Source organism: Selenomonas sp. oral taxon 136 (assembly GCF_001554015.1).
Taxonomy (GTDB): domain Bacteria; phylum Bacillota; class Negativicutes; order Selenomonadales; family Selenomonadaceae; genus Centipeda; species Centipeda felix.
Genome location: NZ_CP014239.1, coordinates 346,030 through 403,700 on the forward strand (window position 1 = coordinate 346,030; position 57,671 = coordinate 403,700).

57 protein-coding genes and 2 pseudogenes (2 of these 59 only partly in view) are annotated in these 57,671 nt (G+C 56.9%); 5 read left to right on the plus strand and 54 right to left on the minus strand.

Annotated elements, in window-relative coordinates; genetic code table 11:
• The 26 genes and pseudogenes from AXE86_RS01580 to AXE86_RS01695 form a co-directional block, all read right to left on the minus strand.
• Positions 1-130 carry the 5' portion of an ABC transporter ATP-binding protein gene (locus tag AXE86_RS01580; RefSeq protein ID WP_006691431.1) on the minus strand. The gene continues 530 nt to the left of window position 1, outside the view, so only the first 130 of its 660 coding nucleotides appear in the window; the start codon lies at positions 128-130; the stop codon falls past the left edge of the window.
• Between the two features lie 15 nt (positions 131-145).
• Positions 146-1,279 (minus strand): ABC transporter permease, encoded by a 1,134-nt coding sequence (locus tag AXE86_RS01585; RefSeq protein WP_061943954.1) that lies wholly within the window; start codon positions 1,277-1,279, stop codon positions 146-148.
• Positions 1,280-1,282: 3 nt separating this feature from the next.
• Positions 1,283-2,566, minus strand: coding sequence for an ABC transporter permease (locus tag AXE86_RS01590; RefSeq protein WP_061943957.1), 1,284 nt, complete (start codon positions 2,564-2,566; stop codon positions 1,283-1,285).
• A 30-nt stretch (positions 2,567-2,596) separates the two neighbouring features.
• Entirely contained in the window at positions 2,597-3,862 is a 1,266-nt protein-coding gene (locus tag AXE86_RS01595) for a DUF2318 domain-containing protein (protein ID WP_061943960.1), read from the minus strand.
• A 115-nt stretch (positions 3,863-3,977) separates the two neighbouring features.
• Positions 3,978-4,547: an iron transporter gene (locus AXE86_RS01600; RefSeq protein ID WP_009442745.1), complete on the minus strand. Its 570-nt coding sequence runs from the start codon at positions 4,545-4,547 to the stop codon at positions 3,978-3,980.
• Between the two features lie 32 nt (positions 4,548-4,579).
• On the minus strand, positions 4,580-5,776 hold the full coding sequence (locus tag AXE86_RS01605; protein ID WP_061943963.1) for an FTR1 family iron permease: 1,197 nt from the start codon (positions 5,774-5,776) through the stop codon (positions 4,580-4,582).
• A 32-nt stretch (positions 5,777-5,808) separates the two neighbouring features.
• A complete protein-coding gene (locus AXE86_RS01610) occupies positions 5,809-6,198 on the minus strand; it encodes an energy transducer TonB (RefSeq protein WP_232294898.1) in 390 nt (129 codons plus the stop codon).
• A gap of 20 nt (positions 6,199-6,218) precedes the next feature.
• Complete coding sequence (locus AXE86_RS01615; RefSeq protein ID WP_061943968.1) at positions 6,219-6,869, minus strand: energy transducer TonB; 651 nt, start codon at positions 6,867-6,869, stop codon at positions 6,219-6,221.
• Complete coding sequence (locus AXE86_RS01620) at positions 6,869-7,279, minus strand: ExbD/TolR family protein (RefSeq protein ID WP_061943970.1); 411 nt, start codon at positions 7,277-7,279, stop codon at positions 6,869-6,871. The genes AXE86_RS01615 and AXE86_RS01620 overlap by 1 nt, the downstream gene beginning before the upstream one ends.
• Entirely contained in the window at positions 7,269-7,856 is a 588-nt protein-coding gene (locus AXE86_RS01625) for a MotA/TolQ/ExbB proton channel family protein (RefSeq protein ID WP_061946911.1), read from the minus strand. The genes AXE86_RS01620 and AXE86_RS01625 overlap by 11 nt, the downstream gene beginning before the upstream one ends.
• A gap of 195 nt (positions 7,857-8,051) precedes the next feature.
• Positions 8,052-9,248 carry a pyridoxal phosphate-dependent aminotransferase gene (locus AXE86_RS01630; protein ID WP_061943973.1) on the minus strand — a complete coding sequence of 399 codons (1,197 nt, stop codon included), beginning with the start codon at positions 9,246-9,248 and terminating at the stop codon, positions 8,052-8,054.
• Positions 9,249-9,404: 156 nt separating this feature from the next.
• The gene (locus tag AXE86_RS01635; RefSeq protein ID WP_061943976.1) at positions 9,405-10,793 is read right to left on the minus strand and encodes an aminopeptidase; all 1,389 of its coding nucleotides are present in this window, start codon (positions 10,791-10,793) and stop codon (positions 9,405-9,407) included.
• A 16-nt stretch (positions 10,794-10,809) separates the two neighbouring features.
• A complete protein-coding gene (gene dusB / locus AXE86_RS01640) occupies positions 10,810-11,772 on the minus strand; it encodes a tRNA dihydrouridine synthase DusB (RefSeq protein ID WP_198145300.1) in 963 nt (320 codons plus the stop codon).
• A 5-nt stretch (positions 11,773-11,777) separates the two neighbouring features.
• Positions 11,778-12,545 carry a type III pantothenate kinase gene (locus AXE86_RS01645; RefSeq protein ID WP_006689771.1) on the minus strand — a complete coding sequence of 256 codons (768 nt, stop codon included), beginning with the start codon at positions 12,543-12,545 and terminating at the stop codon, positions 11,778-11,780.
• Positions 12,546-12,611: 66 nt separating this feature from the next.
• Positions 12,612-13,583 (minus strand): biotin--[acetyl-CoA-carboxylase] ligase, encoded by a 972-nt coding sequence (locus AXE86_RS01650; RefSeq protein ID WP_061943982.1) that lies wholly within the window; start codon positions 13,581-13,583, stop codon positions 12,612-12,614.
• 90 nt (positions 13,584-13,673) lie between these two features.
• A complete protein-coding gene (locus tag AXE86_RS01655) occupies positions 13,674-14,540 on the minus strand; it encodes a class I SAM-dependent methyltransferase (RefSeq protein ID WP_335338499.1) in 867 nt (288 codons plus the stop codon).
• Positions 14,497-14,991 (minus strand): glycosyltransferase family A protein, encoded by a 495-nt coding sequence (locus AXE86_RS13520; protein ID WP_335338500.1) that lies wholly within the window; start codon positions 14,989-14,991, stop codon positions 14,497-14,499. Before AXE86_RS13520 ends, AXE86_RS01655 begins: the two co-directional genes overlap by 44 nt.
• A 57-nt stretch (positions 14,992-15,048) precedes the next feature.
• A pseudogene (rfbF, locus tag AXE86_RS01660) lies at positions 15,049-15,833 on the minus strand (glucose-1-phosphate cytidylyltransferase).
• A gap of 490 nt (positions 15,834-16,323) precedes the next feature.
• Entirely contained in the window at positions 16,324-16,902 is a 579-nt protein-coding gene (locus AXE86_RS12995) for a class I SAM-dependent methyltransferase (RefSeq protein ID WP_232294899.1), read from the minus strand.
• Entirely contained in the window at positions 16,886-17,374 is a 489-nt protein-coding gene (locus AXE86_RS13000) for a hypothetical protein (protein ID WP_232294900.1), read from the minus strand. The genes AXE86_RS12995 and AXE86_RS13000 overlap by 17 nt, the downstream gene beginning before the upstream one ends.
• 122 nt (positions 17,375-17,496) lie before the next feature.
• The gene (gene ftsH, locus AXE86_RS01670; RefSeq protein ID WP_061943985.1) at positions 17,497-19,491 is read right to left on the minus strand and encodes an ATP-dependent zinc metalloprotease FtsH; all 1,995 of its coding nucleotides are present in this window, start codon (positions 19,489-19,491) and stop codon (positions 17,497-17,499) included.
• An 11-nt stretch (positions 19,492-19,502) separates the two neighbouring features.
• Entirely contained in the window at positions 19,503-20,048 is a 546-nt protein-coding gene (gene hpt, locus AXE86_RS01675; RefSeq protein ID WP_050343282.1) for a hypoxanthine phosphoribosyltransferase, read from the minus strand.
• Entirely contained in the window at positions 20,045-21,439 is a 1,395-nt protein-coding gene (gene tilS / locus AXE86_RS01680; protein WP_232294901.1) for a tRNA lysidine(34) synthetase TilS, read from the minus strand. Before tilS ends, hpt begins: the two co-directional genes overlap by 4 nt.
• A 195-nt stretch (positions 21,440-21,634) precedes the next feature.
• Positions 21,635-22,078: a S1 domain-containing RNA-binding protein gene (locus AXE86_RS01685; protein ID WP_061943992.1), complete on the minus strand. Its 444-nt coding sequence runs from the start codon at positions 22,076-22,078 to the stop codon at positions 21,635-21,637.
• 105 nt (positions 22,079-22,183) lie between these two features.
• Positions 22,184-22,483, minus strand: a complete 300-nt coding sequence (locus AXE86_RS01690; RefSeq protein ID WP_061943995.1) for an FtsB family cell division protein — start codon at positions 22,481-22,483, stop codon at positions 22,184-22,186.
• Positions 22,484-22,492: 9 nt separating this feature from the next.
• A complete protein-coding gene (locus tag AXE86_RS01695) occupies positions 22,493-23,617 on the minus strand; it encodes an MGDG synthase family glycosyltransferase (RefSeq protein ID WP_061943998.1) in 1,125 nt (374 codons plus the stop codon).
• A 97-nt stretch (positions 23,618-23,714) separates the two neighbouring features.
• On the opposite strand from AXE86_RS01695, the gene AXE86_RS13005 reads away from it, so the two are divergent.
• Entirely contained in the window at positions 23,715-23,864 is a 150-nt protein-coding gene (locus tag AXE86_RS13005; RefSeq protein WP_071884670.1) for a secretion protein HlyD, read from the plus strand.
• On the opposite strand, the gene AXE86_RS01700 is transcribed toward AXE86_RS13005, so the two are convergent.
• The 12 genes from AXE86_RS01700 to putP form a co-directional block, all read right to left on the minus strand.
• Entirely contained in the window at positions 23,861-24,637 is a 777-nt protein-coding gene (locus tag AXE86_RS01700) for an SDR family NAD(P)-dependent oxidoreductase (protein ID WP_061944001.1), read from the minus strand. The genes AXE86_RS13005 and AXE86_RS01700 overlap by 4 nt on opposite strands.
• 59 nt (positions 24,638-24,696) lie before the next feature.
• On the minus strand, positions 24,697-24,969 hold the full coding sequence (locus tag AXE86_RS01705; protein WP_039980979.1) for an HU family DNA-binding protein: 273 nt from the start codon (positions 24,967-24,969) through the stop codon (positions 24,697-24,699).
• Between the two features lie 145 nt (positions 24,970-25,114).
• Positions 25,115-25,810, minus strand: coding sequence for an SAM-dependent methyltransferase (locus AXE86_RS01710; protein ID WP_061944004.1), 696 nt, complete (start codon positions 25,808-25,810; stop codon positions 25,115-25,117).
• Positions 25,803-29,096: a transcription-repair coupling factor gene (gene mfd / locus AXE86_RS01715; protein ID WP_061944007.1), complete on the minus strand. Its 3,294-nt coding sequence runs from the start codon at positions 29,094-29,096 to the stop codon at positions 25,803-25,805. The genes AXE86_RS01710 and mfd overlap by 8 nt, the downstream gene beginning before the upstream one ends.
• Complete coding sequence (locus AXE86_RS01720; RefSeq protein ID WP_061944010.1) at positions 29,093-30,700, minus strand: CTP synthase; 1,608 nt, start codon at positions 30,698-30,700, stop codon at positions 29,093-29,095. Before AXE86_RS01720 ends, mfd begins: the two co-directional genes overlap by 4 nt.
• 22 nt (positions 30,701-30,722) lie before the next feature.
• A complete protein-coding gene (rpoE, locus tag AXE86_RS01725; RefSeq protein ID WP_006689799.1) occupies positions 30,723-31,052 on the minus strand; it encodes a DNA-directed RNA polymerase subunit delta in 330 nt (109 codons plus the stop codon).
• A 29-nt stretch (positions 31,053-31,081) separates the two neighbouring features.
• Positions 31,082-32,740 (minus strand): arginine--tRNA ligase, encoded by a 1,659-nt coding sequence (argS, locus tag AXE86_RS01730; protein WP_061944013.1) that lies wholly within the window; start codon positions 32,738-32,740, stop codon positions 31,082-31,084.
• Entirely contained in the window at positions 32,718-33,188 is a 471-nt protein-coding gene (locus tag AXE86_RS01735) for a DUF1934 domain-containing protein (protein WP_009442772.1), read from the minus strand. The genes argS and AXE86_RS01735 overlap by 23 nt, the downstream gene beginning before the upstream one ends.
• Before the next feature lie 180 nt (positions 33,189-33,368).
• Positions 33,369-33,833 carry a chemotaxis protein CheX gene (locus AXE86_RS01740; RefSeq protein WP_009442773.1) on the minus strand — a complete coding sequence of 155 codons (465 nt, stop codon included), beginning with the start codon at positions 33,831-33,833 and terminating at the stop codon, positions 33,369-33,371.
• A gap of 3 nt (positions 33,834-33,836) precedes the next feature.
• Positions 33,837-34,700: a response regulator gene (locus AXE86_RS01745; RefSeq protein ID WP_061944016.1), complete on the minus strand. Its 864-nt coding sequence runs from the start codon at positions 34,698-34,700 to the stop codon at positions 33,837-33,839.
• Positions 34,701-34,765: 65 nt separating this feature from the next.
• On the minus strand, positions 34,766-35,131 hold the full coding sequence (locus AXE86_RS01750) for a VOC family protein (RefSeq protein WP_050343257.1): 366 nt from the start codon (positions 35,129-35,131) through the stop codon (positions 34,766-34,768).
• A gap of 94 nt (positions 35,132-35,225) precedes the next feature.
• Positions 35,226-36,698: a sodium/proline symporter PutP gene (gene putP / locus AXE86_RS01755; RefSeq protein WP_061944019.1), complete on the minus strand. Its 1,473-nt coding sequence runs from the start codon at positions 36,696-36,698 to the stop codon at positions 35,226-35,228.
• A 45-nt stretch (positions 36,699-36,743) separates the two neighbouring features.
• Between putP and AXE86_RS13010 the strand changes: the two genes are divergently transcribed.
• Positions 36,744-36,893 (plus strand): secretion protein HlyD, encoded by a 150-nt coding sequence (locus AXE86_RS13010; protein ID WP_071586073.1) that lies wholly within the window; start codon positions 36,744-36,746, stop codon positions 36,891-36,893.
• Between the two features lie 146 nt (positions 36,894-37,039).
• Here AXE86_RS13010 and AXE86_RS01760 read toward each other — a convergent pair whose 3' ends face one another.
• The 8 genes and pseudogenes from AXE86_RS01760 to AXE86_RS01795 all read right to left on the minus strand — a co-directional run bounded on the left by AXE86_RS01760 (position 37,040) and on the right by AXE86_RS01795 (position 46,681).
• Positions 37,040-37,201: a rubredoxin gene (locus AXE86_RS01760; RefSeq protein ID WP_009442777.1), complete on the minus strand. Its 162-nt coding sequence runs from the start codon at positions 37,199-37,201 to the stop codon at positions 37,040-37,042.
• Positions 37,202-37,325: 124 nt separating this feature from the next.
• Positions 37,326-38,090, minus strand: a complete 765-nt coding sequence (locus tag AXE86_RS01765; protein WP_061944022.1) for a response regulator transcription factor — start codon at positions 38,088-38,090, stop codon at positions 37,326-37,328.
• Positions 38,083-39,801: a histidine kinase gene (locus tag AXE86_RS01770; protein ID WP_442983639.1), complete on the minus strand. Its 1,719-nt coding sequence runs from the start codon at positions 39,799-39,801 to the stop codon at positions 38,083-38,085. The genes AXE86_RS01765 and AXE86_RS01770 overlap by 8 nt, the downstream gene beginning before the upstream one ends.
• 244 nt (positions 39,802-40,045) lie before the next feature.
• On the minus strand, positions 40,046-41,059 hold the full coding sequence (locus AXE86_RS01775; protein WP_061944028.1) for an extracellular solute-binding protein: 1,014 nt from the start codon (positions 41,057-41,059) through the stop codon (positions 40,046-40,048).
• A gap of 118 nt (positions 41,060-41,177) precedes the next feature.
• Complete coding sequence (gene uvrC / locus AXE86_RS01780) at positions 41,178-43,007, minus strand: excinuclease ABC subunit UvrC (protein WP_061944031.1); 1,830 nt, start codon at positions 43,005-43,007, stop codon at positions 41,178-41,180.
• A gap of 1 nt (position 43,008) precedes the next feature.
• Positions 43,009-44,676 (minus strand): 2-isopropylmalate synthase, encoded by a 1,668-nt coding sequence (locus tag AXE86_RS01785; protein ID WP_061946912.1) that lies wholly within the window; start codon positions 44,674-44,676, stop codon positions 43,009-43,011.
• A gap of 31 nt (positions 44,677-44,707) precedes the next feature.
• Positions 44,708-45,624 (minus strand): annotated as a pseudogene (locus AXE86_RS01790) (DUF2156 domain-containing protein).
• A gap of 91 nt (positions 45,625-45,715) precedes the next feature.
• On the minus strand, positions 45,716-46,681 hold the full coding sequence (locus tag AXE86_RS01795) for a type I phosphomannose isomerase catalytic subunit (protein WP_061944034.1): 966 nt from the start codon (positions 46,679-46,681) through the stop codon (positions 45,716-45,718).
• Positions 46,682-46,861: 180 nt separating this feature from the next.
• Between AXE86_RS01795 and uraA the strand changes: the two genes are divergently transcribed.
• Positions 46,862-48,121 (plus strand): uracil permease, encoded by a 1,260-nt coding sequence (gene uraA / locus AXE86_RS01800; protein ID WP_061944037.1) that lies wholly within the window; start codon positions 46,862-46,864, stop codon positions 48,119-48,121.
• Positions 48,118-49,002, plus strand: a complete 885-nt coding sequence (locus tag AXE86_RS01805) for an RluA family pseudouridine synthase (protein WP_061944040.1) — start codon at positions 48,118-48,120, stop codon at positions 49,000-49,002. Before uraA ends, AXE86_RS01805 begins: the two co-directional genes overlap by 4 nt.
• 68 nt (positions 49,003-49,070) lie before the next feature.
• On the opposite strand, the gene AXE86_RS01810 is transcribed toward AXE86_RS01805, so the two are convergent.
• From AXE86_RS01810 to AXE86_RS01825, 4 genes are all read right to left on the minus strand, one after another.
• Positions 49,071-49,841, minus strand: a complete 771-nt coding sequence (locus AXE86_RS01810; protein ID WP_006689816.1) for a basic amino acid ABC transporter substrate-binding protein — start codon at positions 49,839-49,841, stop codon at positions 49,071-49,073.
• Positions 49,842-49,989: 148 nt separating this feature from the next.
• Positions 49,990-50,286 (minus strand): zinc-ribbon domain containing protein, encoded by a 297-nt coding sequence (locus tag AXE86_RS01815; RefSeq protein WP_006689817.1) that lies wholly within the window; start codon positions 50,284-50,286, stop codon positions 49,990-49,992.
• A gap of 244 nt (positions 50,287-50,530) precedes the next feature.
• Positions 50,531-51,223 (minus strand): response regulator transcription factor, encoded by a 693-nt coding sequence (locus AXE86_RS01820; protein WP_061944043.1) that lies wholly within the window; start codon positions 51,221-51,223, stop codon positions 50,531-50,533.
• On the minus strand, positions 51,195-52,709 hold the full coding sequence (locus AXE86_RS01825; RefSeq protein WP_061944046.1) for a HAMP domain-containing sensor histidine kinase: 1,515 nt from the start codon (positions 52,707-52,709) through the stop codon (positions 51,195-51,197). The genes AXE86_RS01820 and AXE86_RS01825 overlap by 29 nt, the downstream gene beginning before the upstream one ends.
• Positions 52,710-52,875: 166 nt before the next feature.
• Between AXE86_RS01825 and AXE86_RS01830 the strand changes: the two genes are divergently transcribed.
• Positions 52,876-53,457, plus strand: a complete 582-nt coding sequence (locus AXE86_RS01830; RefSeq protein ID WP_061944050.1) for a peptidase — start codon at positions 52,876-52,878, stop codon at positions 53,455-53,457.
• A 77-nt stretch (positions 53,458-53,534) separates the two neighbouring features.
• Here AXE86_RS01830 and AXE86_RS01835 read toward each other — a convergent pair whose 3' ends face one another.
• The 4 genes from AXE86_RS01835 to AXE86_RS01850 all read right to left on the minus strand — a co-directional run.
• On the minus strand, positions 53,535-54,461 hold the full coding sequence (locus AXE86_RS01835) for a DUF1848 domain-containing protein (RefSeq protein WP_061944053.1): 927 nt from the start codon (positions 54,459-54,461) through the stop codon (positions 53,535-53,537).
• A gap of 97 nt (positions 54,462-54,558) precedes the next feature.
• On the minus strand, positions 54,559-55,845 hold the full coding sequence (locus AXE86_RS01840; protein ID WP_006689822.1) for an ArsB/NhaD family transporter: 1,287 nt from the start codon (positions 55,843-55,845) through the stop codon (positions 54,559-54,561).
• Positions 55,846-55,878: 33 nt separating this feature from the next.
• The gene (locus tag AXE86_RS01845) at positions 55,879-56,175 is read right to left on the minus strand and encodes a hypothetical protein (protein ID WP_061944056.1); all 297 of its coding nucleotides are present in this window, start codon (positions 56,173-56,175) and stop codon (positions 55,879-55,881) included.
• Between the two features lie 54 nt (positions 56,176-56,229).
• Positions 56,230-57,671, minus strand: partial view of a glutamine--tRNA ligase/YqeY domain fusion protein gene (locus tag AXE86_RS01850; protein WP_061944059.1) — the 3' portion only. Its footprint extends 226 nt past the window's final position; 1,442 of the gene's 1,668 nt are visible here — the last part of the coding sequence; the start codon falls outside the window, past its right edge; its stop codon occupies positions 56,230-56,232.

A 57,671-nucleotide genomic window follows, 5' to 3' on the forward strand; every position in this document is an offset into this window, starting at 1 on the left:
ACTTGCCCGAGCCGGAGGGACCCATAACCGCAAGCCATTCGCCTTTTTCAACGTTCAGATTGACGTCATCCAGGGCGAGCACCTTCTCGTTGTACGCCTTGGAGACGTGCTTCAGTTCAAGCAAACTCATTGCTTCGTTCTCCTCTCATTCGCCGCGCAGGATGATCGCGGGGTCAACATTGGTCGCAATACGTACAGGCAGCAGCGACGCAAGACCTGTAACAAAGATGGACATGACGAGTGCGACAACGACAATCATCGGCGAGAACTCAATGCCGCGTCCAAAAACGTTCATACTGACGCTCTGGGCAAAGAGATACCCAAAGCCCGACCCAAGAATGCCGCCAAGCGCACCGAGGAGGCAGCCCTCGCCGAAGAACTCTGCAACAATGTGGCGGTTATCCGCACCGAGAGCCTTCTTGAGCCCGATCTCACGGCGGCGCTCCGTCACAATCGCCATCATCGTGGTTGAGACGCAGATCAGCGTCAATACAAGGACGACAATGGTCACGATGAGGACGAGTGCCTGCAGTTTTCCAAGCACGGTACCCTCCGACTTCGCGATCTGCTTGACGAGCTGCGGCTCAACATTCGGTACCTGCTCATGAATTTTCGTCTCCGCGCGTGCCAGCTCATCCTGGCCCGCCACAACAGAGACCTGCGCGAGGCTCAGTTCCCCGGCACGCCCCTTGATACGCTGCAGATCGGGCAGGCTGACGAAGACGAAATTCTCCTCGTTGCCGCCCGTGCGGACAATGCCGGAGACACGATAATCGCTGACAATCGACCCTTCACCGCCTGAGACACTGATTGTATCCCCCGGATTCACGCGCAGTTTCGATGCGAACTCCGCACCAAGCAGGATCTCCTTCTCCCCCGGCGTCGGCCACGCACCGCGCACCTGCCAGTAGGGGCTGACCTCCTGCAGGACATCAAAGTCCGTGCCGCCCGCCATGACGGTCTGATGATTGATGAGCAGGGTGTCGTAGAGGAACGGTGTAATGCCGACTACCTCGTAGTCCGAGAGTGCCTTACTGACCGCACTGACATCTTCCTCGTGAATCACGCCTGCATCCTTCCCCGGCAGAATGAGAAGGTTTGCCCCATAAGCACGGAATGCACGTCCCATCTGCTCCGGGACTTCCTTGTAGACGGTAATCATCCCCGAGATAATCGTCGCACCGACGGCGACGGCGAGGAGAGCGATCGCCATGCGTGCGCGGCGGCGCAGCAGAGAGTTGGCGACCATGATAAAAAACATTTTATAGCGACTCATCATTTATCACCTGCCATACAGAACCTCTGCCGGCTGCAGCGACAGCAGCATGCGAATCGCAGGCACGCTCCCGATGATCAGCACGAGCGACATCAAAACGGCAATAATCGGAATGACATACGGATTGACCGCAATGCCGGAACCGAAAACGTTCTCCCCAATGAGCTGGGCGAACCCAATTCCAACGACATAGCCAAGGATGCCGCCGAGAATGCCCGCGATAAAGATCTCCGCGAGGACGGAGAGAACGACGGCGAGATTGGTCGCGCCGAGCGCCTTCAAAAGGCCGATCTCACGGCTGCGCTCCATGATGTTTGCGCTGATGAGGTTGCTGACACCAAGGCTCGAGGAGAGCAGGGACAGCACCGTGATCAGCAGCATGAGGAGCTGCGTCTTGTCAAGGATCTTCCCCTCGGACTCCGCGATCTGACGCACGGGGTGCGCCGCCGCGTTGTGCATGACCTCCTCGATCTGATAGGCAATCGATCCGACGTAGCTCGTGCAGTACCAGATATCATACTCCGCCTGCGAGAGCGACTTGGGATTCTCCGCCGCCCTGCGGGCAAGATCATTCTCCGGTGTCGTCATGGCACTGACCTCCACCTGGTCGATCTTGCCCTGTGCACCTGCGAGTTCCTGTGCGAGTGCGAGAGAACCGACCAGCTGGTTCTCCTCGTCACCGCCGCCCGAGACCGTGCCCGTGACGTGCAGTGTCCCCTGCGTGCCGTCCGGCTTCTGATAGGTGAGTGTGCTGCCGGCTGAGACGCCAAGTTTCTGTGCGAGCTTCGTGCCGACGAGCACCTCATCCGTGTGCGTATCGTCTGCCCAGTCGCCGTCCACCTGCCACCACGACTTCATGAACTTCACGCCTGTCGTGTAGACCTCATCCGTCGGCAGTTTGAGCGTATGCTCGAACCACGTACCAAAGAACGGCACACTCTCACCATCTCCGAGCGTCACCTGCGTCGTCAGTGACGGCGCAAAGGCGACGATGTTGTTCGTCCAGAAAATCGTCTTGATATTGCCGAGATCCGCCTCATCCAGATACTCGCGGTGTCCGCTCTTCGTCGTCTCTACGCCGTAGAGATCCTTCAGAACCATCGAGTTGCGCGGCGTCACCGTGATGTTCGCACCGAATGCCTTGAGTTCCTGATTCACCTTTTCGCCGATGTCAAACATGACGTTCAGCATGGCAGTCGCAAGCGAGACACCGAGGGCGACCGTCAACGCAATGAGGATGAACCTCCCGCGCTGGCGGATGAGCGCCCCTTTTACCATTTGCCAAAACATGGCTTACCTCCTCTCATGCCATCCTGTCCGTCAGCGGAAATGAATCCGCGCTGCCTCAAGCGTGTCAGCAGAAATCTGCACCGCACCATTCTGCACGTGGTACTCCACGGGGATCGGATTGCAGCCGCCCGGCAGACCAATTGTTGCCTTGTTCATGACGACATCACAGAGTCGGCAGACGATCTGCCCATCACGCTCAAAATAGCCCGTTGCACCGCAGATATCGCAGGCATCGAGACCGACACCAAATGCGGAGCCGCCCTTCTGCACAATGATAACGCGCACCGTTGTTCCGTCTGAGGCGTGGAATGCATAACGATGGAGGTGGCCGTCGGAGACCTGCTCGAGCGGGATCTGCACGAGCCCGTTCTCCGCCTTGACGTCAACCGCCGGCACAAGCTGTTCTTTTTTATTCGCATACCATCCGCCGACACTCGATACGAAAATCGTCAGAATGAGGATTGCAAGGAGTCCACTGCCCCACCGCTTGCGACGGATCGCGCTCGAGACGATCTGACGGTACTGCGCAGGATTTGCCCACACAGGACGCTCGGGGCGCGGCTGAAGAAACAGTGTAAAAGGGACGAGCACAGAAACAAAGTAGATCGCATAGATGACCTTGTTCTGATTGTCAATAAACCATGCCATATACGGAATAAGGCTCTCTGCACCGAACAGCTGCCGTGCCATCAGCACCGTCAGGACAAAGATCACCTGCTGAATGGCAGTCGCTGCGATCTGCACAGAAAAAACAAAGACAAGGCGCCCATGATTGAGTGCCGCCGCCGCTTTATACGCCAGATAGCCCGAGAGGAATCCGAGGAAAATCCCTCCGAAAAATCCGAGCATCTTGACGAGAAATGTCAAAGTCAGATACTTTCCCATCGCTACCTGCACGGTTGCGACAGGTATCAGCCACAGCTCAAGACCGTGATAGAGGAAAAGCCCAAGCGTCAGTGCGCCCGTTCCGAAACGGAACAGGCGCTCCTCACGCGGCGTCCACTCGCGGTGAAGACTGCGCAGCAGAATCGTACAAAGAATCACTGCGCCAACAAGATCAACGGCAATTGCCATACTCTCAAAGATTTCACGATTGACCGCCGACTTCGTACCGACACGCACCGCTGTCATAAAGAGCGAGAGGAAGAAACCCCATTTCAAAACGCGCGTAAAAGTGCGGCGAATGCTCTGGTCGGGCAATGGCAAGATGATTGCAAGCAAAATGCCGAGCGGCACGGCGAGCTTGATGCTCTCCTCCAATGCCGGTACCAGCTGTTGAAGAAATGCCTGTAACATGAGATATACCCTTTCCTATGAGAAAAGCCGCCGTCCCCCCCGGGGCGGCAGCCATTCTGTGATTAGGAGGGCAGAAGGACATGCTGAGATCCCCACTGCCCATACGCAGCTGTAATTACCACTTACGCGGAACGTAGTTGAATACCCAGTGCAGCTTGACCGGTTCCGTCCAGAAATGACCCCGGACACCCGTCTCCTTGTCCGTGTGGAGGAGGTAGTTCTGACGTGCAGGGCTGTCGATCGAGAAGTCGCAGTCGTACGTGCCTGCGCCAAGCATCTTGACATTTGCGCCATAGTGCGGGCCATCATCTGCGCTCATCGGCATGAACACACCCTCGATGCTCTCGCCCGTCTCACGCTTCGTGAACTTGTAGTGCACCGTCAGATTCGGGATCCACTCGCCGACGCCGAAGCCGCACTCATTGCCCTCGGTTGCATGGATATCCGTCTCGATGTGGATATCTGCCTGGTCTGCCGGAAGGCTCATACCGGCAGGCTCCATCGTCACCGGCTGGAAGTAGACGAGCGCCGCCTTGAAGTGGTTCGTCGTATCCTCGATCTCATCGCCGATCGGGAACTCCTCGAACGCAGCTTCGCTGACGTGCGCGTTGATCGCGAACGTAGAGAACGCGACTGCACCGACGGCGAGAGCCTTTTTGAGCATACTGAGACTAGATTTCTTCATGGGAAAATCCTCCTTTGAAAGATGAACCTGACTCACGCTTCTGCCGCAGCAGAGCGTTTTTTATATGATACCATTGCGATTGCCGCGAGAACCAAGAGGATCTGCGGGACAATGGTTTCATAGGTGGGATAAAGGCCGAGCAGATCGATGCTCGGAATGGGGATGGCCTCAATGATCGTGGTGGAGATGGTATCTGACTCCTGCAGCTCCTTCAGACCGCCGCCAAGGAAGGTAACCGCGAGCACAAACATGAATGCACTCGTAACCTTGAAGAACGGTCCGATGGGGATGCGCAGCGCACCACGCTGGATGAGGAAGAAGATAACCGCGAGTGCCGCACACGCGGCAACGAAGCCCGCCCAGATCATGTCGGTATCGCCGACGGCGTTGTTAAAGAGCGCCTGATAGAAGAGGATGACCTCCGCGCCCTCGCGATAGACCGCAAGGAATGCGGCAAAGCCGAGCGCACGCGACTTGCCCGTCGAGAGTGTGATCTTGACTTGGCTGTCGATGTAGTTCTTCCATGCCTTTGCATTGGATTTGCCGCCCATCCACGCCGACGTTCCGAGAAGGACCAGGACGGCGAAAAGCGCCGTGAAGCCCTCGATCATCTCGCGGCTCGCGCCCGTCGTCGTCGTACTGTCGAGCACCTCGGCAAAGAGATAGGCACTGATAAAGCTGCAGACAATGCCTGCGATCGCCCAGTTGTAGACGGTCGAGAGCTCCTTCTCATGACCGGCGCGACCGAGATAGGCGATGATGCCGACGAGGACGAGAATCGCCTCAACACCCTCGCGCAGAAGGATGAGGAACGCCTGGAGGAACATCCCCCAGCCGCCCGACTGAGCACCTGCCGTCTCGAGCTGCGTCACCTCGGTCTGAACCATATCGAGGAGCTTTGCACCCTCGGCCTCGACCTCTGACTGCGGAGCGCCCGAACGGATGACTTTTTTCAGCGTGTAGAACTGATACTCCGTGAGGTTCGCGCTCTTGGAGGAGATGCTGCTGCGCACAGCGCTCTCCAGACCGTCTTTCTCGTAGATGCCGTAGTAGATATTGTTGACGGCATCCTTTGCACCTTCTGCATCCCCCGACTGATAGATGGCATAGACACCGTCCATCTCCGTCGCGATATGGTCGTGAATCTGCTGCCATGTCTGCGCGGCGTTCGTCGACGCCGCCGGCAGGAGCAGAAAGAGTGCCGTAATGAATGCAAACAGCTTTCTCATTGGATTGTCTGCGTTCCCCTTTCCTTAAAATGTTACTTGCGATGTTTGGGTTCCATGTTGAAGTGTACCTGACACATCACATTGCAAGGCATCGGTCGACCGTCAACATCCAGTGCGGGTGTGAATTTCCACTGTTCCATCACAACGCGACACGCCATGCGGTCAACGTTCCCATCCCCCGAACTGTGTGTAACTCTCGTGCTGACGACATGGCCTTGCTCATCAACGTGAGCCATCAGCACCACGTATCCTTCATAAGAGATACTTTTATCTTGGACATGCTCAAAATGGAGTACTCTAGGCGGCTGTCCTATAGTGATGCGTTCCAGCTGCTTCGGTTCCTGTTCCTCCGCACAGGAGACGGATGCTGCCGACACAGCCAGAAAGAACACTGCAAGAATTGCCCCCACCCATATCTTCATTGTCAACCTCTCTGCTTGCGTCATTTAATATTACGTGTCGGTTTCATGTTGAAATACACAGGGCACTGCATATTCGATTCCATCGGCTGCCCATTCATGTCCTTGGCCGGTTCGAACTTCCACTGCTTCTCAACAATACGCCGCGCCAGACGGTCATAGACGAGATTCCCCGAGCTGATCTGAATCTTTGTCCACACGACACGTCCGTCCGTGCCGATATGGGCTGACACGGCAATACGCCCCGTGAACGGAATCACACCGTAGGCAGGCTGCTCGGCATGGATGATCTTGCCGGGCTGCCCGATCTGCTTTCCGTCGCCGGATTTCAGGACATGTTCTTCCTCGGGCTTATTCGCCGAATCCTCGGCTTCCTTCAGCAGTGCCGTCGTCGCCTCCTCGGGAATCTCCGCCTCAACGACGGCGGGCTCTTCCTCTGCCTCCACAGGCTCAGGCGGTGGTGGCGGCGGCGGAGGCGGTTCCTCCGGCTGCTGTTCCTCCTCGGGCGGCCCATCGTCGTCAGCGAGCTCCACCCACTCCATCGGTTCGTCCGGCGGCGGCTGCTCGATGTGCTTAAAGACATGGGGAATCAGCACCATCAGAAAGAGCCATGCGACGATGTGGAAGAAGAATGCGACGAGAAAGGCAAGCCGCCAATGTGTCTGATAGCGCATCAGACGCCCCCCGTCTCCGTCGCGATGGACACGTGACGTGTCCCCGCTTCCTTCAGTGCATCAAAGACACTGACGACAAACTGATAGTCCGCCTTCTTGTCGCCGCGCACGACGAACACCGTATCCGGATCGCTGTCCAGCTGTTCCTTGACCCGTGACGTCAGCTCACGGGTCGGCTCATCATCACGGTCAAAGAGCACCTTGCCGTCCTCCGTCACCGTAATGGAGACAATGTGCGGGCGTGTGTCCTGCTGTGCGCTTGCCGCCTGCGGCAGGCTGACCTGTACCGTGCTTGCATTCACCATGTACATGGTGCTCAGCATGAAGAACACCAACAGAAACAGCATAATGTCGATCATCGGGACGATCATGACGAGCGGCTCGCGCATATCATGAAAATTACGACGCATGAACCTTCCCTCCGTCCGCCGCCGCGAACCCTGCCAAGACGGTATTCATTGTCTTTTCGAGGAGTGTCAGCATCACATCAAGACGCTGTGCAAAGTAGGTATGCACGACGAGCGAGAAGATCGCGACGAAAAGCCCTGTCGCCGTTGCGACCAGCGCCTCACCGATGCCGCCCGTGATCGCCATGGGCTGACCGGCCTGCAGGTTGAATATGCTGAACGACTGGATCATGCCTGAGATCGTCCCCAGAAGCCCGAGGAGCGGTGCGAGAGTAACGATCATCGAGAGATAGTTGAGACGTGCACGCAGGAGCATCGCAGCCTCGCCATAGACTCCCTCAAGCGTCATAGGGACATCCTCCCCTGCCTGGCGGGCATCCAGTGCGCTCTTCACAAAATAGGCAACCATGTTGTCCTTGCCCTCAACGGCGGGAGCGACCTCGTCGATCTTGTGCTTGCGGAGCGACTCCGCAACCGTCGTCTCGAGTTCCTTTGCCCCCTGCGCCGCACGCCGATAGAGCAGAAAACGGTCAACCGCAATCGCCGCCACCGTCAGCGAGCACAGGAGCAGCAGGTACATAACCGGACCGCCCTTTTCAAATAGTTCTGCGCTGGTCACAAAAACACCATCCTTGTCTTCTCAAGCCGTGGGAAAATCCCATCTTTATTATCACATGGAGAATGAAACCCATCCCATATTTGAATCGATTCTCAGTATATCTCCATGGAAAGTGATTGTCAATATTCTTTCCAATAAATGTGATCTAAATGAATTTTATTCACTTATTGATTTGTATGATTTTGCAAGTTCTTCAAATCGTGGCAGTGATTTCTCGATCACTTCCGAACGGACACAGTACGCCGCTCGAAAATAGCCGGGACAGCCGAAGTCTCGTCCCGGCACAAGCAGGAGATCATACTCCTGTGCGCGGCGGCAGAACGCCGCATCGTCCGGCTCAAGTGCCTGTGGAAAGAGATAGAATGCTCCCTGCGGACGCACGCAGGAAAAACCGAGTGCCGTCAGCCCGTCATAGAGGAGTGCGGCGTTGCGCTCATAAATACTGAGATCGGCAGCCTGCCCGACACAGCGTGCGACGACGAGCTGCCAGAGCGAGGGAGCATTGACGTGTGTGAGGACACGCGCCGCCCCCGCAATTGCGCCGTAGATACGCGCGAAGTCCGCCGCGCTGTCCGGTACGACGATATAGCCGATGCGCTCACCTGGCAGGGAGAAGGACTTGCTATAGGAATAGCAGACGATCGTATTGTCGTATAAGAGGGGAATGCAGGGGACGGAAGCACCGTCATAGACGATCTCACGATACGGCTCATCTGCGATGATGAAGATCGGATGCCCGCACTCCTGCTCCTTCGCGCGGAGGAGATCGGCGAGGCGGCGGATCGTCGTCTCACTGTACACCGCACCGCTCGGATTATTCGGCGAGTTGATGATGACAGCCTTCGTGCGGATGCCCAGTACCCGCTCAAGTGCCGCGAAGTCGATCTGAAAATCATCCGTCTTGGCTGGCACAACGACGAGCTTGCCCCCGCATGCCTCGACAAAGACGCAATACTCCGGGAAAAAGGGTGCGATGGTAATGAACTCGTCCCCCGGCTCGGTGAGTGCCTTGAACGTGATCGTCACCGATGCTGCTGCGCCCGCCGTCATAAAGAGATTCTTCCCTGTGACGTCCATGCCGAAGCGGCGTTTCAGATCGGCGGCAAGCGCCTCACGCACCGCAGGTTTGCCCGGTGCAATCGTATAGCCATGCACTGCGGTCGGGTCGCCATGCATGAGGATGTCGACCGCCGCATCCCGAATAAAGTCCGGCGCAGGTACATTCGGATTGCCGAGGCTGAAATCAAAGACATTTTCCGCACCGACCTCTGCCGCGCGCTTCTGTCCAAACTCAAAAATCGTGCGAATCGTGGACTTTTTCGTCCCGAGCACATACATTTCCTCTGAGACCATCGTACTCCTCCCCCATGTGAGTGAAAACAGATGCTATTCTATCATATTGTAAGAAAAAATACTACATTGAGTTGCACTCTCACAAAGCTTTCATGGAAACAAAAAAGCTGCCGTACCATGGTCTCCCCACGCTGCGGCAGCCTCGGTATGTGAATGTTACGCATTTCTCAGGAATACGTCATATCCCTTTTTCATCTCATAGATGTCCGCCTTGCTCGTAACTTCCCACGGTGCATGCATGCTCATCACTGCAACCCCGTTGTCGATCACGTTCATCCCATAGCGCGCCATAATGTAGGCAATCGTCCCGCCGCCGCCGAGATCGACGCGTCCAAGCTCTGCGAGCTGATAGCGGACGCCGTTTTCATCCATCATGCGGCGCAGTTCGCCCAGATACTCTGCACTCGCATCACTGGAGCCGGACTTGCCGCGTGATCCCGTGAACTTGTTGAATACCATTCCTCGTCCAAGATAGGCAACGTTCTTCTTCTCAAACGCATCCGCATAGAGCGCGTCATAGGCGCTCGAAACATCCGAGGAGAGCATCCGCGAGTGTGCGAGCGTGCGGCGCAGCGCGAGCTCCGTATACTGCCCGCAGGCGGAGAGCACCTCGGCGACCATGTTTTCAAAGAAGCGCGACTGCATTCCCGTTGCGCCGACGCTGCCGATCTCCTCCTTGTCAACGAGGAGGCAGCACGCCGTACGCCGCACATCTGCCGTCTCAACCATGGAGCGGAGTGCCGTATAGGAGCAGACGCGGTCATCCTGTCCGTAGCCGAGCACCATGCTGCGGTCAAAGCCAAGCTCACGCGCACGGCCTGCCGGAACGAGGGTCAGCTCTGCCGACTGGAAATCCTCCTCATCAATGCCGTACGTCTTCCGGATGAGCGCCAGCACGCCATCCTTGACGGACTCCTTTTCCTCCTTTGCGAGAGGGATTCCGCCGATCAACACATCGAGTTTCTCGCCCTCGATCACCTTTGCCGCTTTTTTCTCCAGCTGCTCCTGCGAGAGATGGACGAGCAGATCCGTCACGCAGAACACGGGGTCGTCCGCCTTCTCCCCGAGCGTGATCGTGACCGTTGTGCCGTCCTTCTTGACGACAACACCGTGCAGGGCAAGCGGTATTGTCACCCACTGATACTTCTTGATGCCGCCGTAGTAATGCGTATCAAAATACGCCAGCCCGCCGTCCTCATAGAGCGGATTCTGCTTCACATCGAGGCGGCACGTGTCGATGTGTGCACCGAGGATATTCATGCCGTGTTCCATCGGCTCTGTGCCGATATGAAAGAGTACAATTGCCTTTTTCATGTTGACGGCGTAGACCTTGTCCCCCGCGCGGAGCTGCGTCCCCTCAGCGATAATGTCCGCCAGATCGCGGTAGCCCGCCGCCTCAGCAGCACGTACCGCCTCCTGCACACTCTCACGCTCCGTCTTGCAGTCCGAGAGAAAATCAATATAGCCGCGTGCGAGCGCATCCACCTCTGCGCGTTCCTCTGCCGAATACATCGTCCAAACGGACTTTTTCTTATCGTCACTCATAATGGTTCCTTTCTACCTATACTCCCCATGCCCCATGGAGAATCTCTGCAAACTCTGTCCGCGACGCCGCGCGGTTGAATCGCTCACGCAGCTCCGCGCTGCCCTTCAGACCGCGCGTATACCATGCCGCATGTTTGCGCATCTCGCGGATTCCGATGTACTCGCCCTTGTACCCGACTAAGAGATCGAGATGGCGCAGAATCACCGCCGCACGCTCCGCCAGCGTCGGCGGCGGCATCTCCTCCCCCGTATGCAGCCAGTGAATCAGCTGCGGAAAAATCCATGGATTTCCCTGCGCACCGCGCCCGATCATCACTGCATCTGCCCCCGTGATCTCAAGTGCACGTTTGAGATCGGCAGGACGGCGGACATCCCCGCTCACGATGACGGGAATCCCGACCGCACGCTTCACCGCGGCAATCGCTGCATAGTCCGCGCTGCCGCTGTAAAACTGCTCGCGCGTCCGCCCATGCACGGCGACCGCGTCCACGCCGACCGCCTCCGCCATGCGTGCGATTTCCACTGCGTTGCGCGAGGCATCGTCCCAGCCGAGCCGTATCTTCACCGTGAACGGCAGACGCGTCGCACGGCGGATCGCCGTCAAAATCTCCTCCGCCCGCTTTGGGTCACGCATCAGTGCTGATCCTTCGCCGTTCCTGACGACCTTCGGTGCGGGACATCCCATATTGAAATCGAGGATATCCGCCGTTCCAAGCTCCTCGATATACGCCGCCGCCTCGGCTGCCATCCTCGCCGACTTGGCAAAGATCTGCATCGCAATCGGACGCTCATCCGGCTCCGTACGCAGCATATTCATCGTGTGCTCATTGCGGTAGTGAATGCCCTGACTGCTGACCATCTCCGCGAAGGCGAGCGGGCAGCCCATTCCATGCGCAATCACGCGGTAGGAAGTATCCGTGACCCCCGCCATCGGCGCGAGAAAAATCGGATCGTCAAAGGCAAATGCGCCGAGTTTCATCGGGTTCACGGCAGATTCCTCTCATAGAGGACGCGCAGACCCGTCAGCGTCAGAAAGTGATCGACCTTGTCGATGGTCTGGGACTCCTTTGCTACCATACGAGCAAACCCGCCCGTGGCAACGACCTTCATCTCCATCGCGAGCTCCGCCTTGATGCGGCGCACGATTGCATCAATCTGTCCCACGTAGCCGTAGATGATGCCCGCCTGCATGCCCTGAATCGTACTGCGGCAGACCACTGTCTTGGGCGGTACGAGCTCGATGCGCGGGAGCTGCGCTGCCCGCTGAAAAAGCGCCTCGGCACTTGAGCCAAGTCCCGGTGCAATCACGCCGCCGAGAAAATCTCCGTTCTCTGCCACAATGTCAAATGTCGTCGCCGTTCCAATGTCGATCACGATCAGCGGGCCGCCGTACTGCTCATGTGCACCGATGACATTCACAATACGGTCTGCACCGATGGACCGCGGATTCTCGTAGTTCAGCCGAATCCCCGTCCGTATCCCGGGACCGACGATGAGCGGGCGGATGTGGAAATATCGCTCACACATCTTGCGCAGTGGGACGACCAGCGGCGGTACAACCGACGAGATAATGACGGCCTGAATATCCGACAGAGAGAGCCCCTGATAGTGAAAGAGCTCATTGATCAGGATGCCATACTCATCTCCTGTCTTCTGACGATCTGTCGAAATGCGCCAATGCCGCAGGAGCTTCGCCCCGTCATAGGCCCCCATCACGATATTGCTGTTTCCGATGTCCAGTACAAGCAGCAAATTCCTTCCTCCATACAAACGTCTCTGCCATTCTGTCACGTAAACGCTTTGCGCACGTATACGTACTCATTTCTTCGGACGAATCGAAACGTCTCCTGCGAGCACGCGCCGCCGCCCCATCTTTGTATCGACAAAGAGCGCTCCGTCTGCGTCAATATCCGCCGCAACGCCCTCGAACTCCTCGCCTGCCGGGCCTATAACGCGTACCGTCTGCCCGAGCGTCACGGCATACTTGCGCCACGCTGCAAGCACAGGAGCAAAGCCTTCCCGCTGTACCTCCTGATAGAGCACATCCACCGCACGCAGGAGCTCCTGCAAAAATGCTACGCGCGGCAGCGGCGTCCCCTTCATCTGCATCAGCGATGTCGCCGTGTCCCGCAGTTCCTCGGGAAAATCCTCACGTGCAATATTCACGTTGATGCCGATTCCGATCACGACATAGTCCACGCGATCCATCTCTGCACTCATCTCCGTGAGAATACCGACCAGTTTACGCCCCTCATGAATGATATCATTCGGCCACTTGATTGCTGCACGCAGACCGAAATGCTCCATCGCGCGCGCAACGGCAACCGCCACCATCAGTGTACACTTTGGTGCATCCTGCGGCAGAAACGTCGGGCGCAGGAGAATACTCACCCAAATTCCTTTGCCCGGCGGTGAGAAAAAATGCCGCTCCATACGCCCGCGTCCCGTCCCCTGGCTGTCGGCAACAACGACCGTGCCGTCCTCTGCGCCCTCATGTGCCAGCTGTTTCAGGACAAGATTCGTCGAATCCACAGCATCATAGCAGATGATCTTTTTCCCAACGAGTGCCGTTCCCAGATCCTTTGTGATCTCCGCCTCAATCAGCCGATCCGGAGCAGCCCGCAGGATGTATCCGCTGCGCGGTGCACTTGCAATGTCATAGCCCGCCTCACGCAGTGCCGCAATCTTCTTCCACACTGCTGCGCGCGTCACACCGAGCCGTGCCGCAATCTTCTCCCCCGAAACACAGCCCCCTGCCTCACGCAGCAGTTCCAATACATCGCTCCGCATCGCCGCACCTCCAAACAAAAAGTGATCTGCCCCATTATACAGCAGATCACTTTTCCACGCTACAAAAACATTGAACGATACATCCGATCTCTAAACACGCTTCGCCCGAACAAGCCACTGATAGGCATCGAGGTCCTCCGCATCCACAGAGATCGTTTGGAGTGACAGAAGTTCCTCGCGCAGCCGTTTCCCTATGTCAGGAGATGGAACGGTTACGTATCTCATGTCCTGGATATCAAATTGGGCTTCCTGAAAGAGCTTGATTATCTCTTTTTTCGTAAAAAACCGGAAGTGCGTCCGATCCAAAATTCCCATATCTTCGTAGGTCCAGCGGCCGGAAAGAAGACCATAAAACGTGCTGATATGGGCCACATTGGGAATACTCGCGATAACTTCTCCGCCGGGAGCGAGCAGTTCCCGCATATTCTCGATTGCTTTCCATGGATTCTGTAAGTGCTCAATGACATCGCCCATGACGATATAGTCGAAACGTTCGGCAACTTGTGATGGATCAAGACGCTCTACATCCATCGACAGAATCGTTGCGTACGGCGCCGCAATTTCTGCCGCCTTTTCGTTCAGTTCCACACCATAAAGTCGTGCTGATGGATTTTGTGCACCAATTTCCCGCAGGGTTGCCCCACAGGCACAGCCGATCTCTAGGACACGCAAACCAGCTTTTGAGAAGTCCATCAAAGACATAAGATCTCTGCGCGGGGAAAATGAATAGTCCAGTGAAACGCCCCATTTTTCATGGAAGAAATCGCATTCCCGTCGATAGCTGTCCGACGTCGTATCAGGATTTTCTCCATCACGATGCACATAGGTGCTCGGCAAGGTCGCTCCCCCATAGCCTGCCCGTGTCATACGGACCGTAAAGTCATAGGACGCGAGTGCGGGAAGAGAGTACCGATCATTGAGATGTCCTGCCGCCGATACGGCATCTCTCCGTGCCATCAGCGCACATCTCCGCAAAGATTTCTGGACGAGGCGGACTCCCCTGCGCACGAATCTCCTCCACCACATGCACATAGTCATCCCACGAGAGATAGTCGTTCGGCGGGATCAGCTGCGCCCTCCGATATGCCACAGGGGCAACGCCGGTCACTGCCCCAACGTTTGGGTCCGCAATGAGCACATCCAACATATCCTCCACCGTATGCGGCGCGAGCATCACATCTGCATGAAGGAAGAGAAGAACCTCCCCCTCTGAGGCTCGAATCCCCTCATTCACCGCATGTGCATAGCCATGATGCTCCTCACTGCGAAGTATACGAACATGGTCCATCGCATCAGACGTAAAAATCTGCTCATCTGCCGACGAACCATCATCGACAATGATCACTTCATACGGAATACGCACCGTATTTCGTACAGAAAAGAGGCAGCGTTCCAGCTTTTCCCGCATGTTGTAAACCGGAATGATAATGCTTAATTTTACCACCCGATTACCTCACAATCTCCGCTATGCCCACAGCTTCCACGGTGCATCGCCCTGACTCCAAAGATCGTTCAATCGGACTTTATCTCGCTGCGTATCCATGCACTGCCAAAAACCGTCATGCTTATAGGCAAATAAGCCGCCATCCCGTGCAATACTCTCAAGTGGCGTCGTCTCAAAGATGCACTGATCGTCATCACGTAGATAGTCAAACACCGATGGCTCAACAACCATAAAACCGCCGTTAATCCAGCCTCCATCCTCCTTCGCCTTTTCAACAAAACGATTGATCTCGTTTGATCCATAATCGATATCGAGGACACCGAACCTCCCCCCGGCTGAATCGCTGTCATGGTCACAATGGCATTTTTGTGATTCTGATGGGCATCAAGCAATGATTGAAGATTTACATTGCTCACCCCGTCGCCATAGGTCAGCATAAAGGCCTCATTGTCAATATACTTCTGAATCCGCTTGATACGCGCACCTGTCTGTGCATCCAGCCCCGTATTGACAAGCGTTACCTTCCACGGCTCTGATACATTGTTGTGCACGGTCATGCGATTTCCCTGTGTAAAATCAAAGGTGACGTCCGACGTATGCAAATAGTAGTCAGCAAAGTATTCCTTAATCATATAGCCCTTATAGCCGAGACAAATAACGAACTCATGAAAGCCATAGTAGGAGTAAATCTTCATAATATGCCAGAGGATCGGCTGCCCGCCGATCTCGATCATGGGCTTTGGGCGAAATACAGACTCCTCAGTAATACGGGTGCCATAGCCGCCTGCTAAGATTACAACCTTCATATAAAATCTTCCTCCTATTCACAAAAGCTCTTAGAGCTCCATTTATACCGACCAAAGAATATTTTCCAAACTAGATTTTACACCGAAGTGCGCGTGAAAAAGATGCGTTAAGATGGCAGTGCTGAATTTATCAATGCTTCCCTAAGATTACCGAATACATAAGGCGACCATATCACCTGACAGAAGATAATGCAGATCATCGGATGCACTAAGAATCTCGTTCGTGGTCTGCTCGAAGAGAGAAATATCTCCGAAATAATGTGACTGGACACCGTACCCGACCCACACGCTCTTATTAGAAAATTCTTTTTTCAGCGCATGAACAAGACGAGGAACAGGAAAAACACGCTCTCCATTCAACGGCAAAATGCTATCATATATTAAATGAGGAACATCATTCGGAAGATTCTCCATCACATGCTCGAAACTATTGTAATTCAGTAAGGATACATAGAGAACCCCCTTGGCGTTCAATAAGCCATACGTTTCCTTAAAAAAAAGAGATAATATCCGAAATCGGCACGACATTAAGAAACGCACCTAAAATGACCATATCATACGTCCCGTTTACTCGATCCGGCAAGTGATCGAGTGACGTCAACCGTATGACAGAATCCGCCATGTACGCTGCTTCCATCATATATTGCTCACGCGTAACAATGGCGTCAATAATAACAGGTGTTTGGAGACGTCGAAAATGATTGCGAACCGTCAGAAGCCCCTCCCCAAACATCGGTTCAATAAACAAAACGCGTGACGGAGTTTCTCCGGTGGAAAAATCTTTAATTATCTGCTCTAAAAACACGAGATGTCCACGTGATGTCCATGGATCAATGCCCCACTTATGCTGGAATACAGGGCGCATTTCTATAATGGTCTTATAATTCCCATGAGTCGTGCGGACTTCATTCAGTGTTACGCCCCCGAAATGATGGACAAAGGTATCCTTGGCGAGAATTTGGCGGAAACCTGACCGGCGTAGTGTTGCAGAAAAATCATCGTCCTCAAAATCACAGAGGACATAGCGATAGTCTGCACGAATCTCGGGCACATCAAAAAGATTCGGCACAACGCGAATACTCCACTTTATTGTAGGCAGGGACGATGATCGACACGCGGTATTTGAAGTCCGTCCGGCGCGGCCTCTTCCGCGCCGCCTCAAATGCCGCAATCGTCTGCGCCAGATAGGCATCCTGTACTTCCGGATGCTGCAGGACAAGGTATTCCAGATCCAACTGATAGCTCAGATCCAAAAAGAGTGGCCGCAGTTCGTAGAAAAAATACTTCCACGCATCTCGTGCGTCTTCCGCAGTCAACGCTTTCTGTCCACTCCACGCAGCATTCAGCGCATAGCGACGGTACTTTTCCATGAGCGTTCCCTTCTCCTGGGATAGACGCTCCGCAACACCGTTCATCGCCACAGCAAAATCCGTCAACACCTGACGCGTCGGTTCTTCCATGCTGCCGTCTGTGGAAAGCATACTGCCGATGTAGTCCACAGCTTCCCGCGCTGTGTCCATGATCTCCTCATACCACTGCATACAAACCTCTCTCTGACTCCCTGCTGAACCCTTTTTCCTATATTATAACTATCGGAAAAATCATACATAAGCTAAAGAAAAAGGCACTGCCGCTCATCTTTCCTCGCGGCAATGCCTTTCCATCATTTATCCCACTGGGTTACGTTGAACTTCGGTTCCGGCGCAGCGACAGGTGCGGGACGCTTTTCAGCGGCGCGCTCTGCCTCCTCACTGGTCTGTGTAGAGTCGTCGATCACAACATCGACGGGAATCGGTGCGGGTTTCCCCGTATCATCCGTATCGTCGTTCTGCTTGTCCTTTTCGCTGATCGCGCCCTTCGTCATCAGTTCCTCAAGCTCTGCCGCACTCAGCGTCTCGCGCTCGAGAAGTTCCTTTGCGATCAGATCGAGTTTGTCGCGATTCTCCACGATGATCGTACGGCAAGCCTCATACGCTTCCTCGATGTAGCGGCGCACCTCACGGTCGATCTCACCCGCAATCTCTTCGGAGTAGTTGCGCTCGCGATTGAGATCGCGCCCGAGGAAGACCTGATGGTTCTCCTCGCCATAGGCAATCGGACCGATCGCATCACTCATGCCGTATTCCATGATCATGCTGCGGATGATACGCGTCGCCTGCTGGATGTCGCTGGATGCGCCCGTGCTGATCTCGCCGAGCACGACCTCCTCGGCCACGCGTCCGCCGAGTGCGACCTTGATGCGGTCGATGAGCTCGGAGCGCGTCCGATAGGAACGATCCTCTTTTGGCAGGGAGAGCATATAGCCGCCCGCACGTCCGCGCGGGATAATCGTTACCTTGTGCACGGGATCGGCGTGCTCGAGCAGAAGTCCTACGAGCGTATGTCCGCCCTCATGATATGCCGTGAGGCGCTTTTCCTCATCCGTCATGACATGAGACTTGCGCTCCGGACCTGCGAGGACACGCTCGATCGCCTCCTCCATCTCCGCCATCGTGATCTTCTTCTTGTCACGGCGCGCGGCAAGGAGTGCTGCCTCGTTGACGAGGTTGCTCAGATCCGCTCCCGTAAAGCCGGGCGTGCGCCGCGCGAGGACGTCCAGATCAACGTCGTCGGCGACCGGCTTGCCCTTTGTATGTACTTTCAGGATGGCCTCACGCCCGCGCACGTCGGGCTTATCCACCACGATCTGACGATCGAAGCGGCCGGGACGCAAGAGCGCAGGGTCAAGCACATCGGGGCGGTTGGTCGCCGCGATGATGATGATCCCCTCATTTGAGGCAAAGCCATCCATCTCGACAAGGAGCTGATTGAGCGTCTGTTCACGCTCATCGTGTCCACCGCCCAGCCCCGCGCCGCGCTGACGCCCAACGGCATCAATCTCGTCGATAAAGACGATGCACGGAGCCGCCTTTTTTGCCTGCTCAAAGAGGTCACGCACACGGGATGCGCCGACGCCGACGAACATCTCGACGAAGTCGGAGCCGCTGATCGTGAAGAACTGAACGCCCGCCTCACCGGCGACCGCCTTGGCGAGAAGCGTCTTGCCCGTGCCCGGAGGTCCGAAGAGCAGTACGCCCTTGGGGATGCGTGCGCCGAGTTCGTTGAACTTGTCGGGTGTCTTGAGGAACTCGACGACTTCCTCAAGCTCTTGTTTCGCTTCGTCCGCCCCTGCCACATCGGCAAAGGTCACCTTTTTCTTATCGCTCACCATGAGGCGCACGCGCGACTTGCCGAAGTTCATCATGCGCCCGCCGCCCATCTGGGACTGCTGCATGATGAAGAACCAGAAGCCAATCAGAAGTGCAATTGGGATCAGCGAGGTGAGGAGCGTCTGCCACCACGGTGGCTCGGGCGGGTTTTCCGCCGAGATCGTCACGCCCTTTTCCGAGAGGCGCGTATAGAGGTCGCGGTCGTTGCTCGGGGCATCCGGCGCAATCGTCGTGAACTCCGTCCCATCCTTCAGCGTACCGCGGATGTTGTTCTGGACAATGACGACCTTGTCCACGTCCCCAGCCGTTACTTTTTCGGTAAAATCACTGTATCCCAGCGCCGTTGCCTGTGCCGACTGATGGCTGCCCGACATGTAGTCGGCGACCGTCCAGACGACGAAGAACATGAGCGCATAGAACGCGAGATTTCGCAGAATTGAATGATTCAAAAGGCGCCTCCTCACTCATAAACGGAACGCCGCAGCACCCCGATGTAGGGCAGATTCCGATATTTCTCCGCATAGTCCAGCCCATAGCCCACGAGGAACTCATCGGGAACCTCATGTCCGAGATAGTCGATCTCGACCGGCGTCACACGGCGCGAAGGCTTGGAGAGGAACGCACAGAGGCGGATGCTCTTCGGATGACGCCCCTGCAGCAGCGTTTTCAGATAGTGCATGGTCGTCCCCGAGTCGATGATGTCCTCCACGATGATGACATGTTGGTTCTCGATGGAAAAATCAAGATCTTTCAAAATCTTAACCTGTCCGCTGGAGACGGCCGCGTCGCCATAGCTGGAGACAATCATAAAATCGAAGTTGACCGGGCGATCAATGGCGCGCACTAGGTCCGTAAAGAAGACGGCAGCTCCCTTCAAAATACCAACGCAGTATACCTTCTCCTGTGCATCGCGGTAGTCCTGTGTAATCTGTGCGCCGAGCTCCTGCACGCGCGCGCGTATCTCCTCTGCCGAGAACGATATGTGCTCAATATCATCGCTCATCATGATGCTGTACTCTCCTTTTCCCATGCAATGGCAAAAACAACACAATGTTCCGTCACCGGTGCCAAGATGCTGCGCCTTCCCCCGACCATCCAAAAAATCTCACTGCTGCCGGCAACGGCAAGCAGCGGAATGCTGTCCCGCGCTTCACGCGGGATCTTATCGTCGATCATAATATCCTTGATTTTTTTGCGTCCGATGGAGAGCCGCATATAGTCTCCGGGACGCCGTGTACGCAGGACAAGCGGCGGCAGCCCTGCCGCATCAGCATAGACAGCCTTCCCGTCCACTGCCTTCTGCCAATCCTCATCCGTCACGTCATCCATCCGACGCATGGAAAATAATCTTCCTTGGAAATTTATTATATCATATTCGTGGGTCAAAGGAAGGAAAATTTCTTCTTCCTTTCCCTGCTGTGTTGTCCGTGTTTCTTCGCGCTGAAGTCTGAGTACACCATAGCGCAGACGCGCACGCCATCCGTGCGGCAGCTCGCACTGCGCCGTTCCCACGCGTGTGAGGAGGCGGCGCATCCGTTCCTCATGCTCGTAGGAAAGATCCTGCTGGCCGTCCGTCACGCGTTCCCAGAAGAGACGCAGGACGCGTCGTACCATGGCCGTATGCAGCGTATTCAGCACGCCGACGGAGAGGCCACCGCCGGAGGATGCGCGCTCCAGTTCTGCCGCAGCATACTGCGTGAGGAAATCATCCTCCTCACCCGCGAGATCACTGAGGCGCACGAGTGCATCACGGATATTTCGATTACCGTAGGTGCAGAGGGTCGGCAAAAGCGTGTGGCGAATCCGATTGCGCTGCGCATCCTGCTGATCATTCGTCAGGTCATGGCACGGGTGAAGCTCATGCGCCCGAATATATCCCTCAATCTCCGCGCGTACCGTATGGAGCAGCGGACGCAGGTGGACGCCGTCCCACTCACGCATGGCGGCAAGCCCCGCGGGTCCCGTACCGCGCAGAATACGCATGAGCACTGTCTCCGCCAAATCATCCGCATGATGGGCAAGCGCTATCGCATCGCAGTGCTCCTGCTCCTGCAGCCGATGGAGAAAATCATAGCGACAGATACGCGCCGCCGTCTCAAGCGAAAGTTTATGCATCTGCGCATAACGCGGTACGTCACCTACCTCTATGACGCAGGGAATATCGCGCGCCGCACAGTATGCCGCCACGGCATCTGCGTCCGCGCGTGACGCTGCTCCGCGAATGCCGTGCTCGTAGTGTGCGCAGATGATCTGCGGGCCGCCCTCCGCATGTAAATCTCTGAGAATGTCCAGCAGAACCAGAGAATCCGTCCCGCCCGAGCAGGCGGCGAGCACGCGGCGATCGGGCGCAAAAAATCCATGCGTCCGAAGAATGTCTGCCACCTGTCGTTTCAACATGATCTCCCGATAAAGGAAGCACTGACCCATGCGTCCATCGCGTGGTGCACGCGTCGTACTGCCCGCTCAGAATTATCTCCGCGCAGACCATCATACACCGGTTCGATGAAAATCACGTGATCAGTGCTTTCCACAAAAAAGGCACTCCACATGGAGTGTCCTCTTTCTCCTCATATCCTATCGCAGCATACGTGCTCAGCCACGGCGTGAGCCGCGTCCGCCACGCTTGGAATCCGTCTTGCGGCGCAGATCGGTCAATCGTTCATCGCTGTCCTTGAGGAAGCGCGACAACTTGTCCTCAAAGGACGGCGAGCCGATCTGACGTGATGCCGCCGTACGGCGCACATCGCGCGGTGGACGCGGCGGACGTGCCGGCGCAGCAGCGGACTGCGCAGCGGACGATTTATCCTGCAGAGCCTTGATCGACAGACCGATCTTCCCACGATCATCCACGGTCAGTACCTTGACCTTGACCTTGTCATGCTCTTTTAGAAAATCATGCACATCGCTCACGTAGACGTCGGCAACCTCCGAGATGTGGATCAGCCCCGTCTTCCCTTCCGGGAGTTCGACAAAAGCACCAAAATTCGTGATACCCGTGACAACACCCTCTACTACGCTGCCGACTTCAATGGCCAAAACAAATCTTCCCTTCAACGATAAACCATCGGGGTCTCCCCCACTGTCAGACATAATTATTATACAGGGCGGACGCCCGTTCTGTCAAGAAAATACGCAGCCCAGTCAGTTGCCGTTTCCACGCTTTCCCGGTGCATAGGGAAGTTCCCCTTCCCCCGTCATGCCGAGCTCCTCACGCGCCAATTTCTCAATGTACGGCAATTCCCCAAGATGCGTTTTCTCCGCCTGCAAACGGTCATTCTCCTCCTGTGCAGCCGTCAGCCGCTCGGATGCCGCACGCTGCTCCGCACGCACGTGAAAGAGATAGATTCCCTGTGATACGATCATCGTACCAAAGTAACCAAGGATCAGAAGAACCGTCACAACAAACCAGCGCGGCCGCCGTGCATTCTTTCTCCGTGCCATCCGTCTCCCTCACTTTCGCTGAAGCATCTCTGTCAGAATCTCCGCCACGCGCTGTGCCGCCTCCTCGCGGGCACAGTCGCGTGCCGCCCTGCGCATGGCAGGCAGACGATGCGTAAGTATGTCCTCCACCGCCGGTGCCATGCGCTCGCCCGAGTGCAGCCATACGGCCGCTCCACATCGCGTCGCATAGACGGCGTTCTCCGTCTCCGGCCCCGGAATCGGGTCATGCAGGAGGAGCGGCAGCCCTGCAGCGAATGCCTCGCTGATTGTGAGCGCACCGGGCTTCGTGATGAGCAGATCTGCCGTGCGCATCAATACCGGCACATCGTGGGTATAGCCGCGCACGGAGATCACATGATGTGAATGTGCCGCGCGCGCACGCGCACGCTCCTCCAGTGCAGCATTATGTCCCGCCACGACGAGAACGGAGAGGCGCAGCTGTACTTGCTCCAAAGCCGCAAGGGTCGCCTCCATATCGCCAAGCCCCAGACCGCCGCCCATGAGAAGAACAGTCGGCCGATCTCCAGAGAGTCCTGCCTGTACCTGTGCCTCGCGGCGTGCCAAGCGGCTCGCCATGAGCGTAATCGGTATGCCCGTCGCATGGATGCACTTCCGATCAAAGCCACACGCCGCCATCTCATCCGCCATCGTCTCTGTCGCAACGAAATAGGCATCCACGTTACGCACAAACCAGATCGCGTGGAGAGCGTAGTCCGTGAGAAGTGCCGCCAGCGCAAAGGAGCCGCCATGCTGCTCGCGCCAGAGTGCTGCCGCCCCCTCGGGAAAGGGGTGGGTGGCGACCACAAGGTCGGGCTGATACGTCCGAATGATCCGTCCCATCGTACGCACCATCACCCAAGCAAAGGCAGCACGCACCGCACCCCCGCCCGCCTTCTTTCCCGCAATGTGGAAGAAGACATCGTAGAGATTCGGCACAAAGCGCAGCATCGTCAGATAAATACGTTTCATGAGATAGTGGATGATGGACACCTCTCGCGACATGAAGTCCACAACATCGATCCGCTGCTCCGCTGCTCCCGGCTGCGCCTTCAGTGCCACACGAATGGCCTCTGCCGCCCGCGTATGCCCTGCACCGATGGAGGCGGTCAAAATGAGAATGCGGGCATGTCCCATCAGCTACCTCCTCATACAATCTTATTTTAACATAATTTTTGACAATGGCAAAATTTTTTTGACGGACGATATGGATTCCTAGGGAATCGCTGATAAAATGAAGTCCGTCGGATTGGTGCAGATTTTTTGTCCTGTCAAGGAGACAAACCGGACGCATAGCAGAGGCTATGTGGAGGATTTGTCGACACAGACAGGGCGAAAAAGATGTACTAAGACGACGGTGCTGAATTTATCAGTGCTTCCCTAGGCCGTCAGCCCGCCATCCACCATATAGATGCTGCCCGTTACCCATGCTGCCGCAGGAGAGGCGAGAAAGACGACAGCGGCAGCGGCCTCATCGGCCGTGCCAATGCGCCCGAGCGGATAGAGCGACGCCATCTCCCGCAGCTGATCCTCTCGTGGCAGATGCTCTGCGAGCTGGCGCTCCGTCATCGGCGTGAGAATATCGGCAGGTGCAACGGCATTCACGCGCACGCCGTCGCAGGCTGTCTCGCGGGCAAGCGAGCGCGTCAGCGCGACAACCGCGCCCTTCGTCGCCGCATACGCTGCACAAAAATAATTCCCATGCAGCCCTGCATCAGAGGCGATATTCACGATATTTCCATGCGTCTGCCGCAAATAGGGCAGAGCCGCCTGTGACAGATGGATCGTCCCCTTGATGTTCGTATCAAGCAGAGCGTCGAGCTCCTCCGCCGAAAGCGCATCCAGCGCGCCCTCGTGGTAGATGCCTGCGGCATTGATGAGAACGTCTAGCGCACCACAGCAGCGGATTGCCTCCGCAACAACGCGGCCACAGTCGGACAGAGACCGTACATCGCCGGCACAAAACAGCGCACGCCCTGTGGCAGAGAGCTGCTCCTCTGCGCCCTTGCCCCGCATCTGGTCACGCCCCATGAGCACAACGCGCGCACCGGCCGCCAGAAACATTGCCGCCGCCGCGTATCCGATGCCCGAGGTACCGCCTGAGATCAGCACGGATTTTCCCGCGAATGCATCCGGTGCAAAGATCGTTTTGCTCATATCCGCCCCACAACGCAGAAAAACCGGACTCCCGTCGGAAGTCCGGTCACACTGCAAAATCAGTTCACAGCATCCTTCAGAGCCTTGCCGGCCTTGAACACAGGATTACGCGAAGCCGCGATCTCGATTTCCTTGCCCGTCTGGGGGTTACGCCCCTTGCGTGCCGCACGATCCTTCACCTCGAACGTGCCGAATCCGATCAGCTGAATCTTGTCACCCTCGGAAAGTGCGCCCTTGATCGTCTCAAAAAGAGCATTGACTGCCTTCTCTGCGTCCTTCTTCGTGAGACTTGCCTGCTCTGCTACGTTTGCGACCAATTCCTGCTTGTTCAAAGTAGCATCCTCCTTTAAGATATTTTCCATTTTCCTCGCGACCGCTTAGTGTCGCACTGACATGAGAGAATTTAACAGAATTACCCCGAAAAATCAAGGGGAAATATTAAAAAAAGATGATTTTTCCCAAAAACTCCCGTTTTTTTTACGGATTTTCCCAAAAAGTCGGCATATAAGGGACAAAAATGGAGGTCAGATGATCCACATCCTCCTGCCGATCGAGTGCATAAAGCGGAATGCGCCGCACGTCCTGTTCGGGCAGACTGAGGTGGTGCAGATAGAGCACCTCCTGTGCATCGTCGCAGTGCTCCATCAGGAGCAGTTTGACATCGGAAGCAATCGCACGCGAATAAATTTGTGTAATGATGCGGTCCTGCGTCGGCACGGCACGGATCTGCGCCTCATTCAGCGCGTCGAGAATGGAGAGCCCGTTCACGGGATCGATGCCCACCGCCGCAAAAAGCGGATCCAAAAAACTCATCCCGGACAGGATGTCGAGCGGTATCCCCTCGCGCTCTGCCGCAGGGCGCAGGAGCTGTACCGTGCGCTCTGCGACGTGCGGGCTTCCGGGAACGAGATAGAGTACAGAGCCCGTGCGGACACGCGTACAGAGATCCGTGACAATCGCGGCATAGAGCGCATCAAAGTCCCCCATCTCCTCGTAGAGGGGATCGTATGTCTCATAGGAAATCTGCACATCATCCAGTGCCGATACACTCGGGTGGATGCGCGTGCGCAGCACGATCTGCTCCGCCCTCTCGATCTGCGTCCATGTCTCGCGCGTAATCAGCCCCGCGTCACCGGGGCCGAGCCCTGCAACGGTCAATCGATAGTCATTCATGCCGCTCTCCTGTGATCAACTGCACAATCTCCAGCACCGTATCCAATACATTCCTGCATTCATGTGCCGCGAGGCGGATGCGATAGCCGCTCCCCTCGGGCAGGGGCCCGACGCGCCGCCCAAAGGCGCGGTCGAGGCGCATGAGTGCCGGGAGCGGCAGCTTTTCATCCGCCGGCAGGGCGATATCGAGCGCATTTTCCTTCAGCGCAATGCTCCGTGCATGAAAGGTCCGCGCCGCATTTTTGATGCGCGCGATATCGAGCAGAGCAAGGACGGGCGCTGTCGGCTCGCCGAACCGGTCGATCAGCTCGTCGAGCAGTGCATCGAGATCCTCATCCGTCTGCACCGCCGCGATCTTCTGATAGACCTCGATCTTGTGCATGGCGTCCTCGATGTAGCCGCCATCCAGATACGCCTCCACGGGGAGGTCGATGACGGTCTGTACGGGCGGCGGCGCAGGTTTCTCGCCCTTTTTGCGTGCCACGGCCTCCTCGAGCAGCTTCACATACATCTCAAAGCCGACGCCTGCGATATGCCCATGCTGCTGCGCACCGAGAAGGCTCCCCGCGCCGCGGATCTCGAGATCACGCATCGCGATCTTAAAGCCCGAGCCAAGGCGTGCAAACTCCTTCATCGCCTGTAGGCGCTTCTCCGCCGTCTCGCTGAGCACCTTGTCGCGCCGATACGTGAAGTAGGCAAACGCCATCTTCGCCGAGCGGCCGACGCGTCCGCGCATCTGATAGAGCTGCGAGAGGCCGAAGCGGTCAGCATCGTAGATGATGATCGTATTCGCGTTGGCGACATCGATGCCGTTCTCGATGATGCTCGTTGCAAGCAGGATGTCATAATGTCCCTCGTAAAAGTCCATCATGACCTGCTCCAGAATATCCTCGCTCATCTGTCCGTGCGCGGAGGCAATACGTGCCTGCGGTACAATCTGCAGCAGGTGCTCGCGCATCCGGTCGATGCTCTCCACGCGGTTGTAGATAAAGTAGATCTGCCCGCCGCGCGACAGCTCACGCTCGATCGCGCCGCGCATCATGGCATCACTGCTCTCCACGACGTAGGACTGCACAGGGAGGCGCTCGGCGGGCGGCGTCTCGATGACACTCATATCACGCGCACCCGCGAGCGACATGTGCAGCGTGCGCGGAATCGGCGTCGCGGAGAGCGTCAGTACATCGACGCCCGTCGCGAACTCCTTGATCTTTTCCTTCTGCGTCACGCCGAAACGCTGCTCCTCATCCACGATGAGCAGGCCCAGCTTCTGAAATCGCACGCGCTTCCGATTAAGAATCGCATGCGTTCCGATGAGGATGTCCACTTGACCACGCGCCACATCGCGCAGCGTCGCCGCCTGTTCCCGCAGCGTGCGGAAGCGGCAGACAACGTCCACCTTCGGAGCGAAGTCGGCAAAACGCGCCGCAAAGGTCTGATAGTGCTGCTGTGCGAGAACTGTTGTCGGCACGAGCACGGCGACCTGATAGCCGTCCATCGCCGCCTTGTACGCCGCGCGAATCGCAACCTCCGTCTTGCCGAAGCCCACATCGCCGCAGAGCAGGCGGTCCATCGGCTTTTCGCTCTCCATATCGTGCTTGATCTCTGCAATGGCGCGCAGTTGATCGTCCGTCTCCTGATACGGAAACGCCTCCTCGAACTCACGCTGTCCCGCATCATCCGGCGAAAAGGCATGACCCTTCGCCATGCGCCGCGCAGCGTAGAGCTCAATCAGATGGTCGGCGATATCCTCGACCGATTTCTGCGCCTTGGCTTGTGCGCGTGCCCAGTCTGCCGTCCCCATGCGGTGCAGGCGCGGTGCAGCGCCTTCTGCACCGATATACTTTTGCAGGAGACTGACCTGATCGGTCGGGACGAAGAGCTTGTCGTCCCCGCCGTACTGGATGTGCAGATAGTCGCGGTGAACACCGGCGACCTCGATGGTCTCCACACCCAGATACTTCCCGATTCCGTGGGAGATGTGCACCACATAGTCGCCGGGCGCAATCTCGCGAAAGTGGCGGATGCGCTCTCCCGCCGACGCTGTACGGCGCAGCCGTGCCTTATGACGACCGAAGATATCCTGCTCCGTCAGGACAGCAGTGCGAGACGCGCTCAGCTCAAAGCCCGCACGCAGGGTGCCGGGCGAAATGGTGACGGCATGTTCGGCCGGTGCATCTGCGCCGCGTGAAATGACCGTCGGGAGCTTCCAGAGCGTGAGCATCTCGCGCATTCGCGCGGCCTGCTCCGCCCCGCCCGCTAGGATGAGGACGCGCATCCCCTCTCCCAGATAGCGATGCAGCTCGCTCTCGAGGAGCGAAAACTGCCGCTGAAACGCCGTCATGGGCACCATCTGTACGCCGATGAGCGTCTGCGGCGTACACGTCGGGACAGCGCGATTCATGAGTGAGATGAACACCTCATGCCCCTCCGTACCGGCGGCGGTCATCTCTGCCCACGAGAAACACCGCGCTGCACGCACGGCATCCTCCCGTACGCCATCCTCCAGCGCCGCCATCAGGCGTGACGGCTCGTCAAAGACACTTGTTCCGGCTGCGCCGAGATAGCTCAAAAAACAGGCCTCCCCATTGTCGTCTGCGGCACGCAGAGGCATGATGGAGGCCGTTCCGATATTTTTGATGGAGCGCTTGGTCAGAGGATCGTACTCTCGCATGGAGTCGATCTCCGTATCGAAGAACTCCACACGGATGGGCGAGAGCGCATTGATGGGAAACACATCCACAATGCCGCCGCGCACGCTGAACTGTCCGACGTTCTCCACCTCCGGCACATGTTCATAGCCGAGCGCCGACAGCCGCTCCATCAGGGTCTCACGCGGGAGGTCTTGTCCTAGGCGCAGCGACAGTGCGGCACGGGAGAATTCCGTCGTGCTGAGCCCCTTCTGCGCCGCCGCACCGATGTCCGCCAACACGATGATCGGCTCATGACGCAGGAGACGCGCCATGATGTTCATGCGCTGTGCCGAGCGCTCCAGCCCCTTCGCTGCACCGGGTGCAGCAAAGTCAATGCGGTCCAGCTCGGGCAGCTCATAGACATCCGCCTCGGGCAGGAGTGCCGTGAGATCCTCCTGCCACGCGCGCAGCGCATCCCGTCCCGCCGTCACAATGGCGAGCGGGCGCGGTGCTGCATCATAGGCGGCGGCGACGGCGGCGTGCTTCAATGCCCCTGCGGCACCGTGCAGCATGGTCTGTGCTGCCGGCTGCGCAAATACCTCCGTCAGCTGACGGAGGGCGGGATCATCCCGCAGAAGCGAAAAAAATGTATTCATTTGGATGCGGCAAGAGCCGCGCGGATAAAGCCTGCAAAGAGTGGGTGCGGATGATTCGGCCGCGACTTCAGCTCCGGATGAAACTGCGAAGCGACGAACCACGGATGATCCTCGATCTCCACGATCTCCACGAGCTGATTATCGGGACTTGTTCCCGCGATGCGCAGCCCTTTCTCCGTCAGCTGTGTACGATAGGCATTATTAAACTCAAAGCGGTGACGATGACGCTCACTGATCTCGCTCTCGCCATATTCTTCACGGGAATGCGAATCCTCCGCCAACACGCAGGGATAGGCACCGAGGCGCATCGTACCGCCCTTCTCCTCCACGCCCTGCTGCTCCTCCATAAGAGCGATGACCGGGTGCGGCGTCTCTGGAACAAACTCTGTACTGTGTGCCCCCGGCAGTCCTGCCACATGGCGTGCAAACTCGATTACAGCGCATTGCATACCGAGACACAATCCAAGAAATGGGATGTCGTTCTCACGCGCATACTGAATCGCACGGATCTTGCCCTCAACGCCGCGATCACCGAACCCACCGGGAACCAGGATGCCCTTACAGCCGACAAAGAGCTCATCGAGATCCGCATTCGGGTCCTCCAGCTCCTCTGCATTGATCCATGCGATCTTGACCTGTGCGTCATTCTCAATGCCGCCGTGATTAAGTGCCTCCGTCACGGACATATAGGCGTCGGGCAGAGCTACGTACTTGCCGACAACGGCGACCTTCACCTTTTTGGCTGGGTGATTGATCTTAAAGACCATCTTCCCCCATGCTTCCATGTTGGAGGGGTCAAAATCCATCGCCATCTTTTCGAGGACAATGCGGTCAAGCCCTTCCTGCTGCATCATCAGAGGAACCTCGTAGATCGTCGCTGCCGTACGATTCTCGATCACCGCATCAGCATCCACATCACAGAAAAGCGCAATCTTCTCCTTCATCTCGCGCGGGATCGGCTGCTCTGTCCGGCAGACGAGGATGTCGGGCTGAATTCCGATGGCGCGCAGCTCCTTGACACTGTGCTGCGTTGGCTTCGTCTTGAGCTCTCCTGCCGCCGTGATATATGGGAGCAGTGTCACATGAATGTAGAGGGCATCATTTTTTCCAACTTCCTTCTTGACCTGGCGGATTGCCTCAAGAAACGGAAGGCTCTCGATATCACCGACCGTCCCGCCGATCTCTGTGATAACGACATCCGCGTTATCTGCCTTTGCCACATCATAGACGCGCTGTTTGATCTCATTTGTAATATGCGGAATCACCTGCACCGTCGAGCCAAGATAGTCTCCGTGCCGTTCCTTGTTGAGCACAGAGGCATACACCTTCCCTGTTGTAATGTTCGATCGTTTCGTCAGGTTGATATCGATAAAGCGCTCATAGTGGCCAAGATCCAGATCTGTCTCCGCACCGTCGTCCGTGACAAACACCTCGCCGTGCTGATAGGGACTCATCGTTCCTGGGTCGATGTTGATGTAGGGGTCGAACTTCTGGATGGTCACCTTAATGCCGCGGTTCTTGAGCAGGCGTCCGAGAGACGCCGCCGTAATGCCCTTGCCGAGAGATGAAACAACGCCGCCCGTAACAAATATATACTTTGCCATATCGTTCCTCCGCCGAGTCCAGTCAGTTTTGAATACTCTCAAGCTTTTTTTTGCGTGTCGTCTCCTTTGCGGCAGCTGTCTTGGATGAGCCGGAGGATGACCGTGACGAGGAGCGCTTCACCTCGGGCGGCACCCACTCCGTCAGTCCCCACTTGCTCTCCCCTTCATAGTGGAAACGGCTGTCCATATTGATCAGCGTATAAATCTCTGAAATTGCCATCGCCAACGACTGCACCGGACGGTGCGTCGCCTCAATCACCGCCGTGATGAGATCCTTGTAGTGCATCGGCTCTTTCTTCTCTGTCAGGATATGGTAGGCCGTATCGACCTCCGACATATGTTCAAAATCCATGGATAAACTCCTTTCACACCAGAGTCATATTACATCTTCTCCGGAGCTGAGACGCCCAGGATACCGAGACTGTGACGAATCACGTGCCCTGTCGCAAGCACAAGAGAAAGTCGCGCGGCTGCAAGAACGGGCTCCTGCCCGACAATACGGCATTTATTGTAAAACGAATGGAATGCTGCAGCAAGCTCATGGCTGTACCGTGCAATACGCTGCGGGGCAAGTTCCGATGCTGCGCGCTCAATCTCCTCTGGATATGCCCCCAGCTTCTTGATGAGGGCTATCTCCGTCTCATCTGTCAGGGCATCCAGTTCCTCTCCTTCGGCAGGGTCAATTCTCATCTCGGCCGCTTGACGGAAAATGCTCGAGATGCGCGCATGTGCGTACTGGATGTAGTACACAGGGTTCTCATTGGACTTCTTTTTCGCGAGGTCAAGATCAAAATCGAGCTGACTGTCGAGAGAGCGCATCAGGAAGAAATATCGCGCCGCATCAACGCCGACCTCCTCCATCAGCTCCCGCAGGGTAACCGTCTCGCCCGTACGCTTGCTCAGCTTGACGACCTCGCCGTCCCGATAGAGGCTCACCATCTGGAGAAGCAGCACCGTCAGCTGCTTTGAATCGTGCCCAAGCGCTTCCATCGCTGCCTTCACACGGGCAACATAGCCATGATGATCTGCCCCCCAGATATTGACGAGCCGGCCGAAGCCGCGTGCATACTTATTATCATGATAGGCAATGTCTGCTGCGAGATACGTCGGAACACCGTTATCGCGGAAAATCACGCGATCCTTGTCGTCCCCGTAATCCGTTGAGCGCAGCCACACTGCACCATCCTTCTCGTAGGCGGTGCCGCGTTCCAGCAGCACATCAACAACGCGTTGCACCGCCTCTGGATGAAGCGTGCGCTCACTGAACCAGCGATCGAATGTCACCCTAAAATCCGCCAGATCTTCTCTCAGAACCGCGAGCTTCTCTTTATAGGCAATGTCCTTGAACTTCTCCAACCGCTCCTCTTCGGACAGAGCGAGATAGCGCTCCCCGTCACGGTCGATGATGCGCTGTGCTGTATCGATGATGTCCGCACCGTGGTAGCCGTTCTCTGGAAATACAATCTTCTGTCCGAGTCGTTCAAGATAGCGCGCATTCACCGATATGGCAAGCAGATCCATTTGCTTCCCCGCATCGTTGACATAATATTCACTCTGGACCTCATAGCCTGCCGTACGCAGCAGCTTCACCAGTGCCGAGCCAACCGCCGCACCGCGCCCGTGTCCGACGTGCAGCGGTCCCGTCGGATTCGCGCTGACGTACTCCACCTGAATCGGCGCCGCATCCTTCGGCGCCAGTGTACCGTAGGTCTCCCCCGCACGCAGAATCCCACGCAGGGTATCTGCCATCACATCTTTTTTGAGATAGAAATTGAGGAAGCCCGGTCCTGCCATCTCCGCATGATCGAGCCATGCGCCCGTAAGATGGGCACAAAGCGTCTCCGCGATCTTCTTCGGCGGCTGACGAAAGACGCGCGCCGACTGCATCGCAAAGTTCGTGGCAAAATCGCCCAGCGCCTTATCCGGCGGCTCCTCCAGAAGAATGGGGGGAAGTGCGCCGCCCTCCGGCAGCTCTCCCGCCGCCGTGGCGGCCTCCACGGCACGAAGCAGTGCCTGCTCAATCTGCTGTTTGATCTCCACCTTGATTTGATCTCCTTTGCATTGGCTCAATTCGTATTTCCATCGTGTTGTCGCTCTGACGCATCCCGTCCACATAGAGCGTATAGAAAATATACGCTTCCTCCACCCCGTCCGGAAAGCTGCGCACGCGCAGGCGCCGCGTCAACGTGGACAGCGAGAACCGCCCGTACGGGGTGCGGTAGTCGCCGCGCCGTTCCTGCCCCGGGACGAAGTTCTGCGTACAGCGCACGACGCCACGCCGCTGCAGACGCACATCGTCCGCACCGATGCGCAGAATCGTCGGGACAATCGCGCCCTCAATCAGCTCTGCATCGTCATAGCTCACATAGCGGCTCTCTCCACGCAAAAAACGCCGTCCTATCACGGACAGCGTAATGCGGCTCTCCTCGCCTGCAGCATCCACCTGTCTTCCCTTGAGAAAGACACGCACCTGCTCCGCACCCTTCATCGAAACCTCCTCCGATAAAAAGTGTTCTGTGCAGCGAGAGCACGACATCGATCATGCTCTCGACGCGTTATTCTTGAAATCACCGATAAAGCAGCCCCTCGGATGAGCGCAGATTGCCCGTCATCGCATCGACAAAAAAGATGCGCTGAGATGGCCGCACTGTATTGATCGGAGATTCCTTTATACCTGGTCAACGGCAATATCCAATTCCACAAGTTTGCCGCTCAGATCCATTGCGACGACGAGGTACTGGCCATCGCAGACCTTCACCTCGAAGTCCGCCCCCACCGTCAGCGACGGCGTGGAGATATCGACATCCAGTTCCAAGGCCGTGATGTTCGTCGCCGTGTGAGCCGTCAGCATATTGCTCAGCTCTGAGATCGCGCTCTGCGCCATCTCGTCGAACGTCTCGACCGGCATCCCCATCATCATCTGCGACGCGATAAACTTGGCCGTCTCCTCACTCATATTGTAGACGACATTCCCGCGAATCTGCTTGGTAAAGCCCACCAGCATCGAAACACCGAGACTCTTGACACGCGACTTCGCTGCATAGAGCTTCGTCCGTGTCGGCTCGGGGAATCCCAGCATCGGCATCACCGTCGTAAAGGCGTCCACAAAAGGATTGATCAGTTTTGCATCCATCGATTACTCTCCTTCTGCAAAGCCCACATTGATCCGGACGGTTCCAATCGGCAGCTTCATGCTGATACAGAACGTCGTCATGCGGGGACTTACAATATGCACCTGTGCGCCCGAGATCGTCCCCGGGGGCGTCAGGCGCAGTTCCTTCCCATCTAGGACATTGTTGATCTTTGAAACAGCTCGCCCTGCGATAATGTTCGCGGCTTCCTCTACGGCATCTGCTGCCTCGTTCTCCGTGAGCTCCTCTACGGTTGAATATCCAAGCATGTGCATGGCGAAGAGCTGTACCACAGACTCCTCTGCGTAGAGGATCACGCGTCCTGTCGTATAGCCCGTGATACCGATGATCACTGCCGCACCGCTCACATCGAGTGTGCGCGACTCATAGGGTGCAATCTCCGGCTCTCCCTCCATATTGAGGAGCCCCGACACACCCTGCTGGAGGGCACGTGCAAACGGCTTTGCATAGAGTTCCCGAAACTCTGTCTCCTGCGTGGCGGATACCTGCCCGATCAGGTACAGCGTATCCAGCAGATCTGCCTGCGAAACCGGCTTTTGAAGGAACGCACGCACGCCGACAGCCTTCCCTTGTGTGATGAGCTTCAGATCCTTCATCGCACTGATCATCAGAATCCGTGCATCCGCATCCAGCGCGAGGATACGTCTGCTGCACTCAAGGCCGTTTGTGTCCGGCAGGTTCATATCCATCGTCACGAAGTCCGGCCGCAGCTCTTCGTAGAGTTTCAGCGCCTCCACGGCATCTGCCGCCATCCCGCAGACCTCGAAATCCGTTTCCCTTAGATGTTCAGCAATCATCACGCGGCTGATCTTGGAGTCGTCCACGATCAGTACCCGCAGCTTTCCCATTCCTACTCCCCCTCTGCCACGAACACATTATTCTAATTCTATTATACACAAAAAAGGGCTGTTCGTCACATATTTTTTGGGAGAACTTCGATCCAATAGCCGTCGGGATCCTCTACGAAGTAAATGCCCATTTCGGCATTCTCATAGCAGATGACCCCCATCTCCGTATGCAGCGCATGCGCTGCCGCATAGTCGTCCGTATGGAGCGCGAGATGGAACTCCTTTTCCCCGAGATTGTACGGTTCAGTTCGCGCGTCCAGATAGGTCAGCTCCAGCTCAAAGTCCGTCGTGCCGTCCGTCAGATAGACGAGGGTAAAGCCCTCCGCCTCTAGGCGCCGCTTCTCACGGAAGCCAAATGCCTTCTCATAGAACGCCATGCTGCGTGCCAGATCGAGCACATTGAAATTCACATGCGTAAAATTAAATGCCATAATGTCCTCCCCATTAAGGAATCGCTGATAAATTTCGTACTTTGTGTATATCGGAAAATGCCGTCCTCCTCATAAGCGCATCACCGACAGTTCCCTACTGTCGTGATGCGCGGTCAAAGAGCTCCGTCACGGCCGCAGGCGGCTCTGTATCGAGCCGGCTCACCACATAGATGGCAGCGAGTGCCAGCAGAAATCCCGGCACGATCTCATAGAGTCCAAAGAACGCAAACTGCTTCCAGACGAGCACCGTTACGCCGCCCGTCACAATCCCTGCGAGCACGCCGCGCTCCGTCGTCCGCCGCCAAAAGAGGCACATGAGGAGTGCGGGGCCGAAGGCGGCACCAAAGCCTGCCCACGCATACGCCACCATATCGAGGATAAAGTTGTCGGGGCTGAGCCCGAGATAGATCGCCGCCGCTGCAATCACGAGAACGGACAGACGGCTCACCCAGACCAGCTCGCCCTGCTGCGCTTTGGGGCGGAAGCTGCGCCGATAGATATCCTGCGCAAACGCCGAGGCGGCTACGAGGAGCTGCGCCGACGCCGTGCTCATGATCGCTGCCAGCACCGCCGCGAGGATCAGCCCCGCGACGACCGGCGGGAAAAGCTCACCCGCCATCGTGAGGAACACCGTCTCCGTTGCTGTTCCCGCCAGCGGTGTCTTAAGATACACCGCCCCCACCATGCCGACGAGAATCGCCGCCGAGAGGGAGATCACCACCCACGACATGGCGATGCGCGTCGCCTGGGGCAGCTCCTCTGCATGGCGGATCGCCATAAAGCGCACGAGAATATGCGGCTGTCCGAAATAACCGAGCCCCCAGCCCATGAGGGAAATGAACTCGATGAACCCGAGTGTACTGCCGTCGGGCTTGGTCAGCGGCGCGAAAAATTCTGCATGCTGTGCATGGATCAGATCCGCCGTCGCCGAAAAGCCGCCCAGCATCAATGCCGCCCCCACAGGAACCACGAGAATGGCAAAGAACATCATCACGCCTTGGATAAAATCCGTTCGAGACACGGCGAGAAAACCACCGACGAGCGTGTAGAACACCACGACCACGGCACCAAAGAGCAACGCCGTCAGATACGGCAGCTGGAAAATTGTCTCAAAGAGGCGCCCCGCCGCCACGAATCCCGATGACGTATAGAGGATAAAAAAGATGAGAATGAAGATTGCAGGTACGATCCGCAGTGCGCCCGACGTGGCAAAAAAACGATTTTCAAAGAAATCCGGCAGCGTCAGTGAGTTGTGTGCCAGCTCTGTATAGACGCGCAGGCGCGCCGCGATGAACTGCCAGTTCGCCCATGTGCCGAGCGCCAGACCGAGTGCAATCCAGCCGGCATTGAGCCCCGCCGTATAGGCAAAGCCGGGCAGCCCCATCAGCATCCACCCCGACATATCCGACGCCTCGGCACTCATCGAGGTCACCCATGCGCCGAGCTTTCGATTCCCGAGGAAGTAATCGCTCATATTGCGCGTCCGTCGATAGTAGTAGACGCCAATGCCCATCATTAGGAGCATATAAACAAGAAAAATAACACTGATCTCAATCCGCTCTGCCAACAAAAAATCTCCTAACGCTATAATATCTAGGGAAGTACTGATAAAATGAAGTCCGTCGGATTGGTGCAGATTTTTTGTCCTGTCAAGGAGACAAACCGGACGCATAGCCAAAGCTATGTGGAGGATTTGTCGACACAGACAGGGCGAAAAAGATGTACTAAGACGGCGGTGCTGAGTTTATCAGTACTTCCCTAGTACATTATACGGGATTCTCGGCGGAAAAGCAAAAATATTTGCAAGGAATCGCCGATAAAATGTGGCCTGCCGAATTGGCGCAGATTTTTTCCACAAAGATAAAAACCCCGCTTACGCGGGGCTATGTCGTCAGTGCTTCCTTTACGTTACTCCTGCAGCTCAAACATACTCTTATCCACGCCGCAGAGCGGGCAGACAAAATCGTCGGGCAGATCGTCAAATGCCACGCCCGGAGCGAGATCGTAGTCCGGATCTCCCTTTGCCTCGTCATACACCCAGCCGCAAACCGAGCAAACCCATGTCTTCATAACAAATTCCTCCTATAATCATACACAGTTTCAGTAGATGATACTGGTTCTTTATTTTATTAACCAATAACTATTATTATAATATAGCATTTTTCTCTTTTTGTCCATACCCCTGAGCAAAATTTTATCCATTTTTTCCGTAGCGATATTCCGTGGGCTTCATGCCCATGTGCTTCTGAAAGACCTTGCTGAAATAGCGCGTATCCTGATAGCCGCAGGCGGCGGCGACCGCATAGATCTTGGCATCGCTCTCGCGCAGCATGTGTCCTGCATGACGCAGGCGGCATTCCGTCAGGTAGGAGCTGAAGGAGGTTCCGCACCGCGCAAAAAGTTTGTGGAGATAGCTGACGCTCAGCTCCAGCTCTCCTGCAACCTCGCGGACGGTGATCGGTTCTGCCATGTGTGCCTCTATGTGCCGTACAGCATGCAGGAGATAGCCGCGCACGGGCTCTTCCGCGGGAAGCGCTAAATTCCCGTACACTGGATCATCATCATCACAGTGTACGCCATGACGACGGCTCATGATATGCCCAGCGGCGAGTTTGATCGCGGCCGCAAGCTCCTCATCATCCAGCGGCTTGAGGAGGTAGGCACATACACCAAGGGCAATCGCCTGCTGTGCATACTCAAACTCCCCGAATCCCGACAGGATAATGTACTCGGCATCGATCTCCTCGCGCAGACTGGCGATGACATCGAGCCCCGTCATCCCCGGCATCTTGATGTCCACGATCAGCACATCGGGATGGTGTTCCCGCGCCATGAGGATGCCCTCCATCCCGCCAGAGGCCGCACCGATTACCTCTGCACCAAAATCCTGCCACGGGGTCAGCTGTACGATGCCCTGCCGCTGCAGCGGCTCATCATCAATCACAAGCACTTTAATCATCGCGCGGAGCCTCCTCCATGTACTTCAACATCAACCGCACCTCTGTGCCCTTCCCCTCCGCACTGGAGAGGTCAATCCCGCAGTTCGCATCACCGTTCAGCATAGCGCGCATGTGGACGTTATAGAGGCCAAAGTGATTATCATCCTGCCGCGCGAGCACTTCCTGCTGGCGCGCTTCGGACATCCCCTGCCCGTCGTCCTTCACGCGGAGAAGAATATGATCGCCGTCGCGCCTGCCGATGATGAGGATGCGCCCGCCGTTCTCCACACTCTCAAGTCCATGTTGAATCGCGTTCTCGACCAGCGGCTGGAGGATGAGCTTCGGCACATAGCATCCCATGATGCGGCTGTCTACATCCAGCGTCACCTTCAGACGTCCCTCGAAGCGCCGTTGTTGGATTTTCAGATAGGTGCGCAGGAAGGATAGTTCCTCTGCCACCGTCACGAATTCCTTCATGCTCACCGAAGCACGCAGGATCTTGCCGAGCTGGACGGCGATATCTGCCGCGCCCTCCGCGTCGCCGAGCTTTGCACTCCACTTGATGAGATTCAGCGTATTGTAGATGAAATGCGGGCGCGTCATTTCGGTCAATGACTTGACCTCCGCGATGCGCAGGCGCCGCTCTCGCGCACGGTTCTCCGCTAGGAGCGTCCGTATGTGTGCAATCAGGCCATTGAACGTCCGTGCGAGTTCTCCGATCTCGTCGCGGCGATGCGCCTCCAGCTGCGTCGAAAAATCATCCGAGCTCCGTGCGCGGCGCATTGCCTGTGTCAGAATGTGGAGCGGATGCCAGAGACGGCGGCTGAGCCGCCACGCGAGGTATGCCGTCACCGCAAGCGCGGCAGCGTCTACGGCAAGGATGAGACGTATCAGCTCCTCCACCGGTGTCCCATCCGTCCGCTGCCGGAGATGCACGGCAATCCCCGTCACGGCAGAGCTGTTCACGAAGTCACGAAAAACGGACGCTGACGTTTCATCCTCCGCCGCCGAAGCAAAGAGGGCGGAGAACCCTTCGCCGCGATGATCGAGCAAATCCATCATCACGTAGCGGTAGCGATCCGTCAGGATGATCTGCCCCTCGTTGCCGTCCTGCACCCGCTGAATGAGCGGAACGAGAGCCTCGCGGCGAATATCGACAACCACGGCACCGAGCAGCTTGCCATTTTGACGAATGGCATGCGCCATCGAAAAAACAGTATTCTGCTGGTCAGGAGCCGTGCGGTCAGCCGCAATCAACGCCCAGCCATCTTGCTGTACCGCCTGACCGATCACGCCCCAGTGGAGATTCGTCGGGAGACGATGGTCACGCGGCACATCGTCCGTGGCAATCGCACGCCGCCCATCCGCCGGAAGCAGATAGACGGCCGCCTCCCCCGTACGCCCGGAGAGGACACCATAGAGATCGGCATAGAGATGCGTCGTATCCGTCGGCTCCCCGTGCATATACGCCATGACATCATCCCGCATGAAAAACGGCATCATCAGCCGCTGATAAGCAAGTGCGAGATTGTCGATCTCACGGGAGATGCGCTGCACCTCAGCGTACCCGGCCTTCTCCTGTGTACTCTCATAGGCACGATCCGCAGCGTAGAGGATAATCGTCGAGACGATCAGGAGAGGAAGGACGCCGCCTAAGAGAAGGTATGCGAACAGTCGCTTCTGATAACTGATCGTATACCACTCCATTTCTGTATCCTCCGCCTTTCCCATACATCAAAAACAAGATCTCGCCGCGTCAGAACAACCATAAGAATGTATAAAAATACATTATGTTCCTCAATCTTCAGACTATATAGAAAGAATAAGGATAAATCGTTTTTCTGTCAAGTGAAATTATCATTTTGTAGGGATTTTCATTCTATGTTGTGAAAACAGAAAAAGGAAAACCGCCACACGAAGTGACGGTCTTGGAAGGGGAAAATATGGGAATGGGGGGATGGGGGGAAATGGGGATTTATTTGATAACCGCAGCACGCCATTCGCTCAAAAACTCATCTCTGAACGCGGCGGCATGCCGGGCATCAAACCGTGTGGAATGAATCTCCGCGAGCGTTGGGAGATTCGGCGGTGCCGTGACATCGGCACGCGTGGAGCGTCGTTCATATACGCCGAGACGTTCATGAACACGACGGCTCATAACAAAATCAAGGAATTTTTTTGCATTCTCTATGTGCGGAGCATTTTTGATGATCGCAACCCCGGTGGCGGACACGCGTGTCCCTTCCCGTGGATAGACGACCTCGATGTGTGCCCCCGCCGACCGAGACCGCAGAACTGGCTGCTCCGCTGTCGCCGTGACCGCATACGCACCACTCACAACGGCCTTGACCTGCTCTGCCGAGGCAGAGACCATGTGCCCATCCAGCTGATCTTCCATGCGAGAGATCAGGGCGTTATCACCGCCGAGTACATCCATCATCGTCATGAGGACATCGTATGAGACCAAGGATTTGGTCGGGTCAGCAAGCGCAATGCGCCCGCGAAAACGTGATTTGAAAAGATCGCTCCATCCGGTCGGCGCATCCTCGGCATCAATGAGATCCGTGTTGTAAGCCAGCACATAGGGATCCTCTGTGATAAGGTAATATGCCTTGTCACCGCCAACATAGTCACTGCGCAGGGCACCTTCCTCCGGGCAGTCGTAGGATGCCAGATAGGACGTGAGGGATAGGTAGACATCTTCCACACCGCCCCACAGGACATCGCCGCGCGGATTCTCCTGTTCCGTACGAATGCGTGTCATGAGGGCATCGGATGTACCGTCCACCAACTGGACGCGGATTCCGGTCTCCTCCTGAAACTCCTTGGCAATGGGGTCTGTCCAATCCTCTGCACCGCAGTTATAGACCACGACCAGATTCTCATCGTCCGTAGGAGCCTGACGAGCAGACCCACATCCGACGAGAACAGAGCTAACGCCGAGGAGAAGTGCCGCACACAATATCTGCATACGTTGAAAGATGAGCATCGTGCGACACCTCCTAAATGAGATGTCATCAATTTCAAATCCTTTTGATAATTCTACAATAATCAGAACTGCAATTCAATCGTACAGTTCATCATTTTGGTGTGATAATCCTATTCTGTTATTGTTTCCCACGTAGTTCCTGCTGTGCATCGAAGAAATGACGCACTGCCTCGGCAGAAGTGCGATTCATGCCGGGAGCAGCAGCGAGTTCCTCCACAGACGCCTCCTTGATTTTTTCCAGCGATCCGAAGTGGGTGCGCAGGCTCTGCCGTCGTTTGGGACCGATGCCGACGATATGGTCGAGTACGGAGACGAGGTTGCGCTTGCCGCGCAGTTTTCGATGAAACGTGATGGCAAAACGGTGTGCCTCGTCGCGAATGCGCTGGATGAGATAGAGGGCCTGACTGCGGCGCGGCAGTTCAACCGGCTCTGAATTTCCCTCCGTAAAGACGAGCTCAAACTGTTTCGCGAGGCCGACGACGGGGACATCCTTATGCCCTGCCGCGTGGCGGATGATCTCAAGGGCGGAGGAGAGCTGTCCCTTGCCGCCGTCGATGATGATGAGATCGGGCAGCTCTTCCTCGGGCAAACCCACATAGCGGCGCGTCGTCACCTCGCGCATAGAGAGGAAATCGTCGGGCTTGCCCTCCGTGCTGCGGATCTTAAAGCGGCGATAGTCCGATTTCTTCGGTGCGCCGTCCTCAAAGACGACCATTGACGCAACGGTCTCCTGCCCCTGATTGTGCGAGATATCAAAGCACTCCATGCGACGCGGCGGATGCTTCAGCCCGAGGTATCGCCCGAGTTCCTCCACGGCGCCAAGCGTCTGCTCATCCAAGAGACTGCGCCGCGTCTCCTCGTCTGCGAGGAACTTCGCGGCGTTGCCCGTCGCCATCTGCACAATATCGTGCTTCGTGCCGCGCTGCGGCGTGAGGAGTGCGACCTTGCCGCCCCCCTTGCGTGCGGCAAGCCACGCCTCGATGGTCGCCTGCGCCGCTGCGTCAATCGCACACGGCAGCAGCACCTCACGCGGGACAAAGGTCGCCTGATTGTAGTACTGCTCCAAGAAGGCGCGCAGGATATCCGCATCACGCTCCTCCTCGCTGCCGCGCAGGAGAAAGTGTTCTCGGCCGATCATCTTGCCGCCGCGGATGAAGAAGATCTGCACGCAGACGCCCGCCGCCGAGCGCGCCATGCCAATCGCATCCTGATCGCCTGCCCCCGTTACGATGTTCTGCCGCTCTGCTGCCGTACGCACGGCACTGAGCTGATCGCGGAGGCGCGCCGCTGTCTCAAAGTGATATGCCTCCGCTGCCGCGTGCATCCGCTGCTCCAGCTCACGCTCTACATCATCCGTCCGTCCTTCAAGAAAGAGCAGGGCGGCGCGGATCATCGCACGGTAGTCCTCCTCCCCCACCTTGCCGACGCATGGGGCAAGGCATCGCTTGATGTGGTACTCAAGGCAAGGACGCTCGGGCATCGTGCGGCACGTACGCAGAGGAAAAAGACGCCGCAGGAGCTTCAAGCTGTCCCGCAGCGCCGTCACATTCGTATAGGGGCCGAAGTAGCGCGCGCCGTCACGCAGCACACGCCGCGTGATAAAGACGCGCGGAAATTCCTCCTGCACCGTCACCTTGACATAGGGGTAACTCTTATCGTCCTTCAGCCGTATATTATAACGCGGCCGATGTTTCTTGATCAGGTTCGCCTCAAGGATCAGCGACTCCACTTCGTTCGCCGTCATGATCGTCTCAAAGTCAGCGATATGCGAGACCATTGCGCGCACCTTTGGCGTGTGGTTTCGGCTGCTCTGAAAATACTGCCGGACGCGGTTCTTGAGGACAATTGCCTTGCCCACGTAGATGATCTTCCCGTGGTCGTCCTTCATGATATAGACGCCCGGGCTGTCCGGCAGCAGCTTCAGTTTTTCTGCAACAATATCGGTCACATCAGTGCCCTGCCTTCATACGGTTGATCGCGGAGAAGAGGGCCAAAATTGACGAGGTGATAATATCCGTATCCAACCCCGCTCCCCAGTATACGCTGCCATCCCCGCCCGTAATGCTGATATAGGAGATTGCACGGGAACTCTGCCCCAGCTCCAAGGCATGCTCGCTGTAGGTCAGATTCGAGTAGGAGAGATCGAGGTTTTCCTGCAACGCATTCGACACGGCATCCAGACGGCCGTTGCCGTGTGCCTCATAGGTACGATCCTCGCCGTCCACCCGCAGATGCACGTCGCCGCGCCGCGTGCCGTCCGGCTGCTTGTTCAGGCAGAAATCTGACAGCTCGTAGGGAAATACAACATTGACATAAGTGTCCATGAACACCTTGTAGATCTCGTCCGGCTGCAGTTCCTTGTGGCCAGCGTCGGAGACAGCCTTGACGCGGTAGCTGAGATCTTCGCGCATCTTCTTCGGCATGTCGATGCCATACTGCTGCTCCATAATGTAGCCGACGCCGCCGCGCCCCGACTGACTGTTGATGCGGATGACATCACCGTCATAGGTGCGCCCAATATCCTTCGGGTCGATGTAGAGATACGGCAGGCACCAATGCTCCGGCTTCTTTTCCGCCCAGTAATGCATGCCCTTCGCGATGGCATCCTGATGCGAGCCGGAGAATGCGGCAAAGACGAGCGAACCGGAGTATGGCTGCCGCGGATTGACCTGCATCCGCGTCACCTTCTCATAGACCTCGACGAGATGCGGCAGATTGGAGAAATCGAGCTGCGGATCCACGCCGAGGGCGAACATATTCATCGCCACCGTGATGATGTCCACGTTGCCCGTGCGCTCCCCGTTGCCGAAGAGCGTCCCCTCGACGCGATCCGCCCCCGCCAAGAGGCCCATCTCCGTATCCGAGACGCCGCAGCCGCGGTCGTTGTGCGGATGGAGTGAGAGCACAACCGCATCGCGGTACTTCAGATGATCGTTCATATAGGCAATCTGCATCCCGTAGACATGTGGCATCGACATCTGCACCGTCGAGGGCAGATTGATGATCGCCTTGCGGTCAGGCGTCGGCTGCCACACGTCGAGCACGGCGTTGCAGACCTCGAGGGCATACTCCGGCTCTGTGCCCGTAAAGCTCTCGGGCGAGTACTCAAAGCGATACGTCGCGCCCGCCTCCTCCGTCAGTTCCTTGAGGAGCTTTGCACCGTCCACGGCGATCTTCAGGACCTCCTCCTTGGAGCGCGCAAAAACCTGCTCGCGCTGAGCCGCCGAGGTGGGATTGTAGACGTGCACGATGGCGTTCTTCACCCCACGCAGTGCATCGAACGTCTTGCGGATGATGTGTTCACGCGCCTGCGTCAGAACCTGTACCGTCACATCATCGGGGATGAGGTTGTCCTCCACCAAACGGCGCAGGAACTCATACTCCGTATCCGAGGCCGCAGGGAAGCCGACCTCGATCTCCTTGAACCCGACGCGCACGAGGAGATCAAAAAAAGCGAGTTTCTCATCGAGGCTCATCGGAACGATGAGTGCCTGATTGCCGTCGCGCAGATCGACCGAGCACCAGATTGGTGCATGATCGGGTGCATCCTTTTTCAGCCAGTCCATGCGGATCTCCGGCGGCATAAAGTAGCCCTTCGTATATTTCTGATAATTCATCATGATGATTCCCCCGCATCCATGTATTTTCTCAGCGCAGCCGCGCGTTGAATTTCTCGATCAGCTTCTCGGGTTTATAGGACTCCTTCGCCTTGCGCAGCCCCTCGATGCCCATATCCTCCTCGCGGTTGATGTAGGTGAGATGGCTCCATGCGTGCTCCACGAATCCCTGATTGATCGCGGGATATGCGCCGCGCACCTCGGGATCCGCCTTCTCCACATGGATGACGGCCGTATCCGTGTTGAGCTGCTCGCCGAAGGTAAAGGCGACGATACGCCCTCCCAAGCGGACGGCACCGCCCTGCAGACCAAAGTAGTCAAAGTCGTTCAGCACCTCGAGGATTGCCGTGCGCTCGTACTCAATGAACGGGTCGATCGTCCCGTCCCGCGGATGTGCTGCTTGTACCAGCTATTGAGCTCCATCTTGCACTGCGTGACGACATCCTCTGTGATGGGCAGATACTCTGCCTCGGGGTGCTCCTTGCGGAACGCATTCAGATGGTTCTTCTTCGAGTGCAGCTTGCGCCCCGCAAGGCTGATGAGCTTCTCCGAGAGATACACATAGTCGTAGTTGTCGCGGTCGGCGACCACGTCAAAGTCTGCAAAATCGCAGCTACGCAGATAGTCTGCATAACCGCGCTCCATATCGTAAAGGTGCAGCGGCTGCTCCACTTCCTCAAAGTAGGCGATCAGCTTCTTCGTCGCTTCGGGATAGCGCGATGGATCGCAGAAGGGCTGCAGCAGCGAAAGGATCCCCTTCCACTCGCTCGCCACATAGAGCACATCATCCTCTTCGGCAATATGCACGAAGAACGGCGCGCGCCACATATAGAGATTCGTAAAATTAAAATGCGAGTTCTCGTAATAGTTTGCATGAAAATATCGATCCAGCAATGGCTTGTCTTCTTTTTTCAATGGTCGAAAATCGATCATCCTAAACCTCCCCATGAAGAAAGCACTGATAAACTCAGCGATTCCCAAAGTATCGTGTTTTCATTATAACAAAGGCGTCAAGTCCCATGAAAGCCGTCTGCGGCAGTCACACCCTGCTGAGGATCAGCTCCCCCATCCCGTGCAGCATATATTGTCCAAGATGCGCAGGGATAAAGACACTCTCCCCCTTGACGGCGGAGAGCTCCCCGCCCGCCCACGTCAGCGTCAGCGTCCCTGCGAGAATCGTCAGACAGTGAAAGGAGTCTGCCCCCGCCGTGCTCTCGCACATGCCGTCAATACGCAGATGATAGGCGGTAAAATACGGGCATGCGGCGAGCAGGCGCACCTCCGCGCCACGAAATTCATCCGCCGTAGGAAGCTGCTCTGCACGCAGCGAAACGGGCACGAGCGACGTCACATCGAGAGCCTTTTCGACATGCAGGTCGCGCGGCTTTCCATCGGTGCCGATGCGCCCATAGTCGTAGACACGATACGTCGCGTTGGAGCTCTGCTGAATCTCACAGATGAGCAGCCCCTTGCCGATGGCATGGAGTGTCCCCGCAGGAATGAAGAACGCATCCCCCTTCTGTACCGGTACATGACGCACGACCTCAAGGAGTGTGTTGTCCGCAATACGCCTGCGAAATTCATCTTTTGCGATCGCATGCACAAAACCGTAGAGAATCTCTGCGCCCGGGGCGGCATCGACGACGTACCAGAGCTCCGTCTTGCCGTACTCCCCCTCCACGCGCAGGGCATAGTCATCGCTCGGATGCACCTGCACAGAGAGATTGTCGTGTGCATCGATCAGCTTGATGAGGAGAGGGAAATACGGAAACTGCGCGGCTCGTGTGCCGAGTGCCTCTGCCCCCGCGCGTGTCAGCCACGCCTCGAGCGTCTCCCCTGCCGCCGTGCCGCTGGCAATAACGCTCTTTCCGTCACGGTGACAGGCGAGCTCCCAGCTCTCTGCCACCTTCGACAGCTCCGTGCGCTTGCCGTATTCGTCCCGCAGACGTGTCCCGCCCCAGAGATAGTCCTTCAGCGGCGCGGTCAGCTTCATCGGCTCATTCATCGGCAATTCCTCCTTTATAATATCTTACCGAATCCCTCTGAAATCTTTAAGGAAGCAAAGAAAAGATTTCGCTGTCCATCGATTCCCTGATTTTCCCCGTGACTCCCTACTCCTTCAAAAGTCCCGATTGTCCCCCATTCGCCTCTATGGTATCATAGGAAAGCTAAAGGAGTGATTTCCATGTCTCAAACCAAGATTGACACCAATGAACGTCCGCCGCTTCGGCGAACCATCCCACTTTCCCTGCAGCACCTCTTCGCCATGTTCGGCTCAACGGTGCTTGTTCCGATTCTCTTTCATGTCAATCCTGCGACCGTGCTGCTCTTCAACGGCATCGGCACACTCTTCTACCTCATATTGTGCAAGGGGAAAATCCCTGCCTATCTCGGCTCGAGCTTTGCCTTCCTCTCTCCCGTCTTCATCGTCCTGTCCGAGTACAGCTATGAGGCGGCACTCGGCGGCTTCATCATCGTCGGCATCGTCTTCTGTCTGGTCAGCCTCATTGTTCATACCATTGGAACGAGCTGGATCGACGTGATCTTTCCACCCGCATCAATGGGCGCAATCGTCGCCGTCATTGGACTGGAGCTGATGCCGACGGCGGCGGGGATGGCAGGTCTGACAGCGGAGAAGGTCGACCCGACCGTCGTTTTTGTCTCCATCGCAACGCTCGCCATCACGATCTTTGCCTCCATGGCATTCCGCGGGTTCCTCTCCATCATCCCGATTCTCATCGGCGTCATCGCAGGCTATCTCATTGCCTGTGCCGTCGGCATTGTCGATCTCTCGAACGTCGCCGCCGCGCCGTGGCTTGCCCTCCCGACCATCTACACGCCGACCTTCGAGCTGAACGCCGTCCTCATCATACTACCTGCTGCCATCGTCGTCATCGTCGAGCACATCGGGCACCTCATCGTGACGGGCAACATCGTCGGACGCAACCTCGCCAAAGATCCGGGGCTTGACCGCTCCCTCCTCGGCAACGGCATCTCGACCATCTTCTCGGGCTTCTTCGGTTCCACGCCGAACACCACCTACGGCGAGAACATCGGCGTCCTCGCCATCACCAAGGTCTACTCGACGTGGGTCATCGGCGGCGCAGCGATCTTCGCCATCCTGCTTTCCTGCCTCGGCAAACTTGCCGCACTCATCCAGAGCATCCCGACACCGGTCATGGGCGGCGTCTCCATGCTGCTCTTCGGTGTGATTGCCGCCTCGGGCATCCGCATCCTCGTCGAGGCAAAGGTGGACTACAACAATCCGATGAACCTCCTCCTGACCTCCATCGTCATGGGTGTCGGCGTATCGACCGCCAGCATCACCATCGGCACAGTGACTCTGCGAGGAATGTCGCTTGCCACCGTGATCGCCATCATCCTCTCCATCTCCTTCCGCATCATCCTCGCCCTGCGGCGCAAGGATGCCACCGCGCAGAAATGACAGAGCTCCGCGTCGATCTCCCCAGAGGAGAAACATGTCCCGCCAAGGCCTACCTCATGCGTATGCACGGCATCTCGGGCAGCCTGTGGAAACGCATCAAACACCATGGTGCGTTCACATGGAACGGCAGCCCTGCGATCGCTGCACGCACGATGGTGAAGGACGGCGACCACATCACATACGATCTGCCTGTCGTCAGCACCGTCGTTCCCGAAGCGCTGCCGCTTCCGATTCTCTATGAGGACGACGATCTGCTCGTCCTCGACAAACCCGCAGGACAGCTCGTCCATCCGACGACAAAGGAAACGCGCGGCACCATCGCGAACGCCGTGCGCGGATACTATGCCGCCTGCGGCGTCCATCTCGACGTTCACCCCTGCCACCGCCTCGACCGCAATACGAGCGGGCTGCTCCTCATCGCAAAGCATCCCGAGGTGCAGTACCAGATCATGCGCCAGAACGCGCTGCGGCGCGAGTACCTCGCCCTGATCGAAGGCACGATCATGCCCCCTGCGGGCTGTATTGATGCACCGATCGCGCGTGCCCTGCCGAGCATCATCCTCCGCTGCGTAGCAGAGGACGGCAAGCCCGCACGTACCCATTACGAAACGCAGCGAACGAACGGCAACTACAGTCTCCTGCGCCTGTGGCTTGACACGGGGCGCACGCATCAGATCCGCGTTCACCTCGCCCATTGCGGACATCCGCTTCTCGGCGACGATCTCTATGGCGGAACGACGGAGCCAATCGCACGGCACGCGCTCCACTCGGCGCATCTCACCCTCGTGCATCCGCGCACGAAGAAAATGCTTGCGCTCTCCGCCCTACTCCCTGCAGATATGGCGCGGATTACAGCGAAGATTGACAATAATACAGCATAAAGAATGGGCTGCTGCACCGAGGGATGGTTACCTCGTGCAGCAGCCCACTTTATGCCCAATGCAGTTCCTTACTTATTCGCGCCGAACCACTTCTGATAGATCTTATCGTACTCGCCGTTATCATGCAGCTTCTTAAGTGCTGCATTGATCTTCTGCTGAAGCTCGGTGTTGTCCTTCGCCATAGCGATGCCATAGTCCTCAGCAGAGAGTCGGTCTGCGAGTGTCTTCACACCGGTTGCCTGTGACTGATTGATGTAGTAGTCATTGACCGGTCGGTCGTTGATCACGGCATCTACGCCGCCTGCTTTCAGCTCCATGAAGCAGTCCGCCGGCGTATTCAGTTCGCTGACGGTGACGCCCTCCATCTCCTTTGCCATCTTGGCACCCGTCGTGCCGATCTGAGCGGCGACCTTATGCCCCTTCAGATCGCTGAACGACTTGATGTTCTCCTCATCGCTGCGCACAACCATCGTCAGGCCGGACTGATAGTAGGGATCAGAGAACGCGACCTTCTCCTTGCGCTCGTCGTTGATCGTCATACCGCTGATAATCACGTCGATGTTCTTCGCCTGCAGGGCAGGAATCAGACCGTCGAAGCCGATGTTCTGGATCTCTGCCTCGCTGCCCATCTCCTTGGCAACGGCACGGATGAGATCCATATCAAAGCCCTGATAGTCCTTCTGTCCCTCATCCTGGAACTCAAACGGGGCAAAGTCAATCGATGCGCCGACGCGGAGCTTGCTTGCCTGCTTCGCCTGATCGCCGCCTGCGCCACATCCGAGCAGGGAAAGGCTCACGAGTGCACCCGTCAGCACGAGTGCCAATTTCTTCAGCTTCATGGGAAACCTCCTCAAAAGATAAAGGACACACAGATAAATCCAGCCGCATTATTTCCAATCCGATGGGCTGTTTTATCCGTGATTCCAAAAAACAAAGGGGGACGCCGCACCGTCTGTGCTGCTATCCCCCCATGAAATCTAAATCGTTTTAGAAACGTGCTGCGCGCTTTGCATTGAAGCAGTCGCGGCAGTAAACCGGACGATCCGTCTTCGGCTCGAACGGGACTTCCGTGTCCTTGCCGCACTCGGCGCAGACCACATGGAACATCTGACGCTCGCCATGATTCTGATCGTCACGGCTGCGGCGGCGCTTGTCGCGGCAGTCACGGCAGCGCGCCGGCTCGTTCTCAAAGCCTTTCTCTGCGTAGAACTCCTGCTCACCTGCGGTAAACACGAAGTCCTTGCCGCACTCTTTGCATACGAGGGTTTTGTCTTCAAAAGCCATTCTTCCACAATCTCCCTTGAAAAATAATTTTGACTCTCCATTCGCCGCACTCGGAAAGCGTTCACTGAGATTATGGTTCGGGCAAACACTGCATATATAAACAGTGCTTCACTCGTTCATTGAACGACGATCAGGACTTGAGGAACGGATTTCAACGCTCTGTATTATACAGGCATTTTTCATGAAGTGCAAGCATTTTTTATTGTCGTTCAGATGGTAGGGCTGTCATGCCTTCATCTCCCTGTTACGTTCCATCATTAAAGCGGTACCCTGCCCCCCAGACCGTCTGCAGCCACTGCGGATGGGCAGGATCGCGTTCCATCTTTTCGCGCAGCCGATTGATATGGACGGAGACGGTCGCCGTACTGCCCATGGCATCCAGCTCCCAGACGCGGTCATACAGTGTCTCCTTGCTGAAGACGACCTGCGGATGCTGCGCGAGAAAGAGCAGAAGATCAAACTCGCGTGCCGCAAGAATCACCTCGTTTCCCCCAAGAAATACGCGCCGCGTCTGCGGCTGAATCTCAAGCGCGCCAAAACGCAGGACAGCCGCATCTCCTGCACTGCCTTTGAGGCGCTCATAACGCGCAAGATGTGCCTTGACGCGTGCCGCCAGCTCACTCGGACTGAACGGTTTGATGATATAATCATCCGCCCCCAGTCCGAGTGCGCGTATTTTATCGACATCCTCAAGACGCGCCGAGACCATGAGGATGGGGATATCGTATGCTTTCCGAACATCGCGGCAGATGGCAAATCCATCCGCCCCCGGCAGCATCACATCCAGCAAAAGCAGATCATAGTCCCCCGTCATGGCGAGGCGCTTCCCCGCATCGCCGTCCGCAGAAATATCGACGCTGAAGCCATCCGCTTCGAGATAGTCACGCTCCAGCTCGGCAATAGCAGCGTCATCCTCGACCAGCAGTATCTTCTTCATGCGTGTCCTCCTTTTTCTGAATTGGCAGCAGCAGGACGATGCGCAGTCCTCCCATGGGGGATTCCTCTGCCCGCACACTGCCGCCGAACGTCGTCATCATCCGGCGTACGATCGCCAGTCCCAGCCCGCTGCCGTCAGCGACATGGGTACGCGCCGCATCCGTGCGGTAAAAGAGGTCAAACAGCCGCTCCCGTTCCTCCTCGCGCACGCCAACGCCGTCGTCGTCACAGCGGATGGCGAGAAAATCTCCCTCATGAGAAAGCGACATACAGACGCGTGCTCGTTCCCCGCGGCGGTACTTCCCGCTGTTTTCCCATAGATTTTCGAGAACGCGGGCGAATGCACTGCGGTCAATGCGAATGTATGTCTGCTCCCTGTCTTCTTCCATCGACAGCTCAATGCCCCGCTCGCGAAAGTCCGCCGCATGTGCATCAATGAACGCATTGATCCATGTCTGCGCCTCAACGACCTCCCATGTAAGCGGCACCTCTCCTGTCCCTGTGCGCAAAAAAGAGCGCAGCTGTGTGGTCAGCCCCTCCATCGTCATCGCCGCACGGGCGATGCGCTCAGCATAGGCGCGCTGCTTCTCCGGCGTCGCAGCGATCCCGTCGATCAGGCCGCTCGCATATCCCTTGACGGCGGTCAGCGGCGTTGCGATGTCATGGAGTACACCGATGAGGAATTCCCTCCGCCGTGCCTCCTCCTGTTCCTCCCGCAGGCGTGCGCGCCGCAGATCGCTGCGCATGGCATCAAAAGCGCGGCAGGTCGCTCCCACCTCATCACTGCCCATCGGAGGCAGGGCATGGTCGAAATCACCATGCTGCATCGCGCCGGCGGCATCACGTATCGCCGCAAGCGGTGCAAGAATCTGCGCCGAAAGGAGGCGGGCAAGATAACGCCCGAGCAGGAAAATCCCTACCGAGGTGATGACGATGAAGAAAATAAACACCGCGTTGATCACCGTCTCCCGCATCGGCGGCGAAATGCGCATCTCATCGTGATGCCGCATCATAGGAACAGCGCCTGCCCCCATGAAAACAATGCCGCTGCGATCGCCCTCATAGCGAAAAAACAGCCCCGCATCGTTCCATGTCAGTGCGGAGCCGTGCGCCCCGCATTCGCGCATCACCGCATACCGAATATCATCGTCATCTGCCTCATCGGTCAGATAGAGGAGCCCATCCTGCACGATAGAGACGCGGACGCCCGCCGACTCCAGCAGATGAACATCACGTTCAACGTGACTCCATTTGAACTGCTTTCTCTCTGCGGCAGCACGCAGTGAACTCAGTGCAAGGGGAACAGAGAGATTTGTCCCCTTCTCCGGCCAGAGCAGTTCAAGTGCCTGCTGCTGCAGCGTTCCTGCATGGCGCAGTCCGCCAAGAAGCGCTGCACCGATGGCGACGAGGACGCAGATCGGTATGACGACCATCAGTGCATTGGTCAGCAGGAGCTTTGTTTTCAGCGACAAATCACGCAGGTGCATATCGACACCTCACTTTCATGATGCCATTATAATGGATTCAGCAGAAAAAATCCGCGCTGTCCGTCGATTTTTGAAAAAGTTTTACGCGTGTTTACACTTTGTTTAACTTTCTCCGATAGGATATACCTGTCAGCAAAAATGTGACGAACAAAAGGAGGATTTCATCATGGAAGCACAGAAAATCAAAGAACAGGTCAAGGGCGTATTCAGTCCCGCACATCTGAAGAAGGCAGCAGCTCTCGCCGTTCTCGTCGGCGTCGCCACCGCCGGTACAGCCTACTTCCACTATCAGCAGGCCGAGGCACAATCCCTCATGAAGCGGCAGGCTCGCTCGGAAATGATCGCTGCTCAGGCAGCACAGCGAAACATTGTTCTGCTCGATGAGGACAAAGTGCGGTCGATTGCCGCCGAATCCATCGGAAAATCCGAGGCAGAGCTGACCTTCCATCCGCTCGAACTGAAAATGAGAGATCACGACGGTGATCGTGACCACGACCGCAAAGGGCACAAGAAGGGGAAGCACGGAAATCGAGACCACAGAGGACAATATGCACAGTCCGCACCTGCTGCAGCGGCGCAGGACGCAGCGGCACCTGCCGTACCTGCGGATCCTGCCGCACAGGCAGACTTCCGCCCATTCTACAAGGTGAAATGCACGGCAAACAACATCACCTACAAGCTCCGCATCGACGCCGTGACCGGCGCACTCCTCGCGAGTGACGCTGATACAGACGACCATATTTTCTAAACAATAGAGGAATCGCATAAACGGGAGAGTCATGCACAGACCAATCGTCTCGCATAGCTCTCCCGTTTTCATATCCGCTAAAATAAATTCTCCTGCCGTTCGAGCCAGCTTTCCTGCCGCGCCTCATGGATACGGTCACCCTCCTCCGCATGGCCGATGAGAAAGGGGGATGCGAGATCGTGAGCGAGACGGCTACGGCGCACACGCGCAGGATGCGTATTGGCGTAACAGTAGCGGCAGAGATGCGGGCAGCTGTCGTATGCACCGATGTCCGCACCGAGATAGCAGCGGCACTCCCTGCGCTGCGGCTGATAGTGCGGGAAGTGAATGCGCCGCCCAAGTGCCCGCTCATAGATGTGCGGGGTCATGCAGCCGCCCGTATTCGCCCCGTATAGAGCGAGTGCATCACCTCCGCCGCACGGATAGACGGTCATACCGCACTGCCGTGCCGTCTCAATGATAAATGCACCGAGCTCCATGCGCTCTGCGTGCGTGACATCACGTCCCTCGGGAAAGTTGCGGCGCGTCTTGGCATAGCGCGTGAGAAAGCTGATGACGGCCACTTCCGTCTGCCCCGCCAGCTGCTCTGCCATCGCGGCAAACATTGTTCTGTGCCACGCCAGCGTATGATGTGCGTCAAGGATGATCGGATCGTAGCGCCACCCGACGGAGCGCGTTCCGAGAGCAGCCGAGAGCTGATGAAAGGAACGCACAACTTCCTCCCATGGCGGAACATGGGGCTCAACATCCCTGCCATAGGGCGTGATGGTGACGTACCAGAACTGCCCGAACGGTGCGAGGAGATCCATATAGGGGAGCATCGGTGCGGGATTCTTCGTACAGAAGCCGATGAGGTCAACCACGCGCGGATCAAGGCGATAGCGCGTCACCTGCTGTGTGTCATAGGGATTACGGACACAGACCTCGCCCGCACGCAGCCGATTCGCCAGCCACGGCGCATAGAACGCCGGAATATCCGTACGCATGCCCGTGTTGAGTATCATCGTTCATCCCCCCCCCTTTTTCACAGAATAACACGAATGGAAGGAAAAGGAAAATCCCCGGCTGCAGAAGCAGGTGGGGACAGTATTCTACATACTCTTAAAGATACCGAATATAGACGTAGATGTTCGAGACGATGATCGTGAACACCATGACCGGGAACGCGACCTTCATGAAGCCAAGGAAGGAGATCGGACGGCCGCGCTGTGCCGACATCGACGCGACAACGACGTTCGCACTCGCACCGATCAGCGTTCCGTTGCCGCCGAGACACGCGCCGAGAGCAAGCGACCACCACATCGGATCGAGGTTGCTGAGTCCCATCTGCCCCATATCCTGAATCAGCGGAATCAGTGTGGCGACGAACGGGATGTTGTCGATAAAGGCAGAGGCAAAGGCACTCATCCACAGAATGAGAATGGCGGTTGCCTCGACATTGCCGCCCGTCGCCTTGATCGCCTCAGCCGCAAGCATACGGATGACGCCTGTCTCTACGAGTGCACCGACAAGGATGAAGAGTCCGCCGAAGAAGAAGATCGCAGGCCACTCAATCTTTGAGAGCACCTTGACGATCGCGCCCTCATCGCGCGTCGCCGTGAGAAGGAGGAGGAGACCTGCGCCCGAGAGTGCGACCGTCGCGGACTCAAGGCCGAGACTGCCGTGCAGGACAAAGAGCGTAATCGTGAGGAAGATAACGGCAAGGCACTTGCGCAGAAGAGCATGATCGGTGATCTGTGCGCCCGCAGGGAGACGCATGATCTTATCCTGCAGCTCCGGCTGAGTATGCAGGCCCTTATGGTAGAGGCCAATAAGAATGAATTGTACCAAGATAAAGATAATTATCGAAATCAATGTAAGGTTCTCAACGAACGCCATGAAGTCAAGCCCGACCGCGCTGCCGATCATAATGTTCGGCGGGTCGCCGATGAGCGTTGCCGTTCCGCCGATGTTCGATGCCAAAATCTGCGAAATGAGATACGGCATGACGTCGACCTTGAGCTGTGACGTGATGCTGAACGTGATTGGTACGGTAAGCAGAACCGTCGTAACGTTGTCCAGAAGAGCCGAGCAGACCATCGTAATGGTCGAGAGAACGACGAGGAGCGCAATGGGCTGCGCCTTGACCTTCTGCGCCGCCCAGATGGCGAGGAAGTTGAATAGTCCCGTCTCACTCGTAATATTGACGATGATCATCATGCCCATGAGCAGTCCGAGCGTATTGAAATCGATATGGTGAACTGCGACCTCCTGATCGATGATCCCGAAGAGTATCATGAGCATGGCGCCAAAAAGTCCCACGATGGTGCGGTGCACCTTCTCGGAGATGATGAGCGCGTATGCGACGACAAATATGACAATCGCCACAATCGTTGCTGTTTCCATCATTACACATCCTTACTTCTCGTTATGAGAAATCCATCACGTCGCCGTGATAATCACCTGTCGGCCGCTGCGGCGGATCTTCAGCTTGACCTTCGTCTCACCCTCCTGCGCGAGTACCAGCTTCAGCTCCAGCAGAGCCTTGCCGAGTTCTTCTGCCTGCGCGGCGCTGAGTCCCGCACGCGCGAGATCGGCGGGCGGTTCCTTTGCCGCTGCCGCCTGGGCGCGTTCCTCTGCCTGCCGCTCCTGACGCAGCATGGTCTCGGCGAGAGTCTCCTCTGCCTCGTGCCCCTGCATCATATCCTTGTCGGACAAACCTTTTGGTATCTTTGCCACAGCAAACCTCCTCCTGCCGTCCGTGGCACATAACACATCGAGAAAAAGAATGCGCTACTTGATTTTGCTCCACGTATCCTTCAGCCCGACGATGCGGTTGAACACTATATGATCCGGCGTAGTGTCCGGGTCAACAACAAAGTAACCGACGCGCAGGAACTGATAGCGCGTCCCTGCCGCTGTGAGACGGACGCTCGGCTCCACCTTCGCGTCTGTCAGCACCTCGAGTGAGTGCGGGTTGAGCGCCGCAATGAAGTCTGCCGGCTCCTCCTCGCCCTCCTCTGCCGTACGCAGTAGGCTGTCATAGAGACGCACCTCCGCTGTGAGCGCATGCTCTGCCGCGACCCACTGGATCGTCCCCTTCACCTTGCGGTTCGCCGCCGTACCGCCGCTCCGCGTCTCTGGATCATAGGTACAGCGCAGCTCCGTGATCTCGCCCGCCGCATCCTTTACGACTTCCTCACAGCGGATAATATAGGCTTGCTTGAGGCGCACCTCGCCGCCCGGCTTTAGGCGGAAGAATTTCTTCGGCGCATCCTCCATAAAGTCTTCGCGGTCGATGTAGAGTTCGCGCCCAAAGGGCACATATCGCCGTCCTCCGTGCGTCGGGCTGTTCTCGGCGAGCAGATACTCCGTCTCGCCCTCAAGATAGTTCGTGATGACAAGTTTCAAGGGACGCAGCACCGCCATAATGCGCGGCGCGTTGCGGTTCAGCTCATCGCGTACACAGTGCTCGAGCATGGCGCTGTCCACCGTGCTGTTGCTCTTGGCGACGCCGATCTCCTCGCAAAAGGCACGGATGGCTGCGGGCGGATAGCCGCGCCGCCGCATCCCCGAGATGGTCGGCATACGCGGATCGTCCCACCCGCGCACATGCCCCTCCTCAACGAGCTGGCGCAGCTTGCGCTTGCTCGTGATCGCGCCCGAGAGATTCAGACGTGCGAACTCAATCTGACGCGGCCGCTCCCCCGCAGGGAAACCCAGTGACGTGAGCAGCCAGTCGTAGAACGGGCGATGCTCCTCGAACTCCAGCGTGCAGAGCGAGTGCGTAATGCCCTCAATCGCATCCGAGAGCGGATGGGCAAAGTCATACATCGGATAGATACACCACGCATCGCCCGTCCGATGATGCGGCACATGGGCAATACGGTAGATCACGGGGTCGCGCATGACGAGATTCGGCGACGCCATGTCGATCTTGGAGCGCAAAACGCGTGCTCCGTCCGGAAACTCACCCGCACGCATACGCGTGAAGAGATCCAGATTCTCCTCGATCGAGCGCCCGCGGCACGAACTTTCCTTGCCCGGCTCGGTCAGCGTACCGCGATAGGCCCGGATCTCCTCCGCCGTGAGATCATCCACATAGGCAAGCCCCTTCTTAATCAGCTCGACTGCATATTCATACAGCCGCTCGAAATAGTCCGAGGCATAGAACCGCCGATCGCCCCACGAGAAGCCGAGCCAGCGGATGTCCTCCTGAATGGAGTCCACATACT

Coding starts and splice junctions, on each gene's coding strand:
- AXE86_RS01585 (WP_061943954.1), bottom strand. CDS start 1,279: ATGATGAGTCGCTATAAAATGTTTTTTATCATGGTCGCCAACTCTCTG.
- AXE86_RS01590 (WP_061943957.1), bottom strand. CDS start 2,566: ATGTTTTGGCAAATGGTAAAAGGGGCGCTCATCCGCCAGCGCGGGAGG.
- AXE86_RS01595 (WP_061943960.1), bottom strand. CDS start 3,862: ATGTTACAGGCATTTCTTCAACAGCTGGTACCGGCATTGGAGGAGAGC.
- AXE86_RS01600 (WP_009442745.1), bottom strand. CDS start 4,547: ATGAAGAAATCTAGTCTCAGTATGCTCAAAAAGGCTCTCGCCGTCGGT.
- AXE86_RS01605 (WP_061943963.1), bottom strand. CDS start 5,776: ATGAGAAAGCTGTTTGCATTCATTACGGCACTCTTTCTGCTCCTGCCG.
- AXE86_RS01610 (WP_232294898.1), bottom strand. CDS start 6,198: ATGAAGATATGGGTGGGGGCAATTCTTGCAGTGTTCTTTCTGGCTGTG.
- AXE86_RS01615 (WP_061943968.1), bottom strand. CDS start 6,869: ATGCGCTATCAGACACATTGGCGGCTTGCCTTTCTCGTCGCATTCTTC.
- AXE86_RS01620 (WP_061943970.1), bottom strand. CDS start 7,279: ATGCGTCGTAATTTTCATGATATGCGCGAGCCGCTCGTCATGATCGTC.
- AXE86_RS01625 (WP_061946911.1), bottom strand. CDS start 7,856: ATGTACCTGCTGCTCCTGTGCTCGCTGACGGTGGCGGCGATTGCGGTT.
- AXE86_RS01630 (WP_061943973.1), bottom strand. CDS start 9,248: ATGGTCTCAGAGGAAATGTATGTGCTCGGGACGAAAAAGTCCACGATT.
- AXE86_RS01635 (WP_061943976.1), bottom strand. CDS start 10,793: ATGAGTGACGATAAGAAAAAGTCCGTTTGGACGATGTATTCGGCAGAG.
- dusB (WP_198145300.1), bottom strand. CDS start 11,772: ATGAAACTCGGCGCATTTGCCTTTGACGATCCGATTTTTCTCGCGCCG.
- AXE86_RS01650 (WP_061943982.1), bottom strand. CDS start 13,583: ATGCGGAGCGATGTATTGGAACTGCTGCGTGAGGCAGGGGGCTGTGTT.
- AXE86_RS01655 (WP_335338499.1), bottom strand. CDS start 14,540: ATGGCACGGAGAGATGCCGTATCGGCGGCAGGACATCTCAATGATCGG.
- AXE86_RS13520 (WP_335338500.1), bottom strand. CDS start 14,991: ATGCGGGAAAAGCTGGAACGCTGCCTCTTTTCTGTACGAAATACGGTG.
- AXE86_RS13000 (WP_232294900.1), bottom strand. CDS start 17,374: ATGCAGTGGTATGAGGAGATCATGGACACAGCGCGGGAAGCTGTGGAC.
- hpt (WP_050343282.1), bottom strand. CDS start 20,048: ATGATGAGCGATGATATTGAGCACATATCGTTCTCGGCAGAGGAGATA.
- tilS (WP_232294901.1), bottom strand. CDS start 21,439: ATGTTGAAACGACAGGTGGCAGACATTCTTCGGACGCATGGATTTTTT.
- AXE86_RS01690 (WP_061943995.1), bottom strand. CDS start 22,483: ATGGCACGGAGAAAGAATGCACGGCGGCCGCGCTGGTTTGTTGTGACG.
- AXE86_RS01695 (WP_061943998.1), bottom strand. CDS start 23,617: ATGGGACATGCCCGCATTCTCATTTTGACCGCCTCCATCGGTGCAGGG.
- AXE86_RS13005 (WP_071884670.1), top strand. CDS start 23,715: ATGAAGTCCGTCGGATTGGTGCAGATTTTTTGTCCTGTCAAGGAGACA.
- AXE86_RS01700 (WP_061944001.1), bottom strand. CDS start 24,637: ATGAGCAAAACGATCTTTGCACCGGATGCATTCGCGGGAAAATCCGTG.
- AXE86_RS01710 (WP_061944004.1), bottom strand. CDS start 25,810: ATGAATGACTATCGATTGACCGTTGCAGGGCTCGGCCCCGGTGACGCG.
- mfd (WP_061944007.1), bottom strand. CDS start 29,096: ATGAATACATTTTTTTCGCTTCTGCGGGATGATCCCGCCCTCCGTCAG.
- AXE86_RS01720 (WP_061944010.1), bottom strand. CDS start 30,700: ATGGCAAAGTATATATTTGTTACGGGCGGCGTTGTTTCATCTCTCGGC.
- rpoE (WP_006689799.1), bottom strand. CDS start 31,052: ATGGATTTTGAACATATGTCGGAGGTCGATACGGCCTACCATATCCTG.
- AXE86_RS01735 (WP_009442772.1), bottom strand. CDS start 33,188: ATGAAGGGTGCGGAGCAGGTGCGTGTCTTTCTCAAGGGAAGACAGGTG.
- AXE86_RS01740 (WP_009442773.1), bottom strand. CDS start 33,833: ATGGATGCAAAACTGATCAATCCTTTTGTGGACGCCTTTACGACGGTG.
- AXE86_RS01745 (WP_061944016.1), bottom strand. CDS start 34,700: ATGGGAAAGCTGCGGGTACTGATCGTGGACGACTCCAAGATCAGCCGC.
- AXE86_RS01750 (WP_050343257.1), bottom strand. CDS start 35,131: ATGGCATTTAATTTTACGCATGTGAATTTCAATGTGCTCGATCTGGCA.
- AXE86_RS13010 (WP_071586073.1), top strand. CDS start 36,744: ATGAAGTCCGTCGGATTGGTGCAGATTTTTTGTCCTGTCAAGGAGACA.
- AXE86_RS01760 (WP_009442777.1), bottom strand. CDS start 37,201: ATGAAGACATGGGTTTGCTCGGTTTGCGGCTGGGTGTATGACGAGGCA.
- AXE86_RS01765 (WP_061944022.1), bottom strand. CDS start 38,090: ATGATTAAAGTGCTTGTGATTGATGATGAGCCGCTGCAGCGGCAGGGC.
- AXE86_RS01770 (WP_442983639.1), bottom strand. CDS start 39,801: ATGGGAAAGGCGGAGGATACAGAAATGGAGTGGTATACGATCAGTTAT.
- AXE86_RS01775 (WP_061944028.1), bottom strand. CDS start 41,059: ATGCTCATCTTTCAACGTATGCAGATATTGTGTGCGGCACTTCTCCTC.
- AXE86_RS01785 (WP_061946912.1), bottom strand. CDS start 44,676: ATGAATTATCAGAAATATACGAAGGGCTACTTTATGCCGCCGGAGATC.
- AXE86_RS01795 (WP_061944034.1), bottom strand. CDS start 46,681: ATGAATGAGCCGATGAAGCTGACCGCGCCGCTGAAGGACTATCTCTGG.
- uraA (WP_061944037.1), top strand. CDS start 46,862: ATGTCTCAAACCAAGATTGACACCAATGAACGTCCGCCGCTTCGGCGA.
- AXE86_RS01805 (WP_061944040.1), top strand. CDS start 48,118: ATGACAGAGCTCCGCGTCGATCTCCCCAGAGGAGAAACATGTCCCGCC.
- AXE86_RS01810 (WP_006689816.1), bottom strand. CDS start 49,841: ATGAAGCTGAAGAAATTGGCACTCGTGCTGACGGGTGCACTCGTGAGC.
- AXE86_RS01815 (WP_006689817.1), bottom strand. CDS start 50,286: ATGGCTTTTGAAGACAAAACCCTCGTATGCAAAGAGTGCGGCAAGGAC.
- AXE86_RS01820 (WP_061944043.1), bottom strand. CDS start 51,223: ATGAAGAAGATACTGCTGGTCGAGGATGACGCTGCTATTGCCGAGCTG.
- AXE86_RS01825 (WP_061944046.1), bottom strand. CDS start 52,709: ATGCACCTGCGTGATTTGTCGCTGAAAACAAAGCTCCTGCTGACCAAT.
- AXE86_RS01830 (WP_061944050.1), top strand. CDS start 52,876: ATGGAAGCACAGAAAATCAAAGAACAGGTCAAGGGCGTATTCAGTCCC.
- AXE86_RS01835 (WP_061944053.1), bottom strand. CDS start 54,461: ATGATACTCAACACGGGCATGCGTACGGATATTCCGGCGTTCTATGCG.
- AXE86_RS01840 (WP_006689822.1), bottom strand. CDS start 55,845: ATGATGGAAACAGCAACGATTGTGGCGATTGTCATATTTGTCGTCGCA.